At 47.8% G+C, this 57,460-nt stretch carries 59 protein-coding genes (2 of these 59 cut by a window edge); 24 read left to right on the top strand and 35 right to left on the bottom strand.

Going from position 1 to position 57,460, the window contains the following annotated elements; translation table 11 throughout:
* Positions 1-48: the final stretch of a hypothetical protein gene (locus AC1DVJ_RS06210; RefSeq protein WP_477589189.1), read on the top strand. Its footprint begins 552 nt before the window's first position; 48 of the gene's 600 nt are visible here — the last part of the coding sequence; its start codon lies off the left edge, out of view; it ends in the stop codon at positions 46-48.
* 761 nt (positions 49-809) lie between these two features.
* Here the strand turns inward: AC1DVJ_RS06210 and acpS are convergent.
* Complete coding sequence (gene acpS, locus AC1DVJ_RS06205; protein ID WP_477589188.1) at positions 810-1,196, bottom strand: holo-ACP synthase; 387 nt, start codon at positions 1,194-1,196, stop codon at positions 810-812.
* A gap of 201 nt (positions 1,197-1,397) precedes the next feature.
* Here acpS and AC1DVJ_RS06200 point away from each other — a divergent pair, with 201 nt between their 5' ends.
* On the top strand, positions 1,398-2,375 hold the full coding sequence (locus tag AC1DVJ_RS06200; RefSeq protein WP_477589187.1) for an aldo/keto reductase: 978 nt from the start codon (positions 1,398-1,400) through the stop codon (positions 2,373-2,375).
* Positions 2,376-2,514: 139 nt separating this feature from the next.
* On the opposite strand, the gene nadE is transcribed toward AC1DVJ_RS06200, so the two are convergent.
* The 14 genes from nadE to AC1DVJ_RS06130 form a co-directional block, all read right to left on the bottom strand.
* On the bottom strand, positions 2,515-3,324 hold the full coding sequence (nadE, locus tag AC1DVJ_RS06195; RefSeq protein ID WP_477589186.1) for an ammonia-dependent NAD(+) synthetase: 810 nt from the start codon (positions 3,322-3,324) through the stop codon (positions 2,515-2,517).
* Positions 3,325-3,962: 638 nt separating this feature from the next.
* On the bottom strand, positions 3,963-4,400 hold the full coding sequence (locus AC1DVJ_RS06190; RefSeq protein WP_477589184.1) for a BrxA/BrxB family bacilliredoxin: 438 nt from the start codon (positions 4,398-4,400) through the stop codon (positions 3,963-3,965).
* Between the two features lie 131 nt (positions 4,401-4,531).
* A complete protein-coding gene (locus AC1DVJ_RS06185; RefSeq protein WP_477589182.1) occupies positions 4,532-4,924 on the bottom strand; it encodes a DUF3905 domain-containing protein in 393 nt (130 codons plus the stop codon).
* Positions 4,921-5,790 carry a prolipoprotein diacylglyceryl transferase family protein gene (locus tag AC1DVJ_RS06180; protein ID WP_477589180.1) on the bottom strand — a complete coding sequence of 290 codons (870 nt, stop codon included), beginning with the start codon at positions 5,788-5,790 and terminating at the stop codon, positions 4,921-4,923. The genes AC1DVJ_RS06185 and AC1DVJ_RS06180 overlap by 4 nt, the downstream gene beginning before the upstream one ends.
* Before the next feature lie 161 nt (positions 5,791-5,951).
* Entirely contained in the window at positions 5,952-6,932 is a 981-nt protein-coding gene (locus AC1DVJ_RS06175; RefSeq protein ID WP_477589179.1) for a substrate-binding domain-containing protein, read from the bottom strand.
* 15 nt (positions 6,933-6,947) lie between these two features.
* The gene (locus tag AC1DVJ_RS06170) at positions 6,948-8,738 is read right to left on the bottom strand and encodes a cache domain-containing sensor histidine kinase (protein WP_477589178.1); all 1,791 of its coding nucleotides are present in this window, start codon (positions 8,736-8,738) and stop codon (positions 6,948-6,950) included.
* Positions 8,735-10,351, bottom strand: a complete 1,617-nt coding sequence (locus AC1DVJ_RS06165) for a response regulator transcription factor (protein ID WP_477589177.1) — start codon at positions 10,349-10,351, stop codon at positions 8,735-8,737. The genes AC1DVJ_RS06170 and AC1DVJ_RS06165 overlap by 4 nt, the downstream gene beginning before the upstream one ends.
* 108 nt (positions 10,352-10,459) lie before the next feature.
* Positions 10,460-11,464, bottom strand: a complete 1,005-nt coding sequence (locus AC1DVJ_RS06160; protein ID WP_477589175.1) for a substrate-binding domain-containing protein — start codon at positions 11,462-11,464, stop codon at positions 10,460-10,462.
* Between the two features lie 63 nt (positions 11,465-11,527).
* Entirely contained in the window at positions 11,528-12,529 is a 1,002-nt protein-coding gene (locus tag AC1DVJ_RS06155) for an ABC transporter permease (RefSeq protein WP_477589173.1), read from the bottom strand.
* 10 nt (positions 12,530-12,539) lie between these two features.
* Positions 12,540-14,045 (bottom strand): sugar ABC transporter ATP-binding protein, encoded by a 1,506-nt coding sequence (locus tag AC1DVJ_RS06150; RefSeq protein WP_477589172.1) that lies wholly within the window; start codon positions 14,043-14,045, stop codon positions 12,540-12,542.
* 225 nt (positions 14,046-14,270) lie between these two features.
* Positions 14,271-14,957, bottom strand: coding sequence for a PspA/IM30 family protein (locus AC1DVJ_RS06145; RefSeq protein WP_477589171.1), 687 nt, complete (start codon positions 14,955-14,957; stop codon positions 14,271-14,273).
* A gap of 3 nt (positions 14,958-14,960) precedes the next feature.
* Positions 14,961-15,440, bottom strand: a complete 480-nt coding sequence (locus AC1DVJ_RS06140) for a PspC domain-containing protein (protein ID WP_477589169.1) — start codon at positions 15,438-15,440, stop codon at positions 14,961-14,963.
* On the bottom strand, positions 15,409-16,104 hold the full coding sequence (locus AC1DVJ_RS06135) for a PspA/IM30 family protein (RefSeq protein WP_477589168.1): 696 nt from the start codon (positions 16,102-16,104) through the stop codon (positions 15,409-15,411). The genes AC1DVJ_RS06140 and AC1DVJ_RS06135 overlap by 32 nt, the downstream gene beginning before the upstream one ends.
* Before the next feature lie 46 nt (positions 16,105-16,150).
* Entirely contained in the window at positions 16,151-16,447 is a 297-nt protein-coding gene (locus tag AC1DVJ_RS06130; RefSeq protein ID WP_477589166.1) for a LiaF transmembrane domain-containing protein, read from the bottom strand.
* 251 nt (positions 16,448-16,698) lie between these two features.
* Between AC1DVJ_RS06130 and AC1DVJ_RS06125 the strand changes: the two genes are divergently transcribed.
* Positions 16,699-17,577, top strand: coding sequence for a lysophospholipase (locus tag AC1DVJ_RS06125; protein WP_477589165.1), 879 nt, complete (start codon positions 16,699-16,701; stop codon positions 17,575-17,577).
* Positions 17,578-17,610: 33 nt separating this feature from the next.
* On the opposite strand, the gene AC1DVJ_RS06120 is transcribed toward AC1DVJ_RS06125, so the two are convergent.
* Entirely contained in the window at positions 17,611-18,321 is a 711-nt protein-coding gene (locus AC1DVJ_RS06120; RefSeq protein ID WP_477589164.1) for a 3D domain-containing protein, read from the bottom strand.
* A gap of 277 nt (positions 18,322-18,598) precedes the next feature.
* Between AC1DVJ_RS06120 and AC1DVJ_RS06115 the strand changes: the two genes are divergently transcribed.
* A complete protein-coding gene (locus AC1DVJ_RS06115; RefSeq protein ID WP_477589162.1) occupies positions 18,599-18,934 on the top strand; it encodes an ArsR/SmtB family transcription factor in 336 nt (111 codons plus the stop codon).
* Between the two features lie 47 nt (positions 18,935-18,981).
* Positions 18,982-19,518, top strand: coding sequence for an SRPBCC family protein (locus AC1DVJ_RS06110; RefSeq protein ID WP_477589161.1), 537 nt, complete (start codon positions 18,982-18,984; stop codon positions 19,516-19,518).
* A gap of 53 nt (positions 19,519-19,571) precedes the next feature.
* On the opposite strand, the gene AC1DVJ_RS06105 is transcribed toward AC1DVJ_RS06110, so the two are convergent.
* From AC1DVJ_RS06105 to AC1DVJ_RS06095, 3 genes are read right to left on the bottom strand one after another with little or no spacing between them, the layout of a single operon-like run.
* Entirely contained in the window at positions 19,572-20,255 is a 684-nt protein-coding gene (locus AC1DVJ_RS06105) for a hypothetical protein (protein ID WP_477589159.1), read from the bottom strand.
* A complete protein-coding gene (locus tag AC1DVJ_RS06100) occupies positions 20,252-21,148 on the bottom strand; it encodes an ABC transporter ATP-binding protein (protein ID WP_477589157.1) in 897 nt (298 codons plus the stop codon). The genes AC1DVJ_RS06105 and AC1DVJ_RS06100 overlap by 4 nt, the downstream gene beginning before the upstream one ends.
* On the bottom strand, positions 21,148-21,516 hold the full coding sequence (locus tag AC1DVJ_RS06095; RefSeq protein ID WP_477589155.1) for a GntR family transcriptional regulator: 369 nt from the start codon (positions 21,514-21,516) through the stop codon (positions 21,148-21,150). Before AC1DVJ_RS06095 ends, AC1DVJ_RS06100 begins: the two co-directional genes overlap by 1 nt.
* Before the next feature lie 366 nt (positions 21,517-21,882).
* Between AC1DVJ_RS06095 and AC1DVJ_RS06090 the strand changes: the two genes are divergently transcribed.
* Positions 21,883-22,743, top strand: a complete 861-nt coding sequence (locus AC1DVJ_RS06090; protein ID WP_477589153.1) for a metallophosphoesterase family protein — start codon at positions 21,883-21,885, stop codon at positions 22,741-22,743.
* A gap of 283 nt (positions 22,744-23,026) precedes the next feature.
* Here the strand turns inward: AC1DVJ_RS06090 and AC1DVJ_RS06085 are convergent, their stop codons facing one another.
* The 6 genes from AC1DVJ_RS06085 to AC1DVJ_RS06060 all read right to left on the bottom strand — a co-directional run bounded on the left by AC1DVJ_RS06085 (position 23,027) and on the right by AC1DVJ_RS06060 (position 32,356).
* Complete coding sequence (locus AC1DVJ_RS06085) at positions 23,027-24,436, bottom strand: hypothetical protein (RefSeq protein WP_477589151.1); 1,410 nt, start codon at positions 24,434-24,436, stop codon at positions 23,027-23,029.
* A 1,075-nt stretch (positions 24,437-25,511) separates the two neighbouring features.
* A complete protein-coding gene (locus tag AC1DVJ_RS06080) occupies positions 25,512-27,635 on the bottom strand; it encodes a hypothetical protein (protein ID WP_477589150.1) in 2,124 nt (707 codons plus the stop codon).
* A gap of 19 nt (positions 27,636-27,654) precedes the next feature.
* Positions 27,655-28,830, bottom strand: a complete 1,176-nt coding sequence (locus AC1DVJ_RS06075) for an ABC transporter permease (RefSeq protein WP_477589149.1) — start codon at positions 28,828-28,830, stop codon at positions 27,655-27,657.
* The gene (locus tag AC1DVJ_RS06070; protein ID WP_477589148.1) at positions 28,827-29,552 is read right to left on the bottom strand and encodes an ABC transporter ATP-binding protein; all 726 of its coding nucleotides are present in this window, start codon (positions 29,550-29,552) and stop codon (positions 28,827-28,829) included. Before AC1DVJ_RS06070 ends, AC1DVJ_RS06075 begins: the two co-directional genes overlap by 4 nt.
* A 33-nt stretch (positions 29,553-29,585) precedes the next feature.
* Positions 29,586-31,280 (bottom strand): permuted SH3 domain-containing protein, encoded by a 1,695-nt coding sequence (locus AC1DVJ_RS06065; protein ID WP_477589147.1) that lies wholly within the window; start codon positions 31,278-31,280, stop codon positions 29,586-29,588.
* Between the two features lie 227 nt (positions 31,281-31,507).
* Positions 31,508-32,356 (bottom strand): hypothetical protein, encoded by an 849-nt coding sequence (locus AC1DVJ_RS06060; protein WP_477589146.1) that lies wholly within the window; start codon positions 32,354-32,356, stop codon positions 31,508-31,510.
* 245 nt (positions 32,357-32,601) lie between these two features.
* Here AC1DVJ_RS06060 and AC1DVJ_RS06055 point away from each other — a divergent pair, with 245 nt between their 5' ends.
* Positions 32,602-32,988, top strand: a complete 387-nt coding sequence (locus AC1DVJ_RS06055) for a DoxX family protein (protein WP_477589145.1) — start codon at positions 32,602-32,604, stop codon at positions 32,986-32,988.
* A gap of 60 nt (positions 32,989-33,048) precedes the next feature.
* Here AC1DVJ_RS06055 and AC1DVJ_RS06050 read toward each other — a convergent pair whose 3' ends face one another.
* Together AC1DVJ_RS06050 and AC1DVJ_RS06045 are read right to left on the bottom strand one after the other, a co-directional pair.
* The gene (locus AC1DVJ_RS06050) at positions 33,049-34,563 is read right to left on the bottom strand and encodes a sensor histidine kinase (protein ID WP_477589144.1); all 1,515 of its coding nucleotides are present in this window, start codon (positions 34,561-34,563) and stop codon (positions 33,049-33,051) included.
* Positions 34,560-35,243, bottom strand: a complete 684-nt coding sequence (locus AC1DVJ_RS06045) for a response regulator transcription factor (protein ID WP_477589276.1) — start codon at positions 35,241-35,243, stop codon at positions 34,560-34,562. The genes AC1DVJ_RS06050 and AC1DVJ_RS06045 overlap by 4 nt, the downstream gene beginning before the upstream one ends.
* Positions 35,244-35,461: 218 nt before the next feature.
* Here AC1DVJ_RS06045 and AC1DVJ_RS06040 point away from each other — a divergent pair, with 218 nt between their 5' ends.
* A complete protein-coding gene (locus AC1DVJ_RS06040) occupies positions 35,462-36,388 on the top strand; it encodes an FAD:protein FMN transferase (protein ID WP_477589143.1) in 927 nt (308 codons plus the stop codon).
* Positions 36,389-36,599: 211 nt separating this feature from the next.
* The gene (locus AC1DVJ_RS06035; protein ID WP_477589142.1) at positions 36,600-37,865 is read left to right on the top strand and encodes a BaiN/RdsA family NAD(P)/FAD-dependent oxidoreductase; all 1,266 of its coding nucleotides are present in this window, start codon (positions 36,600-36,602) and stop codon (positions 37,863-37,865) included.
* Between the two features lie 115 nt (positions 37,866-37,980).
* Here AC1DVJ_RS06035 and AC1DVJ_RS06030 read toward each other — a convergent pair whose 3' ends face one another.
* The 4 genes from AC1DVJ_RS06030 to AC1DVJ_RS06015 form a co-directional block, all read right to left on the bottom strand.
* A complete protein-coding gene (locus AC1DVJ_RS06030; RefSeq protein WP_477589140.1) occupies positions 37,981-39,336 on the bottom strand; it encodes a dicarboxylate/amino acid:cation symporter in 1,356 nt (451 codons plus the stop codon).
* Between the two features lie 181 nt (positions 39,337-39,517).
* Entirely contained in the window at positions 39,518-40,342 is an 825-nt protein-coding gene (locus AC1DVJ_RS06025) for a hypothetical protein (protein WP_477589138.1), read from the bottom strand.
* Positions 40,343-40,490: 148 nt separating this feature from the next.
* Positions 40,491-40,907, bottom strand: coding sequence for a BRCT domain-containing protein (locus AC1DVJ_RS06020; RefSeq protein ID WP_477589136.1), 417 nt, complete (start codon positions 40,905-40,907; stop codon positions 40,491-40,493).
* Positions 40,908-41,025: 118 nt separating this feature from the next.
* Positions 41,026-41,868 carry an inositol monophosphatase family protein gene (locus AC1DVJ_RS06015; RefSeq protein ID WP_477589135.1) on the bottom strand — a complete coding sequence of 281 codons (843 nt, stop codon included), beginning with the start codon at positions 41,866-41,868 and terminating at the stop codon, positions 41,026-41,028.
* A gap of 168 nt (positions 41,869-42,036) precedes the next feature.
* Between AC1DVJ_RS06015 and AC1DVJ_RS06010 the strand changes: the two genes are divergently transcribed.
* Entirely contained in the window at positions 42,037-43,002 is a 966-nt protein-coding gene (locus AC1DVJ_RS06010) for an aldolase catalytic domain-containing protein (protein ID WP_477589134.1), read from the top strand.
* Between the two features lie 91 nt (positions 43,003-43,093).
* Here the strand turns inward: AC1DVJ_RS06010 and AC1DVJ_RS06005 are convergent, their stop codons facing one another.
* Positions 43,094-43,417, bottom strand: coding sequence for a hypothetical protein (locus tag AC1DVJ_RS06005; protein ID WP_477589133.1), 324 nt, complete (start codon positions 43,415-43,417; stop codon positions 43,094-43,096).
* 182 nt (positions 43,418-43,599) lie between these two features.
* On the opposite strand from AC1DVJ_RS06005, the gene AC1DVJ_RS06000 reads away from it, so the two are divergent.
* From AC1DVJ_RS06000 to AC1DVJ_RS05965, 8 genes are all read left to right on the top strand, one after another.
* The gene (locus AC1DVJ_RS06000) at positions 43,600-44,694 is read left to right on the top strand and encodes a GerAB/ArcD/ProY family transporter (protein WP_477589132.1); all 1,095 of its coding nucleotides are present in this window, start codon (positions 43,600-43,602) and stop codon (positions 44,692-44,694) included.
* Positions 44,695-44,704: 10 nt separating this feature from the next.
* Positions 44,705-46,144: a spore germination protein gene (locus tag AC1DVJ_RS05995; RefSeq protein WP_477589131.1), complete on the top strand. Its 1,440-nt coding sequence runs from the start codon at positions 44,705-44,707 to the stop codon at positions 46,142-46,144.
* Positions 46,144-47,307 carry a Ger(x)C family spore germination protein gene (locus tag AC1DVJ_RS05990; RefSeq protein ID WP_477589130.1) on the top strand — a complete coding sequence of 388 codons (1,164 nt, stop codon included), beginning with the start codon at positions 46,144-46,146 and terminating at the stop codon, positions 47,305-47,307. Before AC1DVJ_RS05995 ends, AC1DVJ_RS05990 begins: the two co-directional genes overlap by 1 nt.
* Complete coding sequence (locus tag AC1DVJ_RS05985; RefSeq protein WP_477589128.1) at positions 47,307-47,510, top strand: hypothetical protein; 204 nt, start codon at positions 47,307-47,309, stop codon at positions 47,508-47,510. Before AC1DVJ_RS05990 ends, AC1DVJ_RS05985 begins: the two co-directional genes overlap by 1 nt.
* A 102-nt stretch (positions 47,511-47,612) precedes the next feature.
* The gene (locus AC1DVJ_RS05980) at positions 47,613-48,512 is read left to right on the top strand and encodes a PIG-L deacetylase family protein (RefSeq protein WP_477589274.1); all 900 of its coding nucleotides are present in this window, start codon (positions 47,613-47,615) and stop codon (positions 48,510-48,512) included.
* 53 nt (positions 48,513-48,565) lie between these two features.
* On the top strand, positions 48,566-49,315 hold the full coding sequence (locus tag AC1DVJ_RS05975) for a response regulator transcription factor (protein WP_477589126.1): 750 nt from the start codon (positions 48,566-48,568) through the stop codon (positions 49,313-49,315).
* The gene (locus AC1DVJ_RS05970; RefSeq protein ID WP_477589125.1) at positions 49,312-50,676 is read left to right on the top strand and encodes a sensor histidine kinase; all 1,365 of its coding nucleotides are present in this window, start codon (positions 49,312-49,314) and stop codon (positions 50,674-50,676) included. Before AC1DVJ_RS05975 ends, AC1DVJ_RS05970 begins: the two co-directional genes overlap by 4 nt.
* 260 nt (positions 50,677-50,936) lie before the next feature.
* Positions 50,937-51,479 carry a C40 family peptidase gene (locus AC1DVJ_RS05965; protein ID WP_477589123.1) on the top strand — a complete coding sequence of 181 codons (543 nt, stop codon included), beginning with the start codon at positions 50,937-50,939 and terminating at the stop codon, positions 51,477-51,479.
* Between the two features lie 65 nt (positions 51,480-51,544).
* Here AC1DVJ_RS05965 and AC1DVJ_RS05960 read toward each other — a convergent pair whose 3' ends face one another.
* Positions 51,545-52,003 (bottom strand): hypothetical protein, encoded by a 459-nt coding sequence (locus AC1DVJ_RS05960; protein ID WP_477589122.1) that lies wholly within the window; start codon positions 52,001-52,003, stop codon positions 51,545-51,547.
* Between the two features lie 129 nt (positions 52,004-52,132).
* On the opposite strand from AC1DVJ_RS05960, the gene AC1DVJ_RS05955 reads away from it, so the two are divergent.
* The 5 genes from AC1DVJ_RS05955 to AC1DVJ_RS05935 are packed head-to-tail and all read left to right on the top strand — an operon-like array spanning position 52,133 to position 54,120.
* A complete protein-coding gene (locus tag AC1DVJ_RS05955; protein ID WP_056610720.1) occupies positions 52,133-52,357 on the top strand; it encodes a spore germination protein in 225 nt (74 codons plus the stop codon).
* Positions 52,358-52,392: 35 nt separating this feature from the next.
* Positions 52,393-52,602 carry a spore germination protein GerPB gene (locus tag AC1DVJ_RS05950; RefSeq protein ID WP_477589120.1) on the top strand — a complete coding sequence of 70 codons (210 nt, stop codon included), beginning with the start codon at positions 52,393-52,395 and terminating at the stop codon, positions 52,600-52,602.
* Positions 52,603-52,636: 34 nt separating this feature from the next.
* Positions 52,637-53,347: a spore germination protein GerPC gene (gene gerPC, locus AC1DVJ_RS05945; RefSeq protein WP_477589119.1), complete on the top strand. Its 711-nt coding sequence runs from the start codon at positions 52,637-52,639 to the stop codon at positions 53,345-53,347.
* 53 nt (positions 53,348-53,400) lie between these two features.
* Complete coding sequence (locus tag AC1DVJ_RS05940; protein ID WP_477589118.1) at positions 53,401-53,583, top strand: spore gernimation protein GerPD; 183 nt, start codon at positions 53,401-53,403, stop codon at positions 53,581-53,583.
* 3 nt (positions 53,584-53,586) lie between these two features.
* A complete protein-coding gene (locus tag AC1DVJ_RS05935) occupies positions 53,587-54,120 on the top strand; it encodes a spore germination protein GerPE (protein ID WP_477589117.1) in 534 nt (177 codons plus the stop codon).
* Between the two features lie 48 nt (positions 54,121-54,168).
* Here the strand turns inward: AC1DVJ_RS05935 and AC1DVJ_RS05930 are convergent, their stop codons facing one another.
* Together AC1DVJ_RS05930 and AC1DVJ_RS05925 are read right to left on the bottom strand one after the other, a co-directional pair.
* Positions 54,169-55,797: an S-layer homology domain-containing protein gene (locus AC1DVJ_RS05930; protein ID WP_477589116.1), complete on the bottom strand. Its 1,629-nt coding sequence runs from the start codon at positions 55,795-55,797 to the stop codon at positions 54,169-54,171.
* Between the two features lie 141 nt (positions 55,798-55,938).
* Positions 55,939-56,886, bottom strand: coding sequence for a diguanylate cyclase domain-containing protein (locus AC1DVJ_RS05925; RefSeq protein ID WP_477589115.1), 948 nt, complete (start codon positions 56,884-56,886; stop codon positions 55,939-55,941).
* Positions 56,887-57,217: 331 nt separating this feature from the next.
* Between AC1DVJ_RS05925 and AC1DVJ_RS05920 the strand changes: the two genes are divergently transcribed.
* Positions 57,218-57,460, top strand: the 5' end (the start) of a protein-coding gene (locus AC1DVJ_RS05920; protein ID WP_477589113.1) for a response regulator. It continues 459 nt past the right edge of the window; only the first 243 of its 702 coding nucleotides appear in the window; its start codon is at positions 57,218-57,220; its stop codon lies off the right edge, out of view.

The raw sequence follows: 57,460 nt of genomic DNA, 5'->3' as shown, positions 1-57,460 counted from the left end.
ATCAGCCTGCTCGTGAGTGGGTATATGTTGCGCGTTTGGGCGAGGTAGACGGCAGTAGAACCGGGGCCAAGGACAACAACAACAACAACAACAACAACAACAACAACAACACAAACTAGCATCTATACCAGTACTGCCACTAGCCAGCCCTGTACCAAATAACTGGAAAAAACCCAGTTATTTTCGGCCAAATCGTTGATTTCTAAGGTTTAGCTGGATTTTATGCAGTTATTTTCGAGAAATGGAGCTGGTTAAGGAAAATCGGCTAAAATTAACGGGAGAAAATCCAACTATTTGCCCAAAAATCACAAATCCCGTTGATTTAGCTACATAAAATCCAGTTATTTCACTACCAATGTGGAATTTAATTTGGCTGCATGCGAGGATTGATTCCAACAATGAATACGCAGGGTAGTTTCATACGCCATCAACATTCACACCTGCACTACAATGGCATAAGCAGCAACCATGGAGTCCTGCTCTCCGCAAGGCTTCCTCATTCACCTGACGTGCTCCCACTCCATCATTAGTCCGAAAACATCGAATTATTTTCTCTTTACGCGGCAGTATGACTTGAATAATCCTAATATGCCCGCCTAAATCCACCTAATCAACTAGTAGTTACGAAATTTAGGTATTTAGCTCGATAGAAACTGACTATTTGATTTTTTTGAGAAGGAATCACATATTTAGTTCGACTATATCGGACTAAAATCAGATTCAGGCGCAGATACAGCTGGCGGCGAGTCGACGAGGCCTGGTCTCCAACATTGTATAACATACCAAGCTTCATACCACTGTGCCTAATCTTATAGCTGCTCTACAATAGCATAGGCAGCAGCCATTGATTCCGTGTGCGTGATGCTAATATGGATGCGGTGGTTGCCTTGCAGGCCTGCTCGCAGCATGGCCTCTTCTCTCACCTGACAGACGGGTTTACCAAGCTCATCCGGCAGCACTTCTACATCTTGGAAACCAATCTGCTTACCAATGCCGCAGCCAATGGCTTTCACGATGGCTTCCTTCGCTGCAAATCGCCCAGAAACAAACTCCGCGAGTCTTCCGCGACGATTCTGCGCCAACTCCCGCTCCGCCGGTGTCAAAATCCGCTCCAGAAACCGGTCGCCTGAAGAGCCCTCTAACATTTTGCGCAGTCGCGCGATTTCAACCAAATCCGTTCCGACCCCAATAATCATATCCGACCGAGCCTCTCTTCTTTTGACAGTTACGCTTTGCGTACAATTTAACCGATTCCTCGCCCAAGGTCAAGGGCATGGATAGTGCATAGATGTCACAACTTACGTCAAGGTAAGTAAGTAACACTATTTTCAGCTCTTATGTCAATCTTCCACAGGGGTTATACTAGGCTTAGAAATGATAGCTAGGAGGCCATTATTGTGAAAATCATGCCATTGGAAAGACGCGGGATTTCGAACAGTCGAATTGTTTTCGGTTGTATGGGATTAGGCGGAGATTGGGCCGGAAATCCATTAACCAAGGAAGATTACATCACCGCTGAAAAAGCTGTAGAAGCCGCATTATCAATTGGAATTACCATGTTCGATCATGCTGATATTTATAAAAGAGGCAATTCCGAGACCGTATTCGGTCAGGTCCTCAAGAATAGACCTGATTTGCGCGACCAGATCATATTGCAATCGAAATGTGGGATTCGCATTCAAGATGATCAGAATCCGCAGCGTTTTGATTTTAGCAAAAGTCACATCCTAAGCTCCGTCGATGGCATTCTCGGTCGTCTTGGCGTTGAGCACATCGATATCTTGCTGCTGCATCGCCCAGATCCGCTCATGGAGCCTGAAGAAATCGCAGAAGCTTTCAATCAATTGCGTTCAGCTGGTAAGGTGCGCCATTTCGGTGTGTCTAACATGACTTCCGCACAAATGCGCTTTATTCAAAACTCACTGCCGGAGCCGCTTGTTGTGAACCAGCTGGAGATGAGTTTGGCACGATTGGATTGGGTTGAGCAAGGCATTCTGGTGAACCAAAAAGCCGGAACCAGCATCAATTTTGCCGACGGTATTCTGGAATATTGTCAAATGAACGACGTGCAAATTCAGGCATGGGGCCCACTCGCCAAAGGTAAATTCTCTGGCAGCGATATTGAGGATGCGCCTGACACCGTCAAGAAAACAGCCACACTTGTTCAGAAGCTGGCTACTGAGAAAGAAACGACACCTGAAGCCATCGTACTCGGCTGGCTCATGAAGCATCCGGCCCGCATTCAGCCGGTCATCGGAACTTCCTCCGCGAAGCGTATCGTCGCTTGTGGAGACGCGGTTCGTATCGCGGACAGCATGACACGCGAAGAGTGGTACGCTCTTCTGGAAAGCTCCCGCGGAGCGCGTATGCCATAGTAGCAGCAAGATGTAGGTAAAACCCTGAGGCTATTGCCTCAGGGTTTTTGGTTGGGGCGCAAGGGGGCGAAAAGACCTGAGGCACACCGCCTCAGGTCTATGATCAAAATATTAGTAATTATATGTTTCACACGATAAGTTAAACGCCCGGAATCGGGATCCGTTTATGCTCGGTCTTCATGTATTGCTTCTCCAGCTTCTCTTGCACCGCTGGATCGATTTGCTTGCCTTCGAGATAGTCGCTGTTATCACCGTAGGTGATGCCGAGCTCATCCTCGTCGGTTTGGCCGTCCCAAAGGCCGGCTGTCGGGGCTTTGTCCAGTACGCTTTGCGGTACGCCAATCTTCGCCGCAAGCGAACGCACTTGACGCTTGTTCAGCGTGCTAAGCGGCGTGATGTCTACCGCACCGTCGCCGTACTTCGTGAAGAAACCGGTGATCGCTTCAGAAGCATGATCCGTACCTACGACGATCAAGCCGAGTTCAAAAGCCAAGGCATACTGCATGACCATGCGTGTACGCGCCTTGATGTTGCCCTTGCCGCCGCGGCTCACATGCTGGTGAACGCCGATATGCTTGAGGCCGTACTCGACTTCGATGGCAATCTCATCGACGGACTCTTCGATGTTGTTCTCGATTTGATATTTCAAATCGAATGCTTTAGCCACAGCGTAGCTATCTTCGATGTCGACTTGCTGACCATACGGCTGGAACACGCCAACGGTTTTGTATTCTTTGCCTTTTTCGCTCGTCAGCTCGTCCGTAGCTTGCTTACATAGTCCTGCCGCTACCGCGCTATCAATCCCCCCGCTGATTGCGATCAGCAAGCCGTTGGCATGTGCGCCGAGTACGTAATTTTTCAGAAAATCCACACGTGTACGGATCTCTTCATCAATATCAATTTCCGGTTTAACGCCGAGCTTCGCGATAATTTCTGTTTGCAAACTCATGCAACTCTCCACCTTTTATCTAAATTTTGGAATAATGCCTTCTTTAAGCATTAGTATAGACTTTCGGCCTTCAAATTTCAAAGTGTAATCAACTGTATGTACGAAAAATGGATACGGAGTCTCCCCCCTAGGCGTGTTAGTCTATTATTTCGACTATCTCCACCAGTAGAGGCACTGATGCCCTCGAGTTAGTCGATTATTTCGACTATCTCCACCGGCAGAGGCACTAATTCCCTCGAGTTAGTCGATTATTTCGACTATCTCCACCAGTAGAGACACTGTTTCCCAGGAGTTAGTCGATTATTTCGACTATCTCCACCAGTAGAGGCACTAATTCCCTCGAGTTAGTCGATTATTTCGACTATCTCCACCGGCAGAGGCACTAATTCCCTCGAGTTAGTCGATTATTTCGACTATCTCCACCAGTAGAGGCACTGATTCCCTCGAGATAGTCGATTATCTCGACTATCTCCACCGGCAGAGGCACTAATTCCCCCGAGTTAGTCGATTATTTCGACTATCTCCACCTGCTGGAGCCTCCGCCACCACCCAGTCCTCATTGGACAAATCCATTCAAAAGAAAAAGCCCACCTGCATGGTAGCAGAGAGGGCCTGTTCTGTATGGTTCCTAGCTTAACTTATTTACAATATTGCTCAAAAGCACCAATCAAATCGCCAGCGATCATATCTGCGGAACGATCTTCGATTTGGTGACGTTGAATGAAGTGAGCTAGCTCACCGTTTTTGAACAACGCGATGGATGGGGATGATGGCGGGTATGGCGCTAGGAATTCACGCGCTTTAGCCGTAGCATCCTTCTCTTGACCAGCGAACACGGTGTATGTGTAAGTTGGCGTTGTTTCGTTTTGTAGGGCTTTCGCTACACCTGGACGACATTGACCAGCGGCACAGCCACAAACGGAGTTCACGACAAGCAGCATCGTGCCATCCTTGGATTTTTCAATTGCTTCCTCAACTTGCTCTGGAGTCAAAAGCTCCGTAATACCCAGACGAGTCAAATCTTCTCTCATCGGTTTAACCATATCTTTCATGTATGAATCAAAAGACATTGCCATATGTGCCACCCCTTAGGATTTAATAGTTACTCTTAAAACGTAATGACTATAACTTATATTATACATCCGTTGGCGGTGAAAGCAAAGTCCAAAGTCCTAACTGCAAAACAAAAGAAATAAAGCGAAAGCTGTTAGGCTTCCGCTTCATCGTTCTTTTTACTGGTCGTAGCTTCGGACGTGACAGAAGCCACATTCTTATCAGCGTGGGTGAAAATCCCGCTCTGCGGCGCAACGCCCTCTTCAAAAATCTCCCGATTCTCTGCGCTTTGGAAGCCAACATCCTTAAAAGGATGCACCCACTGATCGCCCGCCATGACCTCTGGGTTCGTATCCGATGTCCATTGCTCAAGCGGGGAGTTGTCGGATTCATAGTCATGATCGCCGATGGTGACCCCATACTCATTCACAAATGGCGTTCGCGGGCCGCGCCCCTGCTCAAACTGTGGCAGAAAGTCGATCTCAAAGGGATCAAGTTCACTTTGGTCCTGGGATGTCGTGGTTGATTTGTTCTTATCTTGACTCATGTGGATGGGCGATTGGGACCGTCCAGTTTTTTATCGACATAGCCCTCTTTACTAGTAGGTGTTTTGGCGCGCTCTTGGTTTTGCTGCTCTTGCTGGATTTGTGTTTTGGAATCGTTCTGACTCATATCCATCAGCTCCCTTCTGCCCGTAGTATGTGACAAAATAGGAAGGATCATTCCAATAATCAGCATGAGTAGATTCAGTAACTGCCCAGGGCTGAGATATATCGCAGTTGGCTCGACCAAAGCAAAATAGCTCGCTAACATCCCCGCTGCACCTCCAAAAAACAAGGAATATTTCAGCAGCTTGCCTGATCCTAGAACTGTCGTCGAACGCGCTGCCAGCAACTGCTGCCACACCAGTAACGGTAGGAGTAAGAACGCCAGATACGCATGATCTGGATGAAACCTGGACACCGTGCCCTCAACACCAATGCCCCACGGCAATGTGGTTGGCAATCCGAAGGTAGGCGTCAACGCCGCATACAGGAATACAGCCGATGCTGCTCCGATGGCGAAAATATCAAGCAAAAGCCGCCATGGGATAGCACGCTTACGCACTTGATAGGTTAAATAGATGTAGGCTAATACGATGCCTACAATGATCTCCATATTGGAGCCTGCAGTCAGGAGCAGCTTCATCGGGCTTTGCCATAGCAAGGATGGCTGCGTCAAGAGACCGCCTAAGCGCCAAGTAAAAAACACGATCAGAACCCCGTTTAAGATCAGATCATCAATTCCTTGATCTACCCGATCTAATCGCTGCAATACTCGCCTCATAAGCCAAAACCCGAGCACACACGCCAATAACAGAGCAACTAATGTCCCCTTCAATTGCAGCGGTCCCATTTGTACCACATCAGGCATTTAGCATCCTCCGACTCTTTTTCCCTAGAATAATATTAATATCCTTAACTTTCGACAATCCGCTTACTATTTCCTGGGAAATTTTGCGGAATGGCGGTAGCGTTTGTCTGAATTTCTCGAAATTGAGGAAGTCCCTTCTGTCGCAGGTTATCCTCCCCATCCTATTTCCCCACAAAAGGAAACAGCAGCTTCTGATTCTCATTCGTATACATATTCTCTTTGGTGATGACCTCGGAGCCCGTATCCATCATCCGTTTGACGGATTCGCCACGATGAGCTTGGAGGGCTGTTTTAACAGCTAGATAGCCCATATTAAAAGGCTTCTGTACGACTGTCCCCTGCAAAATCCCCGCCTCCAGGAAGGAGATTTCATTCATTGAGCTGTCGAAGCCCACAAGCTTGATCGTTCGGTCGGGGTCCAACTCCTTCAGTGCACGCGCCGCGCCCATGGTAGATGGCTCATTCAAGCCAAATATGCCGCTGATATCTGAATGCTCCCGAAGCAGCTCCTTTGTCAGCTCATACGCCTTGTCCTCGGACCCGTTACTATACAACGTATCTAGCAGCTTAACCGAAGTATCGCTTTTCAGACTATCTCGCACCCCATTCTCACGATCCATCTGGGTGTTCGAGGTTTTCACAAAACTAACAATGGCATAGGTTGCTGGCCCTTGCACATAGCCCTTCATCGTTTCCACAGCTTTCCGTCCTGCCGCGTAGTTATCCGTCGCAATTAAGCTTGATGAAATGCCGCCTTCAAGACCCGAATCTACCGTGATCAGTGTAATGCCTTCATCTCTTGCATGCTGCGCAACGGGAACTAAGCGATTATAATCTGTAGCCGCCAGAATGATCGCCTTCGGCTTCTCAGCTATGGCTTGTTCCACAAGCTTAATCTGCTCATCGATTTGCGATTCGGATGCCGTCCCCATGATCTTAATCTCCGCATTGTACTCTTTCGCGGCTGCATAGACACCTTGATTCAGCACCTGCCAAAATTCCACATGCGGATCAATCGTTTTCGGGATCAAAATGATGGATTCATTCTTCTCACTCAGGCTCTTAGAGACAACTAGATACCCTAAGATCAGGAAAATACCTACAGCAAGCGTAATCATGACAGCGCCAACTCTTATTTTCAATGGATCACCTCACTTCTAGCCTTCACTTTGATCTGGGCTCGACGAAATTTCAGGGAAGGTAATCGTGACCGTTGTACCCTCTTCGAGCTCGCTTTCGAATTGCAAGCCGTATAGCTCTCCAAAATACAGCTGGATGCGATGATTCACATTATGCAAACCGAAGCCTTTGCCTGATTGCGGCTGATGGGTCTTCATCTTCAAAGCCTTCAGCTGCTCCTCGCTCATCCCAACACCGTTATCCATCACCTTCAGCTCGATAACACCATCATGCTTCCGTCCCGTTATGCGGATATGCCCGCTTTCTGGCAAATGCTTCATGCCATGATAAATCGCATTTTCGACCAGCGGCTGCAGCACGATTTTCAAACTACGATCCTCCAACAGATCCGCTTCTACCTCGATTTCGTAAGTAAACTTATTGCGATAACGGATGTTTTGGATCGTTAAATAGTTTTCGATATGGGCCAATTCCACACRGATAGGAATGAGTTCCTCTCCTTTGCTAATGCTCGAGCGAAGCAGCTTGGACAGCGCCGAAGTCATCGTCACGACATCATCAACCTTGCCCATCTCCGCCATCCAAATAATCGAATCCAGCGTATTATAGAGAAAATGCGGCTGAATCTGCGCCTGCAGCGCCTTAAGCTCGCTAATCCGTTTGACCTCCTGATCCAGTACCGTCTGGTTCATTAGTTCTTTGATTTTGCCAATCATCAGATTAAACGTCCGCGACAGCTTGCTGATCTCGTTCGCACCTTCCACATCGACGCGGATATCGAAGTTACCCTTCTCCACCTGCTTCATGTGCACTTCCAGCTGCTTGATCGGTTTGGTTAACGTAATCGACAGCCAGATGGAAATGGCTAGCGCAATAATAAGCGCAATACCGCCCCACATGACGGAGGTCAGCTGCATGTCTTTTTTGTTCCCGCTTAGGTCACCTGCATAGGTCACGCCAATAATTTTCCAACCAAAGTTCGTGGTGCGCACGGTGTAGATCTTATTTTCATCCGACGTCACCGTCTCGAACGTACTGTTCTGGGCTTGCATCAGTGCCCGAATATCCTCCGGTTTTAAACCGGAATACAGCAGTTGCTGCTGTGGATGGTAGATCAGATCACCGCTTTGATCGAGGATAAATACATAGCCCCGCTGGCCCAACTGAATTTGATTGCATAGATCATTAATGAGGTTAAAGTTCAGATCAACAAGCAGGACTCCGCTTGCCGCGCCTGGCTGTGGGTTCGGCATCTGTTTCGAGATCGAAACGACCCATTTATATTCATCTTTATACACATGCTGCACATGGGAGGACGAAATCACGATATCCCCTTTGCTCCTGCTCGCTTTCGTGTACCATTCCTGAGAAATAAGCTCAGCATAGGGCTTAAATTCGGGTGCCACCCGATCCGAAACAACGGCACCGTTGGAACCAATGAACACAATGGAAGCGATATCATTTCGCGATGCAACAATCGTATTGAAATAGCTGCTGATCTGGTGCTCCAATTGAAGCGCTTCGGGTTGCTGCGGATTTTTCAAAGAAAGATATTGCTTTAGATCGGTGTTACTCAAGGAAAGGGTAGAAATGCTCTCCATGTTGCCGATATAGGTTTGGATATTCTTATTCACTTGCTCGATCAGCTGATTCGTATAGGTCAACGAAGCATCCGTTACAGCAACCGTTGAGAGTCGATACGCGCTATAGCTGAGAATAACCGTTGTGCATAAAATTAAACAAGAAAAGGCCAACGCAAATTTGGTATGAATGCTTTTGAATTGAAAAGCCTGAAGTACATTTCTCATAAGCTCAGCCCAGCCTTGTTGGCGGCTCTAAACTCCTTCGGCGTCATGCCTGTATGTCTTTTGAATATTACGCTAAAATACTGCGGATCCCCGTAGCCAACCTTGGCAGCGAGCTCATACGTTTTGAGCTGTGTGGTTGCCAGCATTTCTTTGGCTTTATCCAGACGGTAACGCGTCACATACTCAATAAAGGTTTCTCCTGTATGCGGCTTGAATAAGGCACTGAAGTAGCTCATGCTCATATAAATATGATTGCATACCTGCTGCAGCGAAAGCTGCTCATCGGCATAATGCTCATGGATATAGGCTACAGCCGACTCGAGCTGCGCCTCCGACACATGTGTTCGTTTCTCTGCGAGCCGATCTACGAAGGCTAAACAAATAACCTCTAACCAAAGCCGCACATCATCTAATGTTTTGCGTGAATAAAGTTCCATAAACGAGTGATCGCCCAGCATGTCTCCTTCATCCAGCCCAGTCTCCGCCCCAGCATTCATCAAGGCGACAAGCAATTTATGCAGCTTGCCATAGCAGGTCTCCATCGGGCAAGCCGATTTCTTCAAATCGTCGATCCAATCATGCAGGGTTTGGGAAATGACGGACTTTTCCCCGGTTTTGATCGCTGAGATCAGTCTCTTCTCCATCCGCACATAGCTGGTATTGTCCGAGCTGCTCCCGAACTCCATATCCCCGATCGCGATGATACGATTGTTGCCAAGCAGAAAGCGATAATCTAACGCCGTAAGCGCCTCTTGAAAAGCCTTCGGCAGCTCCTGCAGTCCCTCGTACATGCGGCTAGTGCCCACCGTGACTGTCATCCCCAAATATTTCTCAATGCTATATCTCACTTGTTCGGCAAGCGTTTGACAGATGACCTCGACCTGCTCCTGGTGCCCAGAAACGAGTCCGACAAGCTTATCATCACGGGATCGGAAAACCGTACCGCCATGCTCCTTCTCCACAATTTCATGCAAAATATTATAAGCCGCAAATCGCAGCAGCTCTTCTTCCGCCACTTGGTCGCTGTACAGCTCCCGCCCAAAATCATCAATATCCAATGCTAGTACGGTATGTCCCGCTCCGTTCAAATGTAGACCAAACATCGGCAGCTTCCGCTCGATCTCATCTATTCTCATACCGGACGTAACCAACCGCTCCAGAAATCGTTCTCTTAACAGTGGCATGCTCTCTTGAAACTGACGACGAAGGAACGTGATGTCCTCCCGTTGCTTGCGCTCCTCGTCTAACTCGAGGCATAGCTTCTGCAGGAATTCGGTGAATTCTGCGCTATTGATCGGCTTCAGCAAATAGTCTTTGACCTTCAGCTTAATCGCTTGTTTCGCATATTCAAAATCCTCGTAACCGGTTACAATTACGACTTTGATGGTGCGATACTTGGCGACAATCTTCTCTGTAAGCTGAAGCCCGTCCATGAATGGCATGTTAATGTCGGTTATGACAACATCCGGCTGCAGCCGCTCGACCGCCTCAAATGCATCCCGGCCATTATCGTAATCGCCGACAAGCTGGAAGCCGCATGCTTCCCAGTTCGTCTTCTTCTTAATGCCTTCTCTGACTTCATCCTCATCATCAATCATGATGATTGTGTACATGCGTGTTCACCTCTGGCGAAATCGAATTAGGCTCTATGTGTATTGTACACAGCAGTCTCAAGAACTGGCAATAGAGGCTGCCCGTGGGGGTCAGCCTCATTGCTCATTTCATTCGTATAGAAGCGCTTTGATATCCGCTGAATCAATGTTCGTTTTGTCGTACCAGTGGAAGCCTGTGTCGATATTTTTCGGAACCGTTTCGCCTTTAACCGCTTGCACAGCTGCTTTCACGGACCAGTAACCGATACCGATTGGATCTTGTGTAATGGCTCCAGCCATTTTACCACTCTTGATCGCATCCATTTGTTGTTTACCGGAATCGAAGCCGATAACTACGATTTTGCCGTCTTTTTTGCTTTCTGTAACTCCGTTAATAACCCCAATTGCCGCACCTTCGTTAGAACCGAAGATTCCTTTGATATTCGGGTGAGCTTGGATGATGGCCTTGGACAAGTCTGTTGCTTTCAGTTGATCACCACTGTATTGCGTATCAACAATTTTGATGTTCGGGTATTTCGCTTTGATTTGGTTCACGAAGCCATCTCGGCGATCAACACCTGTACGGCTCGTTTGGTCATGCACAACTAGAGCAATCTCGCCCTCGTTCCCAATTAGTGAAGCCATTTTATCAGCAGCGAGTGCTGCAGCAGCTTTATTATCCGTAGCGGCAGTCGTTACCGGAATGTCGCTATCAACACCAGAGTCGAACCCGATAATCGGGATCTTGCTCGTTTTAGCCTTCTCTAGCAGCGGTGATGCTGCTTTGCTGTCAAGCGCAGCGAAAGCGATTGCCGCAGGCTTTTTGCCCAGTGCCGCTTGCAGCATTTCAATTTGCTTATCGACTTGTGTTTCCGTTTCAGGACCTTCAAACGTAATCTCAACATTAAATTCCTTAGCTGCTTTCTCAGCACCTTGTTTAACCGCTTGCCAGAACTGATGCTGGAAGCCCTTGGAGATAACAGGAATGTACATCTTATCTGATTTCACGGCTGTTGTCGTTGTTCCTGCAGTTGATGTTGCTGTTTTCGTCTCGGAACCGCATGCACTCAAAACAATAGCGGATAGTAAGATTAATGATGACGCTACTGCAAATTTCTTAGTCCGTTTTTGCACGGTTGATCACCCCTTATTCCTAATTTGATTTGTATAGGACTCCTGATGGAGTAAATACCAAGGTTATTTCTTGCGACGGCGCATCATATCTGCATAAACAGCCAATACAATCACGATACCGACAATGACGGTCTGCCACTCTTGCTTCACGGATAAAATCCGCAGTCCATTCGTCAACACGCTCATGATCAGCGCCCCGATGACCGTTCCAAGGATGGAGCCCTTGCCCCCACTGAGGGAAGTTCCTCCAATAACGACGGCTGCGATCGCTTCCAGCTCATAGCCAGATCCGAGTGCGGGCTGTGCGGAGTTGAGCCTTGAGGCCATCATAATGCCGGCAATCCCGCTGAATACTCCTGTGAGTGTGTAAATGACGATTTTCCAATAGTCGACGTTGACACCTGAGAGTCTCGTGGACTCTTCATTGCTCCCTAGGGCAAAGTTGTAACGGCCAATAATCGTTTTGGTTAAAATAATGCTGGCCACAATCGCGGCTCCGAAGAAGATAAGAATCGCGTTCGGAATCTCTACGCCTGGCAGGATATCACTGACGATCGAGCCCATTGAAAGATTCGTAAATGCTGGTGTGTCGTTAAAATACATCGGTTTCGCACCTGAAATAACGAGCGATAAGCCCTTCGTCACCATCATCATGGCGAGCGTCGCGATGAAGGGCGGAATTTTCATTTTGGCTACGAGCAACCCGCTAATGAGACCGCAAATCGCTCCGGCGAGTATGCCTCCGAGTATGCCGAGCGGCATAGGCAATTGCCACGTCGTGATGATCACACCAGCCATCACGGCGGAGAAAGTCATGACTGTTCCTACGGCCAAGTCGATACCGGACGTAATGATAACGAACGTAGAGCCCAAGGCTAGAACCCCAATAACGGCGGTTGAAAGCATGATCGCGACTAGGTTATCGAATTGGAAAAAGTTGCTTGATGATATGGAAAAGATGAGTACGAGCATGATCAAGCTGGCGAATGCCAACAGCTTCTGTGCAGCCCCGCTTTGTTTGGACAAAGTAGGAACGATTTTTCTCTGTGCAAGCCATGTAGACATGGGACTCCTCCTAACTGATCCGCATCGTAGCGAATCTCATAATAGCTTCCTGTGTTGCTTCCTGCTGTGTGAGTTCTCCGGTTATGCGTCCTTCGCACATGACCATAATACGATGGCTCATGCGCAGTATTTCAGGCAGCTCCGAGGAGATCATAATGATCGATTTCCCCTGCGCCGCGAGTTCATCGAGCAGCTTGTAAATCTCTGTTTTGGCTCCCACATCAATCCCTCGCGTCGGTTCATCGAAGATGAGAATATCGCAGTTGCGGTGCAGCCATTTGCCGATAACGACCTTCTGTTGGTTACCGCCGGAAAGGAATTTTACCTGCTGATGAATGGTCGGCGTTTTGATCTGAAGCGCTTCCACATAGTGCTGCGCTGTTTGAGCGATAACACCGTCACGCATCCAGCCAAAAACCCGCCTTGCCTTGCGATAAGATGCGAGCGCGATGTTCATCTTCACATCCATGTCCACCATGAGCCCGTAGCGCTTGCGGTCCTCGGATAAATACCCGATGCCTTGCTTGACTGCATCATGCGGGGCTTGTATCCGGACCTGCTGTCCGTGGATGCGAATGTCGCCAGAATCAATGGCATCTGCGCCGAAAATGGCCCTAGCCACCTCCGTGCGCCCCGCTCCCATGAGGCCAGCGAAGCCGAGGATTTCTCCTTTGGCCAGATGGAAGGAAACATCCTTTACCGCTGAGCCGCGGTTTAGTTTGGAAACTTCAAGCACCTTCGCCTGCGAGCTGGTAGTCGATTGCTGATTCGGACTGACGTAGAGCTCCCGACCTACCATCATGGAGATAATCTGATCGATCGACGTCGTCTCCGTCTGGACGGTATCAATATAGCGGCCGTCACGCATGACCGTGATGCGATTGCTAATTCGCTTCAGCTCCTCCATACGGTGTGAAATGTAGACAATACCCACACCCCGGGCGCGCAGCTGATTGATGATTCGGAACAGTTCTTCAATCTCGGCATGCGTTAGTGCGGCGGTCGGTTCATCCATGATCAGCACCTCTGATTGAAAAGATAGCGCCTTTGCGATCTCAACCATCTGCTGCTTGGCAACCGTCAAATCCGCCACCAACGTTCGGGGATCCAGCTGCAGATTCATTTGATCAAGGAGTAGCTGCGCCTGCTCGTTCAGCTTGCGCTCGTCAACGAACAGCTTGATGCCGTGTCTCGGCTCGCGGCCGATGAAAATATTTTGAGCAATCGTCAAATCCGGCATGAGATTCAGCTCTTGGTGAATCATCGATATGCCTAGCTGCTGTGCTGCTCTTGTATGGGGGATGCTCACTTGTTTCCCCTTCACGAGGATGCGTCCTTCGTCTTTCTGGTACACACCCGTGGCAATTTTCATCAACGTCGATTTCCCTGCTCCATTCTCACCAACCAGCGCATGAACCTCACCAGCCGCTAATGCCAACTGGCACTGATGCAGCGCGTGCACGCCAGGAAAATGCTTCTCAATCCCTTCCATCCTAAGCAAAATTTCTTCACTCATCGTCTATCTCACCTCGTACCCCAGTTCGTCTTATGCCTTGCTTATGAATTCATTCTACTTGCCAAAAGCTGGAATGAGAGTGGATAAATCTCTTCAAAAACATTGAAAATCTTCTGATTTGTGAATGCGCTAACCTTTCGGGGCGGGGTGTCGGGTCTTTCTGATGTTAGGGTATAAACACCAAAAAGCCCCTCACCAGGAGGGGCTTTCAGCTTTCAGCAGCTGCTATTCAGCAGCTTGACCGTTCAATTTCTCTTTGAGCAAGTTCAGCTGCTCATCCACTTTAGCTTGCTTTGCTGTGTCGATCGGTGCATAGCTGTTAACAGAACCAGCAGGCACGTATGGCTTGCGAGCGATCTCAGCTTCAACTTCAAGCTGGATGATCTTCTCTTCCATGCGTTGGAAGCCGCGGGATGCGCTGCCGCTTTCGATCACACCGTTGTAGGATACTTGCGCCATTTGTTTCTTGGCTTTCGCCAATTGAGCACGAGATACAAGCTCGTTGCGTTTGTTACGCATTTTGTAGAATTCATCTTTCATTTCGTGCAATTGCTGTGTCAGCTCGTCGGCATGTGCTTTCGCAGCAGCATGTAGATCTGTGTACTCAACAATTTTATCTTCGTGGTACAGCTTTTCTTCAACAGCTTGGCGAGCAATCGCTTCTTGGCCGTTTTTGATCGCCGCCGAAGCTTTCACTTCACGGTCAGCCACTAGGCGAACGGATTCCTCAAGGCGCTGCTTCAGCTTGCGCTCACTTGCGATTTGGCGTGCAACGGTTACTTCAGCTTGAGCGATTTCTTGCCCCATATCGCGCAGATATTGGTTCAACATCACGATCGGATCCTCAATTTTATCTAATACCTCGTGAATTGATGCTTTCGTCATATCCTTCATTCTTGTAAATACACCCATGGTTTACACGTCTCCTTTTTTACTATCCAATGTTTGTTTTTCAAAGCGAGCGACTTTGGCTCTTAGTTCATCTACTTCTCTTTGCAACGCTTTTTTCTCAATGTCTTTCATCATCTCATCGATGTTGTTCGTTGGTTGGCTAGGTTCATATGAGGCATAATGATTTGGAGCTTGGTGGTGATTATGGTGGTGGGATTTATGCTGATGGTGGTGGGATTTATGCTGATTCCAAGCGCCACCAGAATAGTTTTGACGACCATATGAGTTCGCATAGGGATCAAATGGGGGCTGATCAAACCCAGGTTCCTTCGGAATAACAATCGCCGCTACAAAGTAGATGAAAATGACGGTGCCTCCGGTAAAAAACGTGGTGATCACGACTAGTAAACGTAATAGTGTGACATCTACATTCATGGCTTCTGCAAGTCCCCCGCATAGGCCCGTAAGTTTCTTATCTCTTCGTGAGCGATATAGTTTGTTCATGATCCTGTGTTCCCTCCTGCTTCAGTCTATTGCGAAGTGCGTCCATTTCCGCATCTACAGCTGGGTTGCCCCCGCTGTAGTAGCTTTCGCGGCCCATTCGGCGGACATCGCGAAGTGTTCTGGCATGCAGCTCCATATCGGATACGCGCTCTTCCAATCGGCCGAACATCCGCGGTGCTCCATCTTGTGTAACACTGCTGCGAGCATGCATACGCTGCTGCAAGCGGGCGGACTCCATACGAGCCAAGTAGTAGCTACGTTTGTCTGCGACTTCTTTGTAATCGGCTTTCAGCTGTTGCAGCTCCTCATCAAGTTCAAGGATGGACTGCTTCGCCTGCTCATACAATTCATGATATTGCACGCTTTTCTCTTCCGCCTGCAACTTCTCTTGCAGTACAATTCTTGCCATGTGCTCTTCGCCAGCCTTCAAGGCCAGCAGCGCTTGATGCTCGCGCTTTTCTTTCGTTTCAAGTGCTGTTAAGTATTGCTGCCGAAGTGATGCTGCGTGACTGACGCATTGCTGATACAGCCTTTCGGACTGCTGCAGCTGCTCACGCTGGGCCGCTAAGTATTGGTCAATCAAGCGTACCGGATCTTCTGACTTCTCTAAATGCTCATTCAAAGTTGCCACGGTTATATCTCTCATCCGCCTAAATAGGCTCATCTTCACTCCACCTTTTTCACTCTCTGTATTCGGTTCCGGCCTTACGTTACGCCGTTCTTCCTTTTAACATCGATACACCATATCCAATCAACCCGATCGCAAGTAAGATAATGATCCAACCTGCCAGCTTACTTACTAGAATGATGATCCCGATTCCCGCAATGATCCATCCTAATTTGTTGCCGTTCTTAATGCCCACGTAACCAAGTCCAACCATAATTAGAGGAATTACGTATCCCAGCACTGAACCTATAAAGTCTCCTAAGTGAAAGCCTAGCTTATTGAATAAAATCAGTGCGCCGAATGCGATTAGCAGAGCGGCAAACCCTGTATTTCTTTTCATCGTTTCGTCACCGCCTTTCGTTGTTTGCTGTTGTCTTGTTCATGTCTTTATTCTAGGTAAAATCCCAGCTTTCCAAAACGGACCATGGACGGTATTTGCTCCTAGACCTTAGTCGGGGTGGGTCTACGACCTGTGATAGACAGGCACTTTCCCTCCTGGTTGTCTAAATTATCGTGAGTGCGATTTACGGTGTATGCTAAAATAAGGGTTAGTTCGAACTATATCGCTTATTGCGTAAGGAGGATTCTCTTGTGAACGTTACTGAAGGAACATTTCAGGGAACTGGCGGTGTTGAACTCTTCTATAGAAGAGCTATTCCGTCAGATGTACCAGCCAAAGGCATTGTTATCGCTGTCCATGGTCATGGAGACCATAGCGGCGGTTTAGTGAATATGAGTGAAGCGCTCGTACAGGGCGGCTATATCGTTTATTCTGCAGATTCGCGCGGTCATGGAAGAAGCCCGGGTATTCGCGGGTTCATCCGTAACTGGAATGAATACCAAAGGGATTTGCATCTATTTAGAGAACTCGTTAGATCAGAGAATCCTCGGTTGCCGCTCTTTATCATCGGTCACAGTATGGGTGGCGTGATTAGTGCGAACTATGTGCTCGATCATGCTTCCGGGATTAGCGGACTCGTTTTGGTAGCCCCTGCGATTTCGTATGAAATGACAACCTTCGAAAAATGGCTCATTAAGCTTCTAGGGAAGCTGCGGCCACAACTCACCATACAAAAATCAGGCACCGTCGAAGGATTATCTCAAGATCCCGACATGATTGCGAGATTGCAATCAGATCCATTACGACATAGTACCGTAACGCCAGGCCTAGGACTTGGTTTAAGTCAGGCCATTCCAAGACTGATGAAGCAAGCACACTCGATTACACTCCCTCTCCTCCTTCAATATGGCCGAGAAGATAAATTGACTCCTCCTGAGAAACTGGAACAATTCCTGCAATTGGTGGGTTCACAAAATAAAACAAGCTATGCTTATGAAACGATGCGACATCGTCCCTTTGACGACCTAGGACGAGATCGTTTCCTATCTGATCTAGTAGGTTGGTTGGATCAGCATTCGCTTACATCTGATAACCCAAGATCTAAATACGCAAAAAAGACCGACGTCTAGGACTGTCGGTCTTTCCTTCGTTTCATCTAGTTCTCACGCGGTTTCCCTATCTAACACGTAAACCTTTACATTCTTTTTCACACCAAACTCCTGAGCTTGGCCCAAATCATTCATGAAAACATCAATTCTAGAACCGCGAATCGCTGATCCGATATCTTCCGCTTTCCGAATGCCAATGCCTTCGATGAACACGGTTGATCCTAATGGAATGACCGCTGGATCCACGGCAATCGTGCGTCCCTCTTTGGCTTTGATACCGCTATAGGTAATGCCGTAGGTAGGGTGAGACGCTTTTTTGCCAGTAGATTCAAAGCCCGCGGTGTACGCGGTTAGCGTTGTATTGATTACTTTTTTAATAATTTTCGGCTGTCCATCGGACGATGAGGCTCCAGCGGCTATGACGGGGATCGTCAGACTTTGTCCGATTGCCAGTTGATTCGGATTGGAAATTTGATTCGCAGCTATGAGGTCATCAACGGCGATATCGAAGCTTTTTGCTATTTTAAATAGGGTATCTCCTGAGCTTACTTTGTAAGCAGTCGTAGCTTTCTCAACTTCAGCGGTTGGCGCTTCTTCGATCGGTTTATCCAAGCTTTCATTCGAAGTAGCCACATAGACAGGCGACATTTCCCCATCCTCATCACTCGTCGGAAAGGAATACACTTTTGCTTGCATGAACCACAATCCTAGCAACACAGTAAGGGATAAGGTCGAAATACATATTTTACGAAACATCACAGCCATAGTTCCTCCTCGAAAAGTTAATAGAGTTATAGCTACTAGACTCGGCTGAAATATGAATTTCTATACATTCCCTATGAAATAAATGATAGATAGGTAGATACATACGAGAAAACAATGAAGACTGCTTTGTATATTTCTATCTCGTTCTGCTTAGGATAGTTAACCTATAGATGGTATCCATCACAAATAGAAACGATCCGACATGGTCTGATCCATGAAATTATTTTCATTCGAATATTCCTTGACAGGAATATTCCTTTCGAGGTATATTGTGTTCATGAATACGATATTCAGCGCTCTTGCCGAACCACATCGCTTACACATCGTTGAGCTTTTGCGAAACGGTCCTTTGACTGTAGGGGAAATCGTCGAACGGCTCAGTCTCAGCCAGCCGCAAGTTTCCAAGCATTTGCGTGTACTTAGCGAAGCAGGACTCGTGGAGGTACAGCCGATAGCGAATCGAAGGGTCTATAAACTGCGGCCGCAGTCCCTTCAAGCTATTGATACTTGGCTCGGTTCCTTTAGGCGCCTGTGGGAAACGCAATTCGATCGAATGGAGGCTTATATTGAAGCACTCCAAGCCAAAAACAACAAACCGACGGATCAGGAATAACCCTGATCCAGTCAGGAACCAATTTCAGAAAAATGGAGGCATGGAAAATGACACAAGAAAACGCAACATACAAATATGAAATGAAGAGTGATGGCTCAGAATTGGTGATTACCCGCATCATTAACGCCCCTCGCGAGCTTGTATTCCAAGTATGGACGTCACCAGAGCATTTAGCAGAATGGTGGGGACCTACAGGTATGAAACTTACGGTAGAATCCTTAGATGTTCGCCCTGGCGGCAGCTTCCACTACTCGATGAAGTCACCTGAGGGCTTTGAAATGTTTGGCAAATTCGTTTATCAAGAAGTTGCTGCACCTGAGACGTTAGCTTACGTGAGCTCCTTCGCTGATGCAGAGGGTAATGTGATTCGCGCCCCATTTAGCCCAGTTTTCCCAGTAGAAATTATGAATCACCTAACATTCACTGAAGAAGACGGCAAAACAATTCTCACTATGCGCGGAGGCCCGATCAACGCGACTGAGGAAGAATTGAACTTCTTCGCCTCCATGAAAGGTTCCATGGAAGAAGGCTTCGGCGGAACATTCAATCAATTGGACGAATATTTGGTGAAAATCAACGCTTAATAGATAAGAAAAAGAGCCCTCAGAAGTTTTTATCTTCTGGGGCTCTTCTTGATTTATACAGCAGCTTTGCGAAGCAATCCGTAGGAGATGAGCGAGTAGATGACTACCAACGGAATCATCCACCAGAACAATTCCAGATAATGATGAGCCATCCATTGGCCCAAATCGTTCCAAAGATCGAAATTCGTCATCGTGTAGGATGTGATCGTCCCGATCAGCAACATCGCGGTAAAGAAGATATACATGGACATGCTGCCAAAACGGCGATGCAAGCTCGAAATGACAAATCCGAGGAAATAACAGTGTATCAACAGGATGATATTAATACCTAGTATAGCAATATACGGTAGATCGCTAAGGAATCCGATTTTAAACAGATGCAACTCCACATACCACCCATTCGTGGCCTCTTCAATAGCCGAAAGAATGGTTAGGGCGATCCCTGAAATGGTATTCACCAAGAGGACAGTCAAGGCTGTGCCCAAGAAGTAATCTTTTCTGCGAATACTAAGACCTATTGCAAAAGGAAATGTTTCTTTAATCGTCAGCGTACCTGCTATTAATGAGTAGATAAAGATGGAGGCAATTGCGCCCGTATTCATGACTTCACCGTCATTCAATGAAGTAGCAATTAAAGCATTGATCAGAAAATTAGCGCCCAGGATGGCCCATGGAACCAAAAACCACGTGTTCTTGTTCCTTAGATGAAGCTTAACCATTTGATTGACTCGGTTCATACGGACTCAGCCCCCTTTCCCACTACTTGCGTGCGTGTCAGATGAACAATGAGCTGCTGGATGGAAACGGCAGCAAATTCAAGCCCTAGCTCCTCTGCATATTTCCGATCCTGCGCTGTGATGGCGCCGATGATTGTCGCAGTTCCAGCAGAACCAAACACCGTTCGCTCCAGCACTTCTTTTCCACGTGCGAATGCGTCTACGGCTGATTTCAAACCAGAAACCGTACAAGCACGACCGCGAAGCGCATCTGCATCCTCATCTAAAAGCAATTTACCATTATCGATCACTAGGACATGCTCCAGCAAGCGACTCACTTCATCGATCAAATGAGTGGAAAGGATGACCGTACGCGGGTGTTCCGCGTAATCTTCCAGTAAACGATCGTAGAAAAGTACTCGAGCTACTGCATCCAAACCGAGATACGGCTCATCGAAAATTGTTAATGGCGCGCGACTTGCGAGCCCAACCACAATCCCTACGGAGGACAGCATGCCTCTGGACAGCTTTTTAATTTTCCTTTTGATCGGAAGTCGGAAATCTTCAATTAGTGCGTAGGCAAACGCGTCATCCCAGTTCGGGAACAAGGTTTTGGCAACCTCGAGCACATCGATAATACGGAAAGTATCCGGATATTTCTGACTTTCTTTGATAAAACAAATCTGATTCAGCACCTTGCTATTCTCAAAAGGCTCCTCGCCAAACACCTTCAACTCACCGCTTGTCGCGAACTGTTGTGCGGAGATCATATGCATGATGGTTGTTTTGCCTGCGCCGTTTCTGCCGAGTAAGCCGTAAATTTTGTTCGCTTCAATTTTAAAGCTTACATGATCCACTGCTGTCACTTTGCCGTAGGACTTCGTAAGTCCTTTCACTTCCACAATGTTCGTCATTAGACCTTTTCCCCTCTCCGCACCATTTCTGTTAGCTGCTCAACTGTGATCCCCAGCTTCTCAGCTTCTCTCACCATCGTCACCACATATTGCTCATAAAATAGTTCTTTTCTCTTCTCCATCAGCTTGATTCGCGCTCCTTCCGCTACAAACATGCCAATTCCACGCTTCTTGTATAAAATCCCTTGGTCCACCAGCAGATTAACACCCTTGGCCGCTGTTGCCGGATTGATCTGATAAAAGGCTGCAAATTGATTCGTTGAAGGAACCTGCGATTCTTCCGGCATACGTGATTCGATAATGTCATCTTCAATCTGCTCTGCGATTTGCACAAAAATCGGGCGGCTATCGTCCATCATAAATCCCACAATTCTCACCACCGCTTTCGTCACTACATTGGTTAGTCACTCATGTAATTAACCATACAACCAATGAAGCGCCATGTCAAGCACATTACAAATAAATGGGTAGTTAAATAATTCCCATTTTAAAGGGGAATACCAATATTGGATGGTTGTAAGGGGAATTGAAATTGACCAGTGGCATCATGTCGCACTTTATAGGAAGGTAGGTTCTCTATGTTTCTATTTCTCATACGGAGTAGTTTGGTCGTTTTGTTGGGGTTGGCGGTGATTCACCCTGTTGGGGTTCGGGTTTCCGGGAAGGAAGGGCAAGGACAAGAACAATTGATAAGAACGGAGTCACTAACTGCTGCACCTTTATTCTCCTTCTCGGTGCTGAGCGATCTTCATATCATGACGTCGGACACAGCCTCCCAGTTGCTTCTACGGCAAGCGCTTGTAGATCACCATGAACTGCGCCCCGACAGTAAGCTGCTTGTCCTGAACGGTGACCTCACGAATGGCAGTGAGGGTGATTATCGCAGCTTGATGGCGCTGCTCAGCCGCCAGCCCCATGCCCCTGTGCATGCGACCATGGGCAACCATGATTACTACGGGGTGTGGCACAAGCCGGATGGCAAGATGGATTACACGAAGATGAATCCTTCGTGGTCAAGTACGAAAGCGGTCGCGTTGTTTGACCGCATCTGGGGGTACGACAAGCCGTATCACGAGCTTGTCGTGGACGGCTACCGCTTCCTGTTCCTTAGCGGGGAAGCGTACCGAGACGTAGACGCATCCATCAACGAGGATGCGTTCCTCTCCCCCGCGCAGCTCAGCTGGCTGCGCGAGCGGCTCACGGACGCGGGCGCTGCGGATGCCAGCAAGCCCGTGTTCGTGTTCCTCCACCAGCCGCTGCCGCGCACGCTGGATGGCACGGATCTGGAGCTGGGCGTCGTCCAGCACCAGGAACTGCGTGCGCTGCTCGACGCGCACCCGAACGTCATTTTGTTCAGTGGGCACACCCACTGGAATATCGAAACAACCAACCAAGTGAAGCAGCTGAAGTTTCTTGCCGCTTCCAGCGCCTCCATCCGCCAGGTATGGAGTGCTAAGAACGAGCCCGAAACTCGGTCGCTCAGCCAGAGCCTCGTCGTTGACGTCTACCCAGATCGCGTCGTCATACTGCGCCGTGAACACACAGAAAAGCGATGGATAGAACCATCCATCGCGAAGGGGTATGATGTGAAATAGGCCGCCCACCGTTACGCCTACTGTAGTTCGATTTTGCCTGCTTAATTGCGAATGTCGGGGACTTTTAGCCGCAGTAGTTCGATTTCACCCACTTAAAATGCCCGTAACCAGCTGTCACCACGTTAATCGGCCAAATAGTTCGGTAAAATCGAATTAACGTATTCTTTTTGGGCAATTCGGCTCATTTAAGTCCGATTATCGAGACTAACGATTCATAACAAGTCCTGCACTGCAAAAGGGACCCTTCCATATAGGAACGGTCTCTTGCTCTTCTTAAATGTACTCACTGATTCGGTTTAATCAGAGAGTTTACAGTGAGCTTCACAGTTGTGTAGGCAGTAAAGTCGCCTTTACCAATAGCTTCAAATCGAAAAGTCGTATCCCCGTAAGGACCGATATTGCCATATGCGCCTTTAATCGTAACCGTACCGATCAGCTCTGATTTATCATTGTAAAATGCAAGAGCTGCATTCACATCATTCAGATTAGGGAGTGCGACTTTAATTTTGCCACGTACAATGGTGTGTCCCCCTGTTCTTGCTACCGTCACTTCTCCCACACGCACTTCAGGATTATTGGGATCCATCAACGTCAAATTAAATTGTTGCCCGCTCCATGAAGCAGTGGAATCGGGGAGTGCCGTATTGTTTAACGTATAGATTTTGGACGTCGCTAACGCATAGTTCGTGACATCACCCTGCGCATACACCACGAATCGGTTAATTTCATCCGCTTTAAAAGCAATTGGCCCCATTCCGATATTGGAAGCCAATAACATTCCCTGCCCGTCATATAGTGCAAAACTCGGTGTTAATTGAAGGGGACGACTCCAAGCCTTTAACTTATCTGTCAACCTGACCTGCATCGTTAGCTTAGTCATTGTGCCTACTAACTCAGCACGTACGATACTAGCTTCCAAGTAACCTCCGGCATCTACGATATTAAACACGGATAGCTTGGGGTTCATCCAAAAGGTTCCTTGATTCGTTCTGATATGAATCCAATCACTTACTTGCTCGAACGCAACCGCCGTTTTTACCGACAGATACGCATTCGTGCTACAGCCTTCATCAGGTAGTGTGAAGAGTTCCGTCTTTTCTGCGATCGGAATTGGAACATTCATTTTTCGAATATCCGTCCAAACTCTATGTACAGGGGCGATCCATCTTTCACCCAACCACGTATCGATTAAATAATATCCCTGCCATTCTCCTTTTACAGTTACCGTTTGTGCAGAAATCCTCGCGCTGCTCCCCATGAATCCAGCATTAAACTCATATAGCGTTTCTTCGCCAGTCAGCATCATGTTCGTGCTCACCATTTTCTGATCACCAGGTTTTGCAGAATTACTGTGAACCCATTTATCACCTAGCCATGTTCGAATTTTGTACCAACTCTTTTGCTCGCCATCCAGCTTATAAGTCACTTTCCGATCTACGACTTCAACCGTTTGTGGAGATATTGAGCCTGTTGTCCAATTCGCATACACTTCATCATAAAGTTCCGTCTCTTCCATAAGCGTAATGGTTTTCAGATCAGGGATGTGTGACGATGATTTGGAAGATTGTTGAGATGTGATGTCTTGTCGTGCACAATTCGACGAAGCAGAATCAGCAAAAGATGCTGTGGCCCCAATCGAATAAGAGGAAACAAGAATAGCTACAGTCAGTAAGAATCGAGAGATGTTAAGCAAAGCACTACCTCCAATAGGATTAAAATAGTCATTGTATCCCTATCAGATTCTACATTATCCAGATATTCCCTTTATTAAGATGGTTTTATAATTGTCCGCTCTATACAAAAAAAAGCAAAGATCTACTTTAGATCCGTGCTTCTTTTCTTACTCTATATCAGTAATTCGTGATTTCTCCTTTTTGGCTTCATTAATCCACAAATTGTATGGAGCATTTTTTCAAATTTGCTCTTACTCTGAAGCTGTTCTAGCGCACTCTTAGCCTCTTGTATATTCTTCAATAAACAGCACCCTTCTTTCTTTATCGTACTTGATGCTGCCCGATTGTAAAGCATTTCTTAAAGAGGATCTTGCAATATAATTTAATGCTCGTACTTCATCTTCTGATCTAGGGCGATTACGGGACATCTCCCAACCTTGCTCTCTTGTTTTTTCTCGAAAGTTTGCAACGGCAAGATTGACTTCTTCATTCGTTTCATTAACTTTAGACTGAATGTCTTGAAGCGTCAGGGTTAGGCTGTTTCTCTTAACTTATTTCTTTTTTACGTATATGTTCCAGGCCATGTACACCAGTAACCCTGTCCCACTCCCCAGGGAAAACCAGTACACTTTTGACATACTGCCGACTGACTGAATTAGTAAAGGGTCCATTGACTCCACCTGCCCGTTCTTGGTATAATTCGCTTATAAATTGCGTATAAATAGGCAAGGGACAAGTACACAGCCGATTGGTTGTTTACTCGTTCCTCTCAGAAAAAGTAATCCCCAACTTGTCTAGGGTCGGGAGGATTACTTTTTTCTTTTATCCTGTGAACCGTTCAAAACTTTGGCTAAAACTTTTAGCAAAGTAACTGTGAACATTGCTCCTGCGATAAAATACTTAACATTATCATCCATACGCTTTCACCTCCTTGCCTATGAGATGAAAGTTTCCCAACCGCTATGTACTTGTCTCACCTAATTGTAGCATATTAACCCATATGTGGGAATGTTTAACTGCAGAAGCAAATCATTTTTTTCTACTATAAAAAACAGCCCACCCCCAACATTTTCTAAGGGTTAGGCTGTTTCTCTTTTACTTAAATTGCTTCAAAAGACGCTTCGCCGTTCCATTCGGCGTGTTGATGACCTCGTACATATTGACGACTGTGCCAGAGTCCATTTGATCGATTTTCACACCTGAGATACTGATCTTCTGACTGCCGCTCGTTAATTTATTCGTACCCGTCAATGCAGCATCTTGGGTACCAAGGATACGACCGAAGGAATCCATCAGTTCAAATTGAATTTTGGAGAAATTCGAATCGATAATGACTTGATCCTCATGGGAAATATCCATATCCAAACGGAGGATATACGAGTATGATCCACCGCTATAGTTCCAGCTAACCGTGCTGTCATTGATTTTAACAGAGAATGGATAGATAGCAATGGTATCTCCTGCATCTTCTTCCTGCAACGCTACTTTGAACGTCCCCACCGACACGTTACCTTCGGAAACGGATTTATCATCATATACGTTAAGAGCGAATGCTTCCTCCTCGGCAGCCGTTTGGTTCGGCAGCAAGTACGAATAACTGACCACGTAAGAACTTCCTGGTGTAAGTTGTGTTGCGGCCCCACTTTGGCGCGAGCCTGTGTAGGCATTGCCTTTCCCATCAATGAGCTCGTTCTGCAGCTCAGGCAACGCGAGCGTGCTCGTGCCGTTGTTGGTGATTTTGTATTTGGCAATCGCCGTTTTGTAGCCGAGATCATCGTTCACATGCGCATGAAGCTCAACTAACGATACGTCGAGATTGGCATTGACGATGGAACTATTGCTGAATACAAGCTTGCTGCCCATCTTGTAATTTACGGCTGTGGTGAAGCCATTTTTCGCCTCGCTTGCACCTTTCAGCAGGAACACAGCCACAGGCTGTTGCCCTGTTGTTGCCGTCGCACTGCCTCCAGTTCCCGCCGACGTCCCGCTTCCCGCTGTGCTTGCCGCTGCTTTCTGCCACAGCACCAGCTGTGCCGCATTCGGATCAACACCAGTCGGCAGTGTCGCGTTGAAGTAATACGTCGCCGTTTCCTTCGGAGCCAGGAAGCCGCTTCGCGTGCTGTTATCTGTCGATGATACGGATGAGCCTGAGTCGCCGAATTGATAAGAGGCCAGCAACGAAGGCACAGGAGCGACTACGTCGCCATCATTACTCAGCGTAACCACCGTTTGCACATGGACACCATCTGCTTGCGTAGAGTACGTAGATGAGCTTGCTTTTGCCGTCACCTTCTCGCCATCCTGTTGTCCGGCATAGCTTTGTTTCACGCCTAGGGCTACTGTACTCAGCGATGAGTTCATGCTCGAGGTGCCCAACGAGACATCCTCTATTTTATTGAAGTAATAATATTCCAGCGACAGTCCACTTGTAGGCATGCCCTTAGAAATGAGCGTTTTGAGTGTCAACGTATCGGATTGATTCGGCAAAATAGACGTATCCGAACCGCTCGCAATCGTCGAGGTGTATTTCAACCCGTTCGCGTCCACAAGTCTAACTAACAAGCTTTTCGGCACCGTAACGCTGCTTGAGCCTAAATTTTTGGCAGCAACTTGCGTGTACATATACCATTTACCATTTTCAGTCACACGTACGCTCTGTCCTAGTTGAAAAGCAAGCGAAGCATCGTTCGCGAGTGTGCTGTCCAGCGTGCGCAAGCTGATGATTTCCTCTGGCGCTTCCAACTGCCCTTCTTGGATCACTGATGAAATCGGCAGCTCACCCAGATGATTCATGAAATCCGATTTATTATAATCCCAACGGAACACATCCACTTTCAGATCAGCAGCGGATTCACCAGCCGGTAAGTTGGCATAGAAGCGGAAGCTTTGCTCTTCCCCGCCATTTACAATCCCACTCTTTTTCTCACTTAAATTGGCTGTGTAGCTATGTCCTGCACCATCCGTCACACGTACACCATACTTGTTAAAATCCAACGTCTGATTTTCCCCATTATGAAATAATACGGAGAATTGCAGGGATGAAGAAGATAGTGTCGCTTTGCCCAGCATAAAATACGAAGCATTCGAGATAAAAACGCCCTCATTCGCAGCATGTGCCTCTGGAGCCGGAGCTGCCCACGAGGCAGCCAGCAAGCTTCCTGTCAGCAGTACAGCTAGACTAGTTTGTTTCAGCGGGATCGATGTTTGTTTACGAATCATGGTACAAACCTCCTGTTGCCTAATCGAAACGCAGGGCGTCGATCGGTTTTAATTTTGATGCTTTATTTGCTGGATATAAGCCGAAAATGACACCAACGAGTGCTGAGAATAAAAACGCATAGAGCCCAATATTGATCGATAAGCTCGTCTCTTGGCTTGGATTGATATATGGCCAGGCCAGCGATAAGCCAACCCCTACAAGTAAACCGATCAATCCGCCCATCCCACTAATTAAGGTAGCCTCAACTAGGAATTGCAGCAAAATATTTCTTCGCTTCGCCCCAATCGATTTCCGAATCCCGATCTCTCTTGTTCGCTCACTTACGGTCACAAGCATAATATTCATGATCCCAATTCCCCCTACGAGCAGGGAAATCGCAGCGACAGCGACCAATTGATTGGTCAACGTGCTGGATGCCGTTTGCCTTGCGCTTATGAGCTCGGATGAGTTCAAAATATTGTAGCCAGTCGTGCTTTTAAACTTTTGAAATAAATAAGCTTCCAAGGCTACTTGTGCACGGGCGACGAGATCGCCAGAGGATGCTTCCACATAGGCAGTCCGAATGTTCCCTAGCTTAAAATCCCTGCTCATCGTCGGCAGCGGTACAAACACGGAGCTGTCCAACGAGGTACCGCTCGTATTGGAGCCCTTCGTTTGAAGAACACCGATAATCGTGTACATGTAGCCTTTCACGTTAATTTCTTCGTCGATCGGGTCTTCCTTACCGAAGAACTTCGTTGCCACTTCACTCCCGATAACCGCAACGTGATTGCGGAAATCCAGATCAGCCTGAGCGAGGAAACGACCGCTAGCCATCTTCCCTTTTTGCAACTCCAAATAACGGTCATTCGTTCCGATCACATTGTAGCTTTCGGTTGTCCGATCAAATTTGATCGAGCTGTTCTGCGTCATCGTCGGGGCAATCGAAGAAATGCCCGCAGTCCCCTCAAGGGTCATGAACTCATCGTAATTCAACTGCGTGGCGCGCCCGTTCCCTTGTAAATTAACCGTTAGAAGGTTCGTTCCTAGCCCTTCGTACTGCTTTTCGATGGCTTTGGACGTCCCTTGACCGATCGACACGAGCGTGATAACCGAAGCAACCCCGATAATAACGCCTAGCATGGTCAGAACCGTTCGTAAGGGATTCGAGCGAATCGTACTCATCGCCATTTGGAAAAGCTCCCAAATTCTCATGAATGCGCCTCCTCTAGCTTAGGCACTTCAACCGACCATGCATCATTGCGAGTGTCGCTGACGATTTCACCATCGCGCAGTGCCACCACGCGCTTCGCATTGTCTGCAATGTGATGATCATGGGTGATCAAGACAATGGTATTGCCCTGCTGATTTAACTCCTTGATCAATTCGAGCACCTCGATGCCCGTCTTCGAATCCAGCGCACCTGTCGGTTCATCCGCTAATATCAGCGACGGTGAAATCGCCAACGCTCGCGCAATCGCTACCCGCTGCTGCTGTCCACCCGAAAGCTCACTTGGCTTGTGATGTCCACGATCACCCATCCCGAGCTTCTCCAACATCCGCTTCGCTTGCTCTCTCCGCTGTTTCGTTGGAATCCCGGCATAAATCATCGGAAGCTCGACGTTCTCCGTCGCTGTCAGCCTGGGCAACAGATTAAACTGTTGAAAAATAAACCCGATTTTCCGATTGCGCAGCTGAGCAAGTCCGTTGTCTGACATTTTCTCCGTTGCCACGCCATCCAATGTATATGAACCTGATGTCGGGCTATCAAGCAGCCCAATTGTATTCATCAACGTCGATTTCCCCGATCCACTGGGACCAATAATGGCGACAAAATCGCCTTCTGCAATATGCAAGGTTATGCCGCGCAAAATCTGCAATTCCTCCGCACCACGGGTATAACTCTTCGTGATCTCATTTAGCTCAATGATATTCATCCCATTAGCTCCTTTCCGAGCGAGGCTAGCTCCTTATTGACGCGCTCCGCCGCCGCCAGCATTTCCACCACCTGTGAAGCCTCCGCCGCCAGCCCCACCTGCACCGCCGCCTTGGAAGCCGCCTGCTCCACCAGGGAAAGCACCTCCGCCAGGGAAGCCTTGCTGTTGTTGGTTCGTCGTAGTTGTCGCTCTGCGCACAGGCATCACAACCTCTTCGCCCTCTTTTACCCCGCCAAGTACTTCAACTTGCGTTTTGCTGCGGATACCAACCTGCAGTTCACGCTCTTCGGTCGTGCCATCGGCCTTTTTCACCGTAACCGTTGACCTGCCTCTTGTTGTCGTCACCACTTGAATCGGCAGCACAAGAATGTCCTTCTTATCTTGGATGAGAATTTCAGCTGTCGCCGTCATCGCATATTTCAAATCGTTCTGAGCGGTATTCGGAATCGCTACAACCGCATCATACGTGGTCACACCATTGGTCGTTGTTCCGACATTCGAGACAGAGGTCACTTCACCTGTAAAGGTTTTGCCTGCAATTGCATCTACCTTCACGTTAACCTTTTGCCCCACCTTCACCGTTGTCAGATCCAGTTCATCCACCGCAATCGCGAGCTGCATCGTACTTAAGCTTGCAACAGCACCGAGCGTTGTATTCCCATTGATTTGTGCGCCCACTGGATAATTCCGAAGGACATTGTTTTTACTATTGGCAAAATCCGCCGAGAACACGCCATCAAACGGAGCTTTGATCGTTAATTGATCGATTTTTTGTTGGGCATCGCTGACACGGATCTTCTGGCTTTCAATCGCCGATTGCTTCGAGATAATACTCTTCTGAATGTCGTCATTAAAAAGAGTCACAATCAGATCGCCTTGTTTAATCGTATCGCCATCTTTGAATTTCAGCGTTTTCACCGTTCCGCTAGCTTCGGAGAAAATGGAAGCCGTACGCACATAAGCGAGTGCTGCCTGATCAGAGGAGTCTACCTTCGTATTCCCGCTGCCAATGCTGCCTTTGACTTTCAACCCTGCCGTAAGCGTGCCATCGTTATCGACCATTACATCGACCAATACCACTTTATTTCCGTTGGCATCAGCCCCAATTTCATGACCAATCGAATCCACAGCGCCAACCTTGGATAACAAATAGCCATCCACGCTCAGCTCCACAGGGTCGCCTTTCTTCAATTGCACCGCTTCTTGCAGTGAAAAAGGCAGCTTCACCTTAAACTGCGTTGTATCTGAAATCGTCCCGATCTTCGTCGTTTTATTAACCTGACTGCCAACGTCAAAGTTCGCATTCAACGAAATCTTGCCGGACATCGGAGAGGATACGCTCATATTTCCTTGCTCATTCTGCAATTCGGCTAGATCACTCTCTAGCTGCTGCAAGCTCACTTGCGCTTCCTTCAGATTCGTTTCCGTTGACGGAACAGAAAGCTCGACAAGCACGTCACCTTTTTTGACCGCTTGATTCTGGGTTAAATTCATCGTTTTGATGATCCCTTCCATCGGAATCACAATATTTTGCTTATCCTTAGCGTCCAATTGGGAGGTCCCTGATACCGCCATAGATATGGCTCCTTTGGCCACTTTCATCGTCGTTTGTTGTGTTGCCGCAGCTGCTGGCTTCGCTTTATTATGTACATAGTAATATGTACCCGCCCCACAAAGGATGGCCGCTAGGGCTACGATGAGCCACCTCTTTTTACTGCTTGCTTTCATCCGTCATAACCCCTCTCCCGGTTTCCATAGACACTCCTTGGCCTAGGTCGTACAATCTTCACAAGATGTAGTCTACTAGGGGCGACTGAAACCTGTCTGAGTGTGGGCTGAAAGGTAGTTGAACGAAAGCTGAGTGTTTGCTGAAAATGGGGACGAGATTCCGAGCCTGTTCCACCTCAAGCACAAAAAAGCCACTCGCATAGCGAGCAGCTTTTCATAACTTCCCCTTAGTTTGTAACTGTTGGAGCAGGTGTTGCTGTACCTTTGGATGCGTTACGATCTTGACGTTCCGGACGACCTTGCGCACCTTCAGGGCGCTGACGAGCCGTGCCTTTTTCCTCAACAGCCTTCTTGATGGAATCCGTCATGCCGTCTTTAATTTTACTGATCAAATCATCTTCGCTAATGCCTTTCGCTGTTGCGATATCCACGAGGGATTTGCCGGATTCAAGCTCAGTTCTCAGCTCATCTTGTGTAATGCCCAAAATTGTCGTGATGACCTCCGGATTGCCGAAATGTCCGCCACCGAAGCCTCCTGGACCTCCTTTACCGCCAGGACCGCCTTGACCGCCTTTACCGCCACCAGGGAAGCCACCCTTAAAGCCCGTGCCGTCAATTTGTTTCGTTAATTGGTCGCTCAGACCTTTGATGATCTCATCTGCCTTCTCTTGCGTCAGCCTACCAGCTGTGACTTCAGCTGTAATCGCAGCTGTCTCTGCTGCAACAAGCTTGGACAAGTAATCTTCCTTCGTCAAGCCTTTTTCAACAGCCAAAGCTGCTAGTGTTTTATCCGCCTTGAGCGCTTCCTGTACAACACTTTCTTCCACACCTAGAATCGTTGCCGTTTCTTTAATCACTTTGCCGCCACGGAAGCCACCGCGATCTCCCATTTGACCACGACCGCGATCGCCGAAGCCTTTATCTGCTTTATCGGCTTTTGGCGCTGTTGTGCTCGTTGACGTACCTGTTGCTGTATCTGCGAATGCTTCATTATGTAGGGCTCCTACTAAGCCAACTCCGATGACAAAAGATGCTACTAGCGAACCTGCGAGAATTTTTTTGCTGATTTTTTTCATAATTGTTATTCCACCTCATCTTTGGATTTGTGTTTTTGTTTCCCTTACAAAACCTAGTATAGGCCCCTTACCTGAAACCCATCTGAGCGTAAACTGAAGGTTCGTTGAGAGCTATCTGAGCATTGGCTGAAAAAGGAGTGGTAAATAAATCCTTAAATTTACGTACTGGTGTTCTCTTTTCGGCAATGTTTATGATAAACTAAGGAGCATATGAGCACTATTCCAAATAGAAGGGACGCTGAATCATGTCTTATCGTAAAGAACGCAACAAGCTGATCGCTTACTGGGTAACTACCATCCTAGGACCTGCAAGCTTCGTGATTGGCGGATTCTTCTTCATCACGCATGGTGAGCAGCAAATCGCGACGTTGAACGGACTCGGATATCCCGAGTATGTCTTAACCATTCTAGGCTTCTGGAAGCTAATGGCCGTCATCGCGATTCTGATCCCGCGTTTTCCGCGATTGAAAGAGTGGGCTTACGCTGGCTTTTTCTTCGAGCTCACGGGAGCCGCAGCTTCGCATATTCTGAATGGCGACAGCCTGGCTCTCGCTGCTCAACCGCTGGTGTTTCTAGCGCTCGTCATGGCCTCATGGGCACTTCGCCCGCGTAGCCGCAAGCTTGTCTCTTAGTCGCCGTTATTCCACAACAAAAAGAAGCTGACGCATCAGCGCAGCTTCTTCTCTTTTACGCTACCTCGGCAACCGCACGATGAACGTGCTTCCCTCACCGACCACACTCTCCACATCGATTGTTCCACCGTGCAGCTCCACAATAGAACGAGTAATCGACAAGCCCAAGCCCGCCCCGCCGCTCCGTCTAGCCCGCGAGGAATCGATGCGGTAGAACCGATCGAACAGATGCGCAATATGCTCCGGCGCAATCCCTGGACCATTATCACGGACGGCAATTTCGATGCCTCCACTCGTTTTCGTGAGTGAGACTCTCACTTCACCTGTCTCCGGATGCGTATGCTGAACCGCATTGTGAAACAGGTTGAGAACCACCTGCTTGATTTTGTCCGGATCACACTGACACTGTGTCTCTGGCTCCAAAAGGAAGGTGACTGTTCTCTCGCCTGCAAGCAGACGTAATTGGTGCTCCATCTCATGAAGCAAGTCGTCCATGGCTGCCTCCGTCTTCTGAAAAGACGGCGTTCGATCGAGCCTCGCCAACAGCAGCAAGTCCTCGACTAATTTATTGATGCGAACGGATTCGCCATGCATGCTTCTCAAAGCTTTCAACAGCTGTTCGGGCTGTTGATAGGCTCCGCGCAGAAGTACCTCCAGGAAGCCATGGATAGAGGTCAGCGGTGTGCGAAGCTCATGCGAGGCATCCGCAGCAAAACGGCGCATTTGTTCTTTCGCTTCCTTTTCCGCCTCAAAAGAAAATTCCAAACGCTCTAACATACTATTGAACGAAGTCGCCAAGCGATCCATCTCCGCCTGTCCTTGATGATCGGGAAAGCGTTCATTCAGGTTACCCGAATCAATACTCTTCACCGTATCCACCAAGTTAGAAAGTGGCACGAGCGTCCGTCTCAACACCGGCAGGAAGCCAAGCAGCCCAATCACCATCGCGAGCATGGATAGAAACAAGAACGTAAGCAGCTGCCTTAGAAGAACATCTTTAATTGGAGCTGTGTTGGTGCTTGCTTGGATGAGCGCCTGATAGCCGCGGGAACGATCAGGTTCTCCGCCTCCTATTTGATGAAAGACAACCAGCTGTTCGTTCCCTTGACTGTCTTTCATAATCAAATGTTCCTGCTTCTTCGTTCTCTTTTGCAGGATTTTCAAATATTCTTCCTTGTCTAACTCCAAAGTCGACTGTTCATCCTGCGATGAAACGAGTTTATATGTCCCTTTGTCATCAATGAGGGCAATCGTTAAATCCGGCACGAAAATCCGTGGGCCTTCGCCGAAATTGTCCTGCCGATTGTTGCGCATGAAATCCTGCCTAGGAAGGAATGGACTCGTTCCCTTATCAAGTCCCTGCTCAGCTCGAAGCCACACGTTGGGCGGCAGCGCAGCAAGCTGGTTGCGAATCGTCTCCGCCTTATTTTGAAACATGAACTGCTGCATGAACACATATTGAAACACACCAATTAACAGCAAGAGTGCGGACATGACCAATAACGTGCGGGATAAGATTTGAAACTTTAAGGACCGGGTCTCGAAGCTATTTGCCAACCAGCCGCGCGTCTTCATGTCAAATCCATCCGATACCCCGCACCGCGAATGGTGCGAATCAGCTTATGCTCCTTATCTCCAAGCTTTTCGCGCAGGGAGCGTATGTACACTTCCACAATATTTTCTTCGCCGCCAAAATCATATCCCCACACTTTATCCAGAATCATCGTTTTACTGAGCACGAGACCGTGATTGATCGCCATGAACTTAAGCAGTTCGTACTCCGTAGGTGACAGCTCCAAGATCCGATCATACATGGAAATCTCTTTGCGGCGATCATCCATACGTAATGGCCCAATAATGACTTCCCCGAATAAGTTTGGAAAATGGTTCCGAATCCGTGCGTAGATGCGCGCCAGCAGCTCCTCAAAGCTAAACGGCTTGATCATGTAATCATCGGCTCCTAATGTGAGCCCCTTCACCCGATCGTCGATTTCATCTTTGGCTGTCAACATAATAACCGCGACATTGTCCGTCTTCTTAATCATGCGGCACACCTCGAACCCGTCCATACCAGGCATCATGACATCCAGAATCGCGATATGCGGCTGAAATTTATTACAAGCTGTGATTGCACTGATGCCATCCTGTGCTGTCATCACCTCGAAGCCTTCGTTCGTTAGCCCGAGCTCTAGAAATTCTAAGATATGAGGCTCGTCATCGACGAGTAAAATTTTAATTCCTTTTAATTGACGCATCTGCATGCCCATTCGACTCCCCCGCATTTCATTCGTACACGACTTCTACAATCAGTATCCCATATCCTGCCTAAAAGCAATCTGAGCAGCAGCTGAAAGCTTGCTGAAAATCAGAGAATCTTCAGCCATTTTTCAGCTAACGATCAATTGAATCTCAGATAACTCCATTATACTTATCTCATCTAATTAAAGGATCGATGAGAAAAGAGGAATTCCCGATGACGAAGCATACACAAACCTTCCTGCCTTTTCATTTTCATACGATAAATTCGACCATCGAACTGCTGCTTCCCTGTGAAGAACGTCAACAACTAGGTATACAAGATATCGTCAAAGATTGGTTTGGACGTGAGGAGAAAAGGTTCAGTTCAGATTTGGCTGATAGCGAAATCAACCTTCTTAATACGTTGGCAGGTGAAAGCTGCCTCGTGTCCACGCCTATGCTGGAGGTACTTTTTCTTGCTGAAATGTATCAAGCTATCACGGATGGCAATTATACACCGCTGCTTTCTATCGATTCACCCCCGGGAACGCCCAAGCAAACGCCAAGTCCACTTGGCTGGCGAGTCGATCCAACCATTAAATCGGTCACACTGCCTCCGGATACACGTATTCATTTACAAGGTCTGGAGAAAAGCTGGTCGCTGAAACGATTCGTCCATTATATGAAGAAAACCTTATCGCTTTCACGGGGGCTCATGCTATCCGAGGGTGATGTGACGGCATGGGGGCAATCTGGGGCTCAGCAGGAGCCATGGAGGATTGGGATTCAAAATCCATGGAACAAGAACGCCAAACTATGCGCGATTGTGATGCTGGAGGGTGCGCTCTCTACGTACAGCCCGCTTCAGGATCACAGGCAGGGTGACGCTTGCAGCGATGTGCTGCAATGTACTGTCGCAGGTCATGATCTCGTAGAATGTCACGTATGGGCACGATTGCTAGGTTCACTTGGGCTGGATGCTGGGCTATCCCTGCTTGCCAAACGCAGCGAAGCCTGTGAAGCTGTTGTACTTTCCATGCAAGGCGAGCTCCACTACTATGGGCAGAAGTCCTCTCTCGAAACGAAATGGCATGACCTTCGTGTGGATCATTTTCATTTTAGTGAAAGACATGGTAGGGATGATGTTGATAGCTTCGCTTAAAAGATTTGCTTTGAAGATCATTTGTGGATGAAATTAGAAAAAAGGGGCGTTATCCACAATTCAACCTCATTTATCCACACTTGAGATGTTAGTTACCCACAAAAACACCTGTTTTATTAACAAGTTATCCACGTACTGTGTGTATCTTTTGGATAAAGAGCCCTTCGCATGCTATGATAGTACAAAATACGCGAGGCAGGGGCTTTATGGAATGACATATGATGTAATCGTAATTGGCGGCGGTTCTGCTGGCCTTATGGCTGGCATTGCCGCAAGCAGAGACGGCGCAAAAGTACTTCTCGTCGATAAAGGAGATAAGCTGGGACGTAAGCTCGGCATTTCTGGCGGCGGCAGATGCAACGTGACGAACAACAAAGACATGGATGAATTGATCAAGCATATCCCCGGCAACGGGCGCTTCCTTTATAGTGCATTCACCCATTTCGGGAATAAGGACATTATTGCGTTTTTTGAAAATCTCGGCATCCACCTCAAAGAAGAGGACAACGGTCGAATGTTTCCCATCAGCGACAAGGCCAAAACCGTCGTCGACGCGTTGATCGGCCAAGTGCGGCGGCAGGGTGTCGAGATCCGGACGAACAGTCCGGTCAAAAAGGTGCTATACGCGGACGGCCGCGTAAGCGGCGTCCAGCTGCAAGGCGGAGAGACACTGAACAGCCACGCTGTGATCGTCGCATCCGGCGGATGTTCTGTCCCGCACACCGGCTCCACGGGAGACGGTTATGCTTGGGCTGAGGCGGGCGGGCATACGATCACGCCGCTTTTTCCGACCGAGGTTCCGTTAACCTCGAAGGAGGCATTTATCCGCAGCCGCGAGCTGCAAGGACTGTCCTTGCGCGACGTGACGCTCAGCGTGCTGAACGCGAAGGGGAAAGCGGTAATCGCCCATCGAGGCGATATGCTGTTCACCCACTTCGGTCTGTCTGGGCCGATTGCGCTGCGCTGCAGTCAGTTCGTCGTGAAAGAGCTGAACAAATCCGAGCGCAAGGAAGTGCTTGTCACGGTGGATTTGTTCCCTGAGCAAAGCGCCGACGAGGTATACAACGAGAGCATGGCACTTGCCAGAAGCGATGCGAAAAAAGCGATCAAGAACGTGCTCAAGCCCTTGCTGTCGGAGCGGCTCATCCCGCTTCTGCTCGCTAAGTCTGAGCTGGACGAGCAGCTCACGTACGACAACATCCCGAAACAGAAATGGCTCGAGTTGTGTAAGCTCATGAAAGCCTTCCCTATTGTCGTCAAAGGGACGCTATCCTTAGAAGAAGCTTTTGTCACCGGCGGCGGCATTCAACTCAAAGAAGTGGATCCGAGCACGATGCAGTCCAAACTCGTTCAAGGTCTCTACTTCTGCGGAGAAATCCTCGACATTCACGGATACACGGGCGGGTATAACATTACCGCGGCGTTTTCGACGGGGTATATGGCGGGTACGCATGCGGCCATGCAGGAAACGTACTAAGCCTGTAAGCCAGGTTCAGGTCCTTCTTCTACACGAGAACATCCCCCAAACAAAAAAAGACGAACGAACACCCCCATGGTGTCGTTCGTCTTTTCTCTATTTTCACGTTCTGCGATTAAGCAGTCGCTAATTCCAATTCATCTTCCTCGTCACGATCGAACGCAGCGCGGTCGAATTCGCCTTCGGATTCTGCTACAAGCAATGCTGTAACTGTTGTTCCTGTTGCGTTTACAGCTGTACGACCCATGTCGATCAACGCTTCAACGCCGATCACAAGTCCCATACCTTCAATCGGCAAGCCAAGCGCAGTCAATACAACGGTCGTGGAGATCGATGCAGGACCTGGTACACCAGCTACCCCAATGGAGGAAATAACGCTCACTAGAATCAACAAAGCATATTCGGAGATACCTAATGGAAGGTTATACACCTTAGCTACGAAAATCGCCACAACCGCCGGCCAAACACCGCCACAGCCGTTGAAGTTCATCGTTGCCCCAAGCGGTGCCACGAAGCTGGCAATACGCGGTGATACGCGTAGACGTTTCGTAATTACTTCCAAATTCACTGGCAATGTTGCATAGCTGCTGCGAGTTGTAAATGCAACTGCAATCGTCGGGTATGCCTTTTTGAAGAATTTAATCGGGTTAACTTTCGCTACAAGCAATACAAGTCCACCGAATACCAACACAAAGTGGATAATTAATGCCACATAGGAAGTCAAAATAATTTTAGCTAACGGCTCCAATGTTTCCCAACCGTATTTAGCTGCCATTGCCGCGATCAACGCGTACACCCCAAAAGGTGTCAAACGAATTACATACTTAACAACTTGGTGCATAACAGCCGTAGCGGAACTAAAGAACGCTTTCACGGTTGCTACAGCCTCAGGTTTTTTGGAACCTACTGAAACGATAGCTACAGCTACGAAAATCGCGAAGATCAGAACCGGTACTACTTTACCAGCCGCCATGTCGCTAATTGGATTGGATGGTACCAGATCCAGAATAACTTGAGAGAAGGTCGGAATTTCTTTGGCTTTAAAATCCTTCGGAACCGCTTGCGCGATCCCATTACCTGGATCAATCGCTAATGCAACTAGAAGACCGATCAAAGCTGCGATCCCCGTTGTAGCTAGGAACCAACCAATCGTTTTGAAGCCTAGTTTACGAAGCTGAGCCATACTGGACAACGAAGAAATACTGTTAATAACGAGAATGAAGACCAGTGGCATTACGAGCATTTTGATCAAATTGACGTAAATTGTTCCGATTGTACTAACACTTTTAAATTGCAGACCTGCCTGATTGAAAATGACCCCAGCTACTAGACCAAGACCTAATGCGATAAATACGCGGTTACCGAAGCTGACTTTCTTCTTGCCTAGAAAAACGAGAAAACCAATAATTACGATTGATACGACTAAGCTTACCCAGTTCGTTTGAAACGCGGATACTAGGTTGTTTTCCATGTTCATCATCTCCTTATTCCTACGAAGTTACTTGGTTTAATTGTGATAAGAATATGACATCTTACACCACATGTCAATGGTTAATTTTTGCGAAATGACAAAAAACCGAACTATTCCCTTTTTTATACAAGGGTTGATTCGGTTTTAAGCCTTTTCTCATAAAACACGCTAAGTAAATTACCTAAATCGTGTGTTGGTCATGCACGATGGCTACTAGATACCACTGTGAGCCTGCATACGTAAAAACAAGTCGTAAACTGGTCCAATCCATCCCTTGATACTGCGGATCAAAACCAGGGAAATGATACTCAACGGTTATATACGAAGTCGCAGGGTATACACTGAACACATTGTTGATCATGTTCCCTTTGCCTATAATCGTGTTATAGCTAATCTGGGGCGCTGCGGCAAAGTTAGCGTTATACACAAACTTCGCCCAGTAATTCGGGAAAGTAAGGTCAATCGGGTCACCTGACCCATCGAAAGTACCCCAGTGCGTGAGACTTGGGCTAGCCCAAAGCGTCGCAAGGTTGCTGCCTAGAACTTGAACGTCTGTCGCTGTGTAGATATAGGAATACGGAGAGAATTGCACACCTTTCTGCGGATGCACAAGGCTTGCAAGCTTCGTTATATTGGTCTCCTTCAGCGCGGTTATCACTTCTTGGGCCCTTGCTTCGATTACTTTCTTGGCATCCGCCGCTGTAGCAAAGCTTGGGGGTGTTGCAGCTGGCGTAGGCTTCGAGCTAGCTGTTGCCTGCGGCTTCGTCGTCGATACCGGTGACGTTGTCGCAGACGGTAGCGGTGTTGATGGCATGGCTGTTGGTGCGGGTGACCCAACCGACGTTGGCTCAGGGGAAGGCGACGAAGTGACACTCGCGGTTGGTTGCGTCGTTGGTCCGGAGCTACTCATGACCCCACTATCGGTTTGTTTCGCGCTGCATCCTGCTAGCGTGCTGACCAAACTGACCATAATCACAGCAATGGCGATCTTCCTCCCACTTCCCATGAAAACCACTCCTTCTTCAATTGTCTTCCTTATTACACCAAACGTATGCGGGGGGCCAAAGGTTACATGCTATACCTCTACGCTCAAAATAAAAATGAAAAAAGGGCTCCACTCCGCATACACGGGATGGGCCCTTTTCCAATGCCACTTAAATCCGAATACCGGCGCTAAAATGATTATAATCATCAGCCGAAGGATCGAAAGCCGCCTCATCATCACTCGGCAGCGCATCTCGATCCGCCACCACAGCTGATGCCGCGTAGCTGTCGGACCAATCCTCATTCACGGTGTGTGCCGGAATGCGAATGGAGCCCTCCAGGTCATATGCCATCGCGAGGGTGGCCTGCTCGGACTGCATCTGCGGCCGATCCACGAGCCGCCCGCCGTGCGACTGGGCAATTTCGATTGCCGAAGTGATCTCCTGCGCATCTAGATGGATGTGCAGCATCGCGCGCTCCCCTTCCAGCAGCTCCGGCTTATAGCCGAGCTCTTCTAAGGTATCTAGCGCAAGCAACGCATCGCGCGTTTGATCAAATTCAAAAAAGATAGGAACAAAGTCCTTCATCTAACAGCATCCTTTTCTTCTTAAAGTTTTTAGCCAGAAAAACTGGCATCGTAAGCATAAGCTTAAATGGAAAGTCTGCCCTTAGGTTTGACCAATTGTCCCTATCCTATTCGAAACGCTATTCCTTCTTGCGTGCTTCTTGAACGAATTGGAGCAGCTCCGCATGATATTCCGGTACAGCTGCTACTAAATATACCGCCTTGTCCGATCCCGCTTCCTCTATACTTGCTGCTCCTCCGAGCAACGCGATGGGATTGCCCATGAAATCTGTCACCTTCACACCAGCCTCCTGCGCAAGCAGCAAGCCAGCATATAAATCTTCTCCTTCGGAGTTGTACAAGACAACGCCGTGCAGATCGCCTCTGGCCAACATCGCCCACACCAGGGTAGGGGCCCATAAACGCATCACTCTTTTGACCGAATACTCCAGATGATGCCGGAGCGCTAACGCCCGCTGATCGTCTTTCGTTACAGCATGTCCTTGAATCCATGAAATCGTGGACTTCGCCAGAACGCCGGAAGGCTTCGCCGCAAGCTTCCTATCACCTTGCCATGCCCCTTCGTCTTGGACAGCCACATACGTAAGTTCCATGGCCGAATCATGAACGACGCCTAGCACGATGCGCCCTTGGTAGCTCAAAGAAATCGAAACGCCGTACAAGGGAATGCCCAATGCAAAATTATTTGTTCCATCCAAAGGATCAACATGCCACACCCAATCACTCGCTGCGCCGCCTTCACCTGCTTCTTCACTGTAAATACGATGAGTTGGAAATACACTCAGGATGTCATCCACGATGAGACGATCCGCCTGTACATCCACCTCTGTCACCAAATCACCGCGCTCATCCTTGTGCTGAAGGATGAATTGACCACCGAAACGTTGCTTGGCTAGTAGTCCAGCCTTCACAGCTGCCTTGACGGCAACTTCCCTTGCTAATGTCCATTCGTTACGATTCATTCCCTTCAACCTCCCCGCATGATCACTTCTACCCTTCCATACTACCATATCCTACCTAAGAAAGTTGCATGGTGACCTAGGCTTTGCATTGACAAGCCACCTGTTCATAAGTGATAATATAGCAAAATCAGAAGGCGACAAGAGCTGTCGAAAGGGGTATTTGCGAGTATGGTAAAGCATCATCAGCACAAGATTTTGGATTGTACGATTCGAGACGGCGGTTTGATTAACGATTGGGATTTTAGTGTGGAGTTTGTCCAAGACATGTATCGCGGCTTAAGCGCAGCCGGCGTAGAATATATGGAAATTGGTTATAAAAACTCAGAAAAGCTACTAAAAGGCGGAGCATCAGGCCCTTGGAGATTCCTTAATGAGTCCTTCTTGCGTGATGTTATCACCAAAAAAACAGATACGAAGCTATCCGCTCTTGTTGATATCGGACGTGTGGATGAGAACGACATTTTGCCTCGTGAAGACAGCTTACTTGATTTGATCCGTGTTGCTTGTTATATCAAGGATGTAGATAAAGGTCTTGAGCTTGTACAGAAATTCCATGATATGGGTTACGAAACGTCCCTGAACATTATGGCGCTTTCTCACGTCATGGAGAACGAATTGACAGAAGCCTTTGAAGAAATCAACAAAAGCCCAGTAGACGTTGTCTACGTCGTAGACTCCTACGGCAGCATGCAATCCAAAGACATTGATTACCTAGTTTCAAAGTTCCAACGCTTGCTTCCTGAGAAGGAACTTGGCTTGCATATGCACAACAACATGCAGCTTGCTTTCGCTAACACGCTAACTGGTGCTTCCAAAGGCGTTACTTTCTTGGATTCCTCCGTTTACGGAATGGGCCGCGCAGCTGGTAACTGTACAACTGAATTGTTGCTCAGCCACCTCAAAGGCGCGCGTTACGACGTTCGTCCTGTGCTTGAAATTATCGAAAAGCACATGATTAGAATGCGCGAGAAATGGGATTGGGGCTACCTCATTCCTTATATGATCGTTGGTGCTTTGGACGAGCACCCTCGCACAGCCATGGCTTTGCTTGACTCAGCAGAAAGAAATAATTTCGTTGACTTCTACGATCGTCTGACTTCCGTAGAAATTTCCCCAGCAGCAAGCAAAAGATAATCCATTCAATCTTAATAACCCCTATTCGCCAGCTCAGAAGGTTCGCCTTCTGACAGGACGACTAGGGGTTTTTTCGCCACATGGGTACCCGCTACTTGATAATTTTTGCCGAAACGACATAATTTTCTGCGTAGGCCCGATCAATCAAGAAGATGAAGTCCTCCCCATCTCTTCGATTTAAATTCCTTCTTGGATGAACCTCGATATAATCATTCTCAATTAATACCGTACATTTCTCATCGGCATAAATCAATCCATCTTGTAAGCGGCTTATGGCTTCCATCATAACTTCCCGTGACTTCAAATCTCCTAGAATCTCCACATAGACTTTTGCGGTAGCATCGTGATCTTGGAGTAAAATCGCTACCTTATGTTTGACTTTGATACGCACCTTCTTTTTTTGAGTTATGCTCATAGGTTCTACTCCTTCACTCGTCTATGCATTCAGTTTATGTCGGAACTGGGTAAGGTGGACTAGGCTAATGGACATTTTAACTAACCACAGCTTGTTGGTGTTCAGGTATTTTAAGGCATGGAAGGATATTTTTACCCAAATTTGAAAATAGTAAGATCATCAGCAGGTCAGGGGGGTTCTTCGTGATTCAAGTACTCTCGACATGGCAAACATTTTGTCTCATGTTTTTATTCCAGCTAGGTACGACGATTGTATTTGGCTTCGCTGGCGGCGCTAAGCAGGACGCTTGGCTTGCCGCTTTGATCAGCGCAACGATCGGAATAGGCATCGTGTGGATGTTTACACGTATTTACGAACGCAATCCAGGTGAAACCTTAGTTTCCCTGCTACAAATAACCTTCGGGCGACATCTCGGTCACCTTTTAACCACTTTTTATATTTGGGCATTTGTTTACGAGGCTGGAAGAATTCTGCGGGATCTCGGTGAGCTTATGGGAACATTTCTACTCCCTAGCACACCAGCTCCCTTCTTAATGCTGCTTCTTGTTACCGTCGTTGCTTATGCTGTTTATGCTGGTATTGAACGAATTGCTCGGTTAGCTGAACTTAGTATTATCATCGTATTCTTGTTTACCTTCATCCAGCTGATCTTACTCTCATTCTCAGATGTCATTAACTTCGCTTGGCTGCTGCCCGTTGCATCAGACTGGAAAAGCATTGGAGTTACGGTATTCCCGCTTGGCCTAACAACGACATTCGGTGAAATTGTGGTCTTCGCTGTTTTCTGGAAATTAACTGTCCAACCTAGCAAGTTTCGCAAAGCTGCGCTGTACTCCTCCCTCATGGTCGGCGCTGTTTTCGTCATTCTAGATCTCATTGCTGTCAGCACATTAGGTCCAGATCTGTTCTATCGCTCCTTCTATCCGCTGTTAACCAGCTTTCAGCTGATCCGAATCGCCGATTTCATCGACAATTTGGATCCTTTTGTGGTAACGACCTTCATTACAGGCGGCTTGTTCAAAATCATTCTATATGCCTACGCGGCTTGCTCAACCATCACGACGCAGTGGAAAACGGAGAATCACCGTGTTGTTATTATTCCAGTCACTTTACTGATTTGGTTTATTTCCATTTTCACCTCCAAAAATATAGCAAGCCATATTTTTGTAGGCCTGAAGGTTGTGCCTTGGATCATTGAGCTCCCGTTATTCGTCGTGATCCCATTCGTTATTTTCATACTAAACGGTGTATTTAGAAAGCGCAGCGTAGAGAGCTAAGGAGGATAACATGATGCAACAAATGCCTGTTGATGAAACCATCGATATCACAAGGCTTCAAACTGATATCAATCAACAGCTTGATCAGGATCCTGATTTAGTATTTGTACACATACGCTCTACACTCATTGCCTACATCTCGGGATTGGTCGATGCTGAACGCATAGAACGAGAGATAACGAAACCTTTAACGCAGGCACAGCCAACGGCAGAAACACTTTCCTCTCACCTTTTAACACCGGAAGTCAAACAAACCGATCACTTCGAAACGCTGATTGATAGTCTTCTTACTGGCTTTGTTATGATTGCCGAACAAGGTCAGCTGCAGGTGCTTCTAGCCAATCTGGCCTTCATGCCACACCGTAACATTGAGCAGCCCGAAACAGAGTCAGGTGTGCGCGGTCCAAGAGAGGGCTTTACAGAGCTCCTCGAGACGAATGTCGCCTTACTGCGTCGTCGCTTGAAAACAGACAAAATGCGAATCCGAACCTGGCAGATCGGCGCACTCAGCCAAACCGAGGTCCGGTTGATTTATCTGGAAGGGATCGCTGATCCATCGATTGTCGCTGAAATTACCAAACGACTATCAGCGATTCGTATTGATGCCGTACTGGAAAGCAGCTATATCGAGGAGATGATCCGAGATAACCCTTTTAGTATTTTCCCAACCATGGAATATACGGAAAGACCAGATGTTGTAGCAGGAGCACTTCTAGAAGGAAAGGTATCCATTTTCACCAATAATACCCCTTTCGTATTACTTGCTCCCTTTCAATTCTGGTCGGCTTTTCAAGCCAGTGAAGACTACTATTTGATGTTCACCAGTGCAACCTTTATACGGTTTATTCGCTCTCTGTCTATCATTCTGGCTCTTCTATTGCCTTCTCTCTACGTTGCCATTACAACCTTTCATCCGGAAATGCTGCCAACGAATTTACTCCTTGCTGTTGCTGGGGCGCGTGAAGCCTCTCCTTTCCCAGCTTTAGTCGAGGCGCTCATCATGGAAATTACGTTCGAAGCACTCCGTGAAGCCATACTTCGCTTACCTCGTGTCATGGGACAAACCGTCAGCATCGTCGGCGCACTCGTCATCGGTCAAGCCGTAGTGCAAGCAGGTATAGTATCTACACCAATGGTCATCGTCGTTTCGGTGACGGGAATTGCCTCCTTCATGATACCGCGTTATAACATGACCTTTTCCATACGGATTATGCGTCTGTTGCTTCTTCTTCTCGCAGGCACATTGGGATTCGTCGGGATCCTGCTAGGACTGTTTACACTGGCCATTTATTTAACGGGTATCCGTTCCGTGGGCGTTCCCTACTTGGGTCCGATTGCACCGTTGAAATTAAAAGGTTTACGGGATTTCCTTATCCGTTCCCCGCACTGGTTAATTGACCGTGATCTGGTCTCCACATCGCCAGAGGCAGATAAGAAGAGGCACAAATGATGAGAAGACTGCGTCTATTCGCAATCTACGCAATGATTCTTGTCCTGCTAACGGGCTGCTGGGATCGCAAAGAAATTAATGATATCGCCATCCTGCAGCTTTCCGCATTTGATCTCATGCCAGAAACAGGCATGTACCGCGGCTATGCCCAGATTGCGATTCCCAAATCGATCGGTGCGGGTCAACTGACCACAAGTGGTGGCACGCAACAAAAAACGTATATGCCTCTCGTCGATTATGGTAAAAATATGGAAGATATGACATTGAAGCTAGAGCGCAGACTTTCTAGAGATTTATTACGTTCGCACCGCCGAATTCTCATTGTAGGCGATAGCTTAGCCCGTCACGATATTGCACCTTTACTTGATATGGTTTCGAGGAGTCCCACAAACCGACTGCGAACCTACATCGTGGTTGCACGAGATTCCGATGCTAAGCATCTCGTCGAATCCGAATATCCTCTGGAGGCGACAATGGAAGAGACGCTGCGCGAAATCATGGTTAGAAAGATGAACACCCCTTCTATGCTTCGTGATTTTTACGCCTCCTCCGCAGGTCAAGGCATTGAGCCCGTTGCCGCAGCATTTTCCGTGGACAAGGATGGTAAACTTCTGTTGAGCAGCTTAGCTTTGTTTAAAAAAACAACCTTAGTCGGCTATGTTGACAACATGCAAGCTGTTGCTCTTACGACTTTATTAGGAAAGAAACCCTTTGGAGATGTAGATATTGCCCTTACAGGTCAGAAAAGTAAACTATCTATTCGAATTACTCAGTTGAAAGTAACGAAACGAGTAAACATTGTGGATGAGCAGCCCGTGTTTACATTAGATATTTCAACTACTGGCCGCATCATGGATAATCGCACGCAAGTAGACCCCAGTGATCCAGCCATTACGAAGCAGCTCAATGAGGCATTTCAAGAGCAAATCACGGACGTCTACCAACAGCTCCTCCATACCCTGCAAACAACCTACAAAACGGACTGTGCAGGTCTTGGGCAAACCATTTATCACAAATACCCTAAGTTTTGGAAACGTATTGAGGAAAAGTGGCCTGAACAATTTCCAAACGTAGATGTCCAGATGAACGTGTCTGCTAATATCTCAGAATTAGGCGTTCTGGGTGCTCCCTATTACTTAAGAGAGGATGAGGTGAGCGAGTAATGTGGCTCAAAATCACCGCACTTACGGTTCCATCCCTCATTATCACCATCCAGCAGTGGTCCTATTGGACGAAACATGGAACACGCAAGCAAGCGATTATATACCTCCTGTGGATGATTATCACTTGGGGACTAGGTTGCGCCTTCATCAGTGGATTCCGTTTGCCAGAACCAACGAAACCGTTATTTCCGAATTGGAAGTAAGAATGGCTTAATCTCCAGTAGGGATTGTCCCTCCTCACGTTTACGCTCCTGCCTACATACATTGCTATCATTGATGTGATGTTGGGAGGAATTACGTTGAAGATGGACAATTGGCATGGGGCCACCTCATTCTGGCTTTATCCTGTTGATTTGCTTGTATTTGCCCCGCATCCGGACGATGAAATACTCGGGACTGCTGGTACGATCATGAACGCCATTGCTTGCGGTAAACGGGTTCATGTTGTGTTCTTCACGAATGGGGACGGCTACCCGGAAGCAGCCTCTCTCTTGTTCAATAAGCGTCCCGAGGAGCTCGGGCCAGCACATTATATGGAGCTGGCACGGATACGCCAGCAAGAAGCGATGACAGCCGCGGCGCTGATCGGACTCCGCCCGCGAGATCTCACCTTCCTCGGCTATCCCGATGCCGGGCTCGATAAGGTTTACGCTGCGACTGGGGCGATGTCGCCTTTTCAGCAGCAGTTTACGCAGCGGCAGGCGACCTATGGGGGACTCGTGCCTGATTTTCACTCGCAGGTTTACGGCTGTCCCGCACCCTATCGTAAAGCCTGTGCCCTCAGCGATACGAAGGCGTTAATCACGATGCTGCAGCCCAAAGAGATTTATGTCACAGATGCCGCCGATACCCATCTAGACCATGGGGCCGCCCATGCTTTCGTCATGGAGGCCGTCTCGCAACTTCGTTATACGGGTGCGGTTTACACCTATTTGATCCATAGCGGTGCGGAATCTCAATGGCCTTGGCCTCGGGGTATCACACCAGAACAGCCATTCGAGGCCCATCTCGTTGAAGGACATCGTGTCCCTATGAACGTGCCATGGCCTCCGCCTATCCGCCAACCGCTGACGCTAGGTCAAGCCTATTGCAAGTGGCAGGCACTTCTTGCCTACCGCACACAGGTGGCTGTGGAACCGGAATTCCTGCAATCCTTTATCAAATGCGAAGAGATTTTCTGGATACCAAATCGGATAAACGTATAATAATCAATACCGCTGCCTTCAAGCAGTGACGATGGGAGTGAATAGGATCCGCTATGAGTCGCATATTGCTGATTGAAGATGAAGAACGTATCTCCCGCGTCCTGCAGCTGGAGCTTGAGCATGAAGGCTATGAGGTGCTTATATGTGGGGATGGACGATCCGGACTACAAGCTGCCACAAGCGAACCGGTATGGGATCTCGTCCTTCTTGACGTCATGCTCCCAGAGCTCAACGGACTTGAAGTGCTCAGGCGTATTAGGCAGGTAAATGCCGCCCTGCCTGTCATCCTGCTGACCGCACGGGATGCCATTCCAGATCGTGTCAGCGGGCTGGATTTAGGCGCCAACGACTATGTCACGAAGCCTTTCGCAACGGTAGAGCTGCTAGCTCGCATTCGCAGTCTACTCCGGCAGAAGAGCCTCCACGAGCAAGCTCCCGAACAGGATCATTTGCTGAAAATCGATGAGCTCAGCATGGATTTGAAGAGCCGCGCCGTCACGCGTGAGGGCATTGCTATCGAGCTAACGCCAACGGAGTTTGATTTGCTGCGTTTCCTGATTCAGCATCAGAATGAGGTGATGTCGCGGGAGCAGATCATCACGGAGGTGTGGGGCTATGATTTTATCGGGGATACCAATGTTGTCGATGTGTATATCCGCTATTTACGTCAAAAGGTGGACAAGCCCTTCACCACCAAGCTCATTCAGACGATGCGCGGCATCGGCTATTTAATGAAATCAGAAGCTCAAGAAACACCATCTGAAGCCGGTTCCCCACCTGCAGACGGGAAGGAATCCGTATGAGCCTAAGACTGAAAATTACGCTATGGGTAACCATTGGATTAATGGTGATTCTTTTCTTCAGCTTTACCTTCGTGTATTACATGTTTATTCGCGTCACTACGAAGGGCGAAATTGATCTATTGAAAGATAAAGCCAGTGCTTTGCTGATAAAGGACCTGCCCAATCATCCAGAGTATTGGAAAGACAATATGCAAATGGATGAGCTTCTGATCCCGCAAGAAATGCTGCGGTATATTACGCCTGACTCGAAGGTTGCACATCAGATTTATTCAGATAAGCTTCTTGTCAGTTATCCAGCTATCTATGCGACTGAAGCGTCCGAAGCCTTAATAACCGATGCCGATGGCATTCTACTATTCGTTCGGACACCCGTATACGAGAAAGGCGAACAGGTCGCCCTCTTAGAAATAGGCCGAAATCTGAGAAGACTCGGCATGTACTCCGAGATGTTGATCTCGATTCTTGTTTTGACTTCCATTGGTGCGCTCATCTTGGCTCTGATCGGGGGTTATTTCTATACGAATGTGTTGTTTCGCCCGCTTCAACAATTCATCGCAACCATGCAAAACATTGAGAAAAGCGGTTCATTTCGTCACATTGCAATGCCAGCTAAGCAGGCAAACGACGAATTAATGATACTTGGCGCCACCTTCAACCGCATGATCGATCGGCTGCAGGACATGTTTCGTAAACAGGAGCAATTCCTCGCCGATGCGTCCCATGAGCTTAGAACGCCGCTCACGATTATTGAAAGCTACGCCAGCCTACTGCGGAGATGGGCTTCCAGCAATGATCAATTGCGGGAAGAGGCACTGGAAGCCATTGTTTCTGAGTCAGCCCAGCTCAAGCTGCTCACACAGAATCTGCTATCCCTCACGGATACCAACCGTGAAAACTGCGAGCAGAATACGAGCTTTGACCTTCTACCGCTGGTCGAGCAAACCGCGGCCTCGCTCCGCGTCACATCTTCACGCGAGATTCGTGTCCAAACGGAGCTCGATATGCAAGAACTGCCGATGTCGGGTGATCCCTATCAGATTAGACAGCTGATTATTATTTTAATAGATAACGCATTGAAATATAGCCAACAGATCGTCGACATCCGCATCAGTTTGAATGATTCGCGGGTGACCATCAGAGTCATGGATCAAGGCATTGGCATCGCCGAAGAGGACCTGCCGCACATCTTTGACCGCTTTTATCGATCCGATAAAGCTAGGAACCGCAAACAAGGAGGAGCAGGACTGGGACTCGCTATTGCCAAGCATATTGTGCAGAAGCATCAAGGTACAATAGAGCTCCAAAGCAGTATGGGACTAGGCTCCACAGCAATTGTAACGCTTCCACAATCCTGTCAATAAGAACATTATAAGGGGATTCTCATCATTCTCTCAGAATTGGTCTTTCCCCTTGGTATAGCACGAATTCCAGCATACCGTGGTAAATAATAGGGCAATTTTCATCTGCTATACTGAGTCTCAGGTGGACAACCACCTCGCAAGGTTTAACTCGACTACGAGTCAACTGATCAAGATTCTTGCAGCACATCATTTGAAGTTTCCATTACTTCAATGCAAGATAGCTTGCGAAAATTCAGCGAAAACTCTAAGGAGGCAACCCCATGAAAAACCCACAAAAAGCTTGGTACAAAAAATTAGTCGTTACGGCATTGTCCGTATCTATAGGATTATCAGTAGTAGCAGCAGGTGCACCAGGTAAAGCGGAAGCGGCTACTTCAACAGAAGTAACCAATGCTACAGCACTTACAGCGTCAGCAACGTCGACTTCAAGAGGCAGCCAAGTCATTTCTATCGGTAAAAGATATTTAGGAACACCTTACAAATTCGGAGCTACGGCAGGTCAAACACGTAACTTTGATTGCTCTTCCTTCACGCAATATGTATTCAAAAAGGTTGGCGTTAGTCTGCCGCGAACATCCCAACAACAGGCTCGTGTAGGTAAGTATGTATCCCGCAGTAACCTACGTGTAGGCGATTTGGTATTCTTCTCGATCCCTGGTAAGCCAGGCGTCATTCATCACGTTGCCATCTATATGGGCAATAACAAAATCCTTCAAACCTACGGTGCAGGCGGCGTACGTATTACGGATCTTAATAGCGGTACATGGTCATCCCGTTATATGACAGCACGTCGCGTGTTGTAAAGTGATTGAGAGTCCGAACAGATGGGAATTATCCATCTATTCGGACTCTTTTTGCGTGAAATTCCCTAGTAGCGAATGTACGCCTCATGGTAGTTCTCCTTCAAACCGCGCTTACGAACCTTAATCTCCAACAGTCGCTGCTTATAGGTTACATTTGCTGATCTTGGCAGTATGAGCGTTGGGACCTTCACAATACGATTTTTACCATTCGTAAATCCCGTCAGCTTAATTTGATTTGATTTAACGAACACTTGGAGAGCTCTTGGATTTTCTTCTTTGGCAATTTTCACTTTGATAATGACATGCTCATGCGTCTCAAAAATTTCTGTGCCGATGGATCCAGAGGATGAAATGCTGGCATCCATACCTGGCATTGCTTTTTTCAGCATGTCCTGTACATATCCTTCAGCCCACGTCATATTATCTAGAAAGGTCTGCCCTTTTTCGGCGAACGGCAACTTTTGTCCAAGAAACTTCTCAACCTGTTCCCACTTCAGCCAAGGATGGCGATTAAATCCGCTCAAGCCCATCACCTCATTTTGCTAACAGTATATGTGCCTACCTCCCAATGTGACACCCTCCCGAAAATTCAGAGCACCTCTAGGCGGATACCTCATATACTGTAGGTGTGATAACGCAAGGGGGATCGGATTATGCCAGCTATCGTCGGGAATGTGAAAATTATTAGTGTAGGTTCCAGCTCTGTCGTTCATTTCGGCGATTCCTTCATCATCTCACCGACCAGCTCCTCTAAGACATTCGCCGGAGCAGGTTCATTTAACACAGGGGATTTCCCGCGTGTTTATAATACCTACAGCACGACGGTTACCAACGATTCTGACTTTATTGATGCGAATGCGAGCGGTAATATCCTCTGACAAAGGTCAGACAAGAGCGAGGTGTTCCACGGAAAATGAACTGGACCATCCATCAAACCATTATGATTCAACAGTTAAAAGTTAACTCTGTCGCCAACTCATCCGTCCTCCAGATTGGCACCGCTGGATCAATTCGTTCGTTGTCTAATCTGTACAATACAGGCGGTTTCGTAGAGCCTGCTCCCGAGCTAGGAACGAGTGAGGTAAATCCCATAGCACTTGTTCCTTTGCCGCCAGCAACGTGATTCTAACGAGACACGGAAGGAGGTGCTTTTCCAAATGAATAACGCGATCACGTGGCAGCAATGGGCCCAGCAGATTAACACTTATATCAACATGCAGAATCAACGCATTGAGAAGCTAGAACAAACCGTAATCAAGCTGCAGACGGATCTGAAGATTTTGAAGGAAGAGAAGCGAATTCACATTGATAAAATTGAATATAATTTTGATCAACTGAAGGTTGAAAAGCTAGATGGGACGCTCACGATCGGCATCAGCCCCAGCGCAATAGATCAGATTGAGGATTTCAGTGTGAACGGTAACTCCTTGAACAAAAATGATAACGGTGGCGGCATGGGCGCCGGGGATATGAATCCTTTTTACCAAGGCGGACAATATCAGGGGACAGGACCCAATGCGGGAATCGGCGCGGCTCCAGAGGCGGGACGCGGAACAGCTGCAAGGCAAGGAAAAGACATACAAGCGGATGTTACTAGCGGCATTGAACAATATTTACAGTTTGGTGTGCAGGCCGATATCAACAACCTTGAACATAAATATCAGCATCCACTTGACGAGGATTACAAAGATTTGATTATTGATGATATTCGTAAGCAGCTGGATACGCGTATTCAGCATTATGTGAATCAATACCGCGGCGTTGGGTTCAAAGAACCGTTGGAGGCTGTAACCAATAACATTATGGACAAAACGAAAAATGACATCCTCACTGCGATTGAGACTTACATATCCAGTCTGCCCAAATAAATGGTCGTCCTGGGCTGGCGCGTTTAACATTTTCGAGGAAAGAAGGATCAGCGATGTTTAATTTACATGTGGAAAATAAACAAATCTGTGTCGGCGATGTCCGTATTGTCGGGGTAGCGAGTGCTTCCATTTTCCTGATTGGCGATACGGAGGTCATTTCCTTATCTTCGATGTTTGATACACCACCGGAATCTGTCATCATCGCGCCATTCGTTCCACTTCCATCGGAGGGATAACCTATGGCACGCCTATCGATTGTTGGCAACATCTATATGCATAGCATAGGCTCAGCAAGCACAATGCATGTGGGTGATAATGTCTACACGGCCCTGCAGAATAGAGTCTTTGCCGTTCAACGCGAAGTGCCCATCTATTATGGGAATGAGGGCAGCTTTGCGGCATACCACTTCTTCCAAAGGCCTTTCCCCATGCCTCAGCCTCCTGAACCTTTCACAATGTGTGTGGATAACTTAGGAAGCTATATTACAGTTCGAAATATTCGCATTCTTGGTGTTGCGGCCTCCTCCCTCTTTCAGATTGGCAGCAACCGCGTCAGCAGATCCGAAACACGAGTCAAAAACATTCGTCAATTCGTGACCGATAAACCAGGACCCAAAGGACAAACGACGTTCGTCTATACAGGGACCGAAGACGTCATCGGTAATATCCCGCCTAAGCCATCATCTGCAGCAGTAGCAGAAAACAAGCCGCCACATATTGTGTATGTTACTCAGCAGCAGACTCAGCAGCAATCACCACCTGCTGCACCATGAACGAAGAGCCCGTCCCTCTTGCAGGGGCGGGCTCTTCGTTTTGCCGGCTCACTTCGTGAGCAGCGGCTGGGCGCGGCTTAGCAGCGCCGCCATCTCCGCGCGCGTCAAGGACGCGCTCGGGCGGAACGTGCCACCCTCGAAGCCGTCGACAAGGCCCCTGCTGCTCATCGCAGCAATGGCCTCTGCCGACCAGCTGCCAGCTGGCACGTCCGTGAACTTCTTCGCTACGCCGCTACCCGGCGTGGTCAGCTTTAAGGCGTGGGAGAGCAGCACACTCATCTGCTCCCGCGTCATGCTCTGATCGGGCGCGAAGCGATCGTTGCTGATGCCCTGCATCAGCCCGCTCTGCTGCGCGATCCGGATATCCTGCGACGCCCAGTGGGTCGCAGGCACATCCTTGAACGCGGCGCCAGAAGCCGCCTCGCTCTTTAAGCCGAGCGCGCGTACGATAATCGTCGCCGCTTCAGCCCTTGTCAGCGCTGCGTCGGGCGCGAACGTGTCTACGGCTGAGCCGAGCATCCAGCCGCGATTCGCGGCGTTCAGGACATCAGCCTGCGCCCAGTGCTTTTGCATATCCGTGAAGTAAAAACCATCCGCCCAAAGCTGAAAGTAGCTCCAAGTATCGTCAGCTTCCTGATTCAAGCTCCAGCTACCAGTTCCTTTCAACTGATATTTCCCAACTAGCTTTAGCTTAGCTTTGATCGATTGTTCGTTGTCGAACCACACTGTGTACGTCCCAGCTGCTAACACCTTGCCATTCACCGTTGACTTCGCATCCGTAGATTGAATCGTAAACGTAGCAACAGGCGACTGACTAGCCGTGTCATAACGTACGGTCCCGCCATATTGATCTATAAGCTTTGGAATGCTTTTGGTAGATATCCCCGCGCCATTGGATGCGGGATCTTGATTCCAGTAACGACCGTACAGCGGAATGCCTAGCACAATTTTATTCGCAGGTGCTTGGGACAGCGCATACTGAATGGATTTCTCGACAAAGGGTAAGCTAGCAACAGGACCCGGCGTAGGATCGCTAGGATAGCTCTCATCATAGGTCATGACCATCAAATAATTACTAACCGCAGCTAGTGCTTTATAGTCATATAGGGCGAGCCAGCCCGTCGTAGCTCCCGTCGGATTCGCCGCCACCGCGACAGAAACCTCCATCGTACTCGGCAGCTGTTCACGCAGCTTTTTAACGAAATCCGTGTACTTTTCACGGTATGCCGCGCCTACATTTTCAATATCTAATTGTATGCCATCGAGATTATTGGCCTTGATACTAGCTACAAGTTCTTTAACCAGCGTCTCGCGCCCTTCGATCGCTTTTTCACCTCGTGCAGAGTCGAAATCATTGCTTAGAAAAGGGACAACCTTCTTCCCTTGCTTGTGCATCTCCGCTATGAAAGAAGCTTCCAAATCGGAGACTTCTAAGCTGCCATCTTCCTTTATATGAAAATAACTCGGCGACACCACATCTAAGGTTTGACCGCTTTTATTTACTTGTGAGATATAAGAGCTCGGCGCTCCAGAGAACAAATAGGACATATTAAACTTCCCCTGAGCCGCGGTAGCCCCAGCTAGAACCTCATGCTTAGGCATAAATGTTACCTGACACATCGCGCCGACAACGACTAGAGCAACGACAAGCTTTCGCCATCCACTTCTTGAGTTCATCTTGTCTCATCCCCTATTCTATTCGCCGATTTGATACACTCTATCATCCTAGAAAGCTACCAAAATCGCTACGAGTAAATACTGGGGAAACGCAAAAAACCGTTACGGACAAGGGTTTAACCCTTGCCGTAACGGTTTGTCTCATCGTGTGTCTGTGGCTATAGCAGATAGTCCGTGATTATAAAATTGATAGTGATTTCGCCCCTTGCCCTTTACTTGGTACAAAGCGATATCAACTTCCTTCAGCATTTGGGTTGCATCCGTTTGATCAGACTGATACATCGTAATGCCCATGCTGACGGTTGATCGAAAAGCTTGCCCCTGTACATCCCACGCCTGCTCGACACACGCTATGATGCGCTGGGCAATACTTTCGACATGCTTCCTGCAATCCACACCCGGTAATAATATCGTAAATTCATCCCCGCCCATTCTGGCGAAAATATCAATTTCTCGTAGACAGCCCTGGATCCGGGCGACAAATTCCTGCAAAAAGGCATCCCCGATATCGTGTCCCATCGTATCATTGATGATTTTGAAATCATCGATATCTACATACAAGAGAGCAAAGGCACGATCCGATCGGTTGGCCTGCTGCAGCAGTCGATGCAAATGTTCTTTAAACAGTCGGCGATTCGCCAAGCCTGTCAGCGGGTCATGGAAAGCCATAGTAACGAGGCGACTCTCATGACTTTTGCGCATTGTACTGTCCTGAAGCGCGAAGGCAATCTCGATAAGCTCGTCCTTGTCATCACAAAGAGGGATCACTGTGCACTCCAACCATAGGTGAGTCCCATGGGTACCTTTCGCTCGAAACTCCAGTTTACTGCTAGTTTTCGTTTGTAAGGTATGCATGAACAATTTATATACATCTGCGCGAAACTCCGAATCAATCGCCTCCATGATTTGTCCGGCATGTTCGGGTACATATCCGAGAATCTCATGAAACCGGTTAGAAGCGAAAATTAAATTACCATGCACATCTAACTGGCAATACAAATCCCATGCCTGCTCGATGATTTGACGTGCGAGAGACGCCTTCGGCAACTTTGAATATTGGATAAAATCTGAACCCGTATCATTAAGCATAACTTCTTCCGCCCCCTCTTATGCTTTACATAGAGACTTTGGTAGCTTAGCATGATTACATAAAGATAAACTAAAATCATTCTTAAATTTAAATCAATAAATCGTCGAAAAATGGCGATTACTGTCATTAGCAAGACGCAAGGAAATTTCGTCGACCTACTTTATACCTAATTATCCCTACTAAATATGCTAGAACTTTTCCCTTTGGCAATAAAAGGATAGAAATTACCAGGAGAATCGTTCTATAATGTAGGTAATGTAGGTAGAAGTTGAAGTGGGAACACCCTTCTTACTTAGGAGTTGTTTCATTATTGAGGGGGATTTTTCAATCATGGCGGGAGAAACAATTTTAATCGTTGATGACGAGCAAGAAATTGTCCAATTAATTCAGCTCTACTTGGCTCGTGAAGGCTACAAAGTAATCAGTGCCAATAACGGACATGATGTATTTGGAATCGTGCGAGAACATCGACCTGATCTTATTATTCTGGATATTTTGCTGCCAGGACTTGATGGTATAGAGGTGTGTCGACAGCTCCGCAAAACGAGCAATACGCCAATCCTGTTCATTTCG

It is taken from the genome of Paenibacillus sp. P4_A9, assembly GCF_056402415.1.
Note: the sequence above shows the minus strand (reverse complement) of the source record. Positions and strands in the feature narration are given on the sequence as shown.

Coding starts and splice junctions, on each gene's coding strand:
- AC1DVJ_RS06050 (WP_477589144.1), bottom strand. CDS start 34,563: ATGAAGACGCGCGGCTGGTTGGCAAATAGCTTCGAGACCCGGTCCTTA.
- AC1DVJ_RS05950 (WP_477589120.1), top strand. CDS start 52,393: ATGAACTGGACCATCCATCAAACCATTATGATTCAACAGTTAAAAGTT.
- AC1DVJ_RS06020 (WP_477589136.1), bottom strand. CDS start 40,907: ATGAAGGACTTTGTTCCTATCTTTTTTGAATTTGATCAAACGCGCGAT.
- AC1DVJ_RS05940 (WP_477589118.1), top strand. CDS start 53,401: ATGTTTAATTTACATGTGGAAAATAAACAAATCTGTGTCGGCGATGTC.
- AC1DVJ_RS06145 (WP_477589171.1), bottom strand. CDS start 14,957: ATGGGTGTATTTACAAGAATGAAGGATATGACGAAAGCATCAATTCAC.
- AC1DVJ_RS06190 (WP_477589184.1), bottom strand. CDS start 4,400: ATGGCAATGTCTTTTGATTCATACATGAAAGATATGGTTAAACCGATG.
- AC1DVJ_RS06115 (WP_477589162.1), top strand. CDS start 18,599: ATGAATACGATATTCAGCGCTCTTGCCGAACCACATCGCTTACACATC.
- AC1DVJ_RS06045 (WP_477589276.1), bottom strand. CDS start 35,243: ATGCGTCAATTAAAAGGAATTAAAATTTTACTCGTCGATGACGAGCCT.
- AC1DVJ_RS05970 (WP_477589125.1), top strand. CDS start 49,312: ATGAGCCTAAGACTGAAAATTACGCTATGGGTAACCATTGGATTAATG.
- AC1DVJ_RS06080 (WP_477589150.1), bottom strand. CDS start 27,635: ATGATTCGTAAACAAACATCGATCCCGCTGAAACAAACTAGTCTAGCT.
- acpS (WP_477589188.1), bottom strand. CDS start 1,196: ATGATTATTGGGGTCGGAACGGATTTGGTTGAAATCGCGCGACTGCGC.
- AC1DVJ_RS05965 (WP_477589123.1), top strand. CDS start 50,937: ATGAAAAACCCACAAAAAGCTTGGTACAAAAAATTAGTCGTTACGGCA.
- AC1DVJ_RS06055 (WP_477589145.1), top strand. CDS start 32,602: ATGTCTTATCGTAAAGAACGCAACAAGCTGATCGCTTACTGGGTAACT.
- AC1DVJ_RS06035 (WP_477589142.1), top strand. CDS start 36,600: ATGACATATGATGTAATCGTAATTGGCGGCGGTTCTGCTGGCCTTATG.
- AC1DVJ_RS06140 (WP_477589169.1), bottom strand. CDS start 15,440: ATGAACAAACTATATCGCTCACGAAGAGATAAGAAACTTACGGGCCTA.
- nadE (WP_477589186.1), bottom strand. CDS start 3,324: ATGAGTTTGCAAACAGAAATTATCGCGAAGCTCGGCGTTAAACCGGAA.
- AC1DVJ_RS06065 (WP_477589147.1), bottom strand. CDS start 31,280: ATGAAAGCAAGCAGTAAAAAGAGGTGGCTCATCGTAGCCCTAGCGGCC.
- AC1DVJ_RS06060 (WP_477589146.1), bottom strand. CDS start 32,356: ATGAAAAAAATCAGCAAAAAAATTCTCGCAGGTTCGCTAGTAGCATCT.
- AC1DVJ_RS05980 (WP_477589274.1), top strand. CDS start 47,613: ATGGACAATTGGCATGGGGCCACCTCATTCTGGCTTTATCCTGTTGAT.
- AC1DVJ_RS05985 (WP_477589128.1), top strand. CDS start 47,307: ATGTGGCTCAAAATCACCGCACTTACGGTTCCATCCCTCATTATCACC.
- AC1DVJ_RS06070 (WP_477589148.1), bottom strand. CDS start 29,552: ATGAATATCATTGAGCTAAATGAGATCACGAAGAGTTATACCCGTGGT.
- AC1DVJ_RS06150 (WP_477589172.1), bottom strand. CDS start 14,045: ATGAGTGAAGAAATTTTGCTTAGGATGGAAGGGATTGAGAAGCATTTT.
- AC1DVJ_RS06155 (WP_477589173.1), bottom strand. CDS start 12,529: ATGTCTACATGGCTTGCACAGAGAAAAATCGTTCCTACTTTGTCCAAA.
- AC1DVJ_RS05930 (WP_477589116.1), bottom strand. CDS start 55,797: ATGAACTCAAGAAGTGGATGGCGAAAGCTTGTCGTTGCTCTAGTCGTT.
- AC1DVJ_RS05975 (WP_477589126.1), top strand. CDS start 48,566: ATGAGTCGCATATTGCTGATTGAAGATGAAGAACGTATCTCCCGCGTC.
- AC1DVJ_RS06005 (WP_477589133.1), bottom strand. CDS start 43,417: ATGAGCATAACTCAAAAAAAGAAGGTGCGTATCAAAGTCAAACATAAG.
- AC1DVJ_RS05935 (WP_477589117.1), top strand. CDS start 53,587: ATGGCACGCCTATCGATTGTTGGCAACATCTATATGCATAGCATAGGC.
- AC1DVJ_RS05925 (WP_477589115.1), bottom strand. CDS start 56,886: ATGCTTAATGATACGGGTTCAGATTTTATCCAATATTCAAAGTTGCCG.
- AC1DVJ_RS06010 (WP_477589134.1), top strand. CDS start 42,037: ATGGTAAAGCATCATCAGCACAAGATTTTGGATTGTACGATTCGAGAC.
- AC1DVJ_RS06040 (WP_477589143.1), top strand. CDS start 35,462: ATGACGAAGCATACACAAACCTTCCTGCCTTTTCATTTTCATACGATA.
- AC1DVJ_RS06165 (WP_477589177.1), bottom strand. CDS start 10,351: ATGTACACAATCATCATGATTGATGATGAGGATGAAGTCAGAGAAGGC.
- gerPC (WP_477589119.1), top strand. CDS start 52,637: ATGAATAACGCGATCACGTGGCAGCAATGGGCCCAGCAGATTAACACT.
- AC1DVJ_RS06180 (WP_477589180.1), bottom strand. CDS start 5,790: ATGCCTGATGTGGTACAAATGGGACCGCTGCAATTGAAGGGGACATTA.
- AC1DVJ_RS05955 (WP_056610720.1), top strand. CDS start 52,133: ATGCCAGCTATCGTCGGGAATGTGAAAATTATTAGTGTAGGTTCCAGC.
- AC1DVJ_RS06185 (WP_477589182.1), bottom strand. CDS start 4,924: ATGAGTCAAGATAAGAACAAATCAACCACGACATCCCAGGACCAAAGT.
- AC1DVJ_RS06100 (WP_477589157.1), bottom strand. CDS start 21,148: ATGACGAACATTGTGGAAGTGAAAGGACTTACGAAGTCCTACGGCAAA.
- AC1DVJ_RS06130 (WP_477589166.1), bottom strand. CDS start 16,447: ATGAAAAGAAATACAGGGTTTGCCGCTCTGCTAATCGCATTCGGCGCA.
- AC1DVJ_RS06030 (WP_477589140.1), bottom strand. CDS start 39,336: ATGGAAAACAACCTAGTATCCGCGTTTCAAACGAACTGGGTAAGCTTA.
- AC1DVJ_RS05990 (WP_477589130.1), top strand. CDS start 46,144: ATGAGAAGACTGCGTCTATTCGCAATCTACGCAATGATTCTTGTCCTG.
- AC1DVJ_RS06075 (WP_477589149.1), bottom strand. CDS start 28,830: ATGAGAATTTGGGAGCTTTTCCAAATGGCGATGAGTACGATTCGCTCG.
- AC1DVJ_RS06025 (WP_477589138.1), bottom strand. CDS start 40,342: ATGGGAAGTGGGAGGAAGATCGCCATTGCTGTGATTATGGTCAGTTTG.
- AC1DVJ_RS06105 (WP_477589159.1), bottom strand. CDS start 20,255: ATGAACCGAGTCAATCAAATGGTTAAGCTTCATCTAAGGAACAAGAAC.
- AC1DVJ_RS06015 (WP_477589135.1), bottom strand. CDS start 41,868: ATGAATCGTAACGAATGGACATTAGCAAGGGAAGTTGCCGTCAAGGCA.
- AC1DVJ_RS05995 (WP_477589131.1), top strand. CDS start 44,705: ATGATGCAACAAATGCCTGTTGATGAAACCATCGATATCACAAGGCTT.
- AC1DVJ_RS06120 (WP_477589164.1), bottom strand. CDS start 18,321: ATGGCTGTGATGTTTCGTAAAATATGTATTTCGACCTTATCCCTTACT.
- AC1DVJ_RS06110 (WP_477589161.1), top strand. CDS start 18,982: ATGACACAAGAAAACGCAACATACAAATATGAAATGAAGAGTGATGGC.
- AC1DVJ_RS06135 (WP_477589168.1), bottom strand. CDS start 16,104: ATGAGCCTATTTAGGCGGATGAGAGATATAACCGTGGCAACTTTGAAT.